Genomic DNA, 56,589 nt, shown 5'->3' with positions numbered 1-56,589 from the left:
GCTCCATGCCCCACTCGGAGATGAAGCCGTGGCCGCCGTAGATCTGCATCGCGTGGTTCGTGCACTCGAACGCGTTGTCGGTCAGGAACGCCTTGATGATCGGCGTGAGCAGCGCGACGAGGTCGGCCGCTTCCTTGCGCACCGCTTCGTCGGCGTGCGACAGCTCCTTGTCGATCTGCAGCGCGGACCAGTACGTGAACGCGCGCGCGCCTTCCGCATACGCCTTCTGCGTGAGCAGCATGCGGCGCACGTCCGGGTGCACGATGATCGGGTCGGCCGGCTTGTCCGGCGCCTTCGGGCCCGTCAGCGAGCGCATCTGCAGGCGCTCCTTCGCATACGCGAGCGAGTTCTGGTACGCGACTTCCGTGAGGCCGAGGCCCTGCGCGCCGACGCCGAGGCGGGCCGCGTTCATCATCACGAACATCGCGTTCAAGCCCTTGTTCGGCTCGCCGACCATCCAGCCCTTCGCGTTGTCGAGGTTCATCACGCAGGTCGAGTTGCCGTGGATGCCCATCTTGTGCTCGATCGAACCGCACTTGATGCCGTTGCGCTCGCCCGGCTCGCCCGCTGCGTCGGGAATGAACTTCGGCACGATGAACAGCGAGATGCCCTTCGTGCCCTGCGGCGCGTCCGGCAGGCGCGCGAGCACGAGGTGGACGATGTTCTCCGCCATGTCGTGTTCGCCGCTCGAGATGAAGATCTTCGTGCCGCTGATCGAGTAGGAGCCGTCGCCGTTCGGTTCGGCCTTGGTGCGCAGGATGCCGAGGTCGGTGCCGCAGTGCGGCTCGGTCAGGCACATCGTGCCGGTCCATTCGCCCGTCACGAGCTTCGGCAGGTAGGCCTTCTGCAGTTCCGGCGCACCGTGCGCGTGCAGGCATTCGTACGCGCCGTGCGACAGGCCCGGATACATCGTCCATGCCTGGTTCGCCGAGTTCATCATCTCGTAGAGCGCGTTGTTCACGAACGCGGGCAGGCCCTGGCCGCCGTAGTCCGGATCGCAGCCGAGCGCCGGCCAGCCGGCCTCGACGTATTGCCGGTAGGCCTCCTTGAAGCCGGTCGGGGTCTTCACGACGCCGTCGCCTTCATACGTGCAGCCTTCGCGGTCGCCGACCTGGTTCAGCGGGAACAGCACCTCGGAGCAGAACTTGCCCGCTTCTTCGAGGACCTGGTTGATCGTGTCGGCGTCGAGGTCCGCATGCTTGGGCATTTGCTTGACTTCGGCTTCGACGTTCAGAAGCTCGTGCAACACGAATTGCATGTCGCGCAGCGGCGCGGCGTACTGTCCCATGACTCTCTCCAAAGGTGGGCAAAACGGCTCGAGCTCCTGGCGGGCGGATCACGCGCCGCTAACGGCTCTCGCTCTGATACGAAACAATCGTCTTTTCCAGCGCGGCCCACGTGAGGCGCACGGCATCCGGCGAATGCAGGAAACGTGCGTCGTGATGCAGGCCGAGCGTGAAGCTGTACAACTCGAAGAGCATCAGGTCCGGATCGGTATCCGTGCGCAGATGCCCCTCTTCCATCGCCTGCGAAATGGCGCGCAGCAACGCGGCACGCCAGGCCGTCACGCTCGCGATCAACTGCTCGCGCACGGGGCTGTCCGGCCGGTCGTCGTACTCCACTGCGCCGCTGATGTAGATGCACCCAGTCGTCACCTCCTGGATGCGCTTCTCGATCCAGCGCGCCAGCATCGCCCGCAGACGCGGCAGACCGCGCGCTTCGCGCAGGCTCGGAAAGAACACCTCGTTTTCGAAACGATGGTGATACTCGCGGACGACCTCGACCTGCAGGTCCTCGCGCGATCCGAAGTGCGCGAACACGCCACTCTTGCTCATCTGCATGCGCTCGGCCAGCAGGCCGATCGTCAGCCCCTCCAGCCCGTCACGGCTGGCGAGGTCCAAAGCAGCTTCAAGTATCGCGGCACGCGTCTGTTCGCCTTTTCGCATAGCTATTTCTGTAACCGTTCGGGGGTTCGAATAAAATCGAACGGCCGTACTATTATTGAGTGCGGCCGCTCGCGAAACAAGGAAATTATTAGAAACCGGTGTCTAACCGAGCCGCTATTTTGCGCGATTCCGGCGGGACCGGAGCGGCTTTTCCGCACGAACGTGCGGACAGATTTTTTGAAGCGGACGCTTAGTCCGCGTCAGTCGTAACTGCCGACCGTCAGCGCCTTCATCACGACGCGATACACGGTATAGGCGAGCCAGTTCAGCATACGCTCGATGCGCGGGCGCGCGGCGAATCGCGCGGCGTCGATCTCCCGGCCATCGGCGAACGCGGCTGCGATCGCATCGCGCAGTTCGTTCGTGACCGCATCGTAGCGCACCAGCACGACGTTCGCCTCATTGTTCAGCATCAGGCTCAGCGCGTCCAGATTCGACGAGCCGACCGTCGCCCAGTTGTCGTCGATCACGGCCACCTTGCCGTGCAGCATCGTCTTGTCGTATTCGGCGACGCGCACGCCCGCGCGCAGCAGCGCGTGATAGAGGAACGGCACGGCCGTATCGAGCGCCGCGAACTCCTTGCGGCCGATCAGGATCCGCACGTCGACGCCGCGTCGCGCGGCGCCCGTCAGCGCGCGGCGCAGCTTGCGGCCGGGCATGAAGTACGGATTCGCGAGCAGGATCCGCTGGCGCGCCTGGCCGATCGCCGCGAGATAGGCCTTCTCGATCGCGCGGCGGTTCACGACGTTGTCGCGCGCGACGAACGCGACGCTCGGCTCCGTCACGACCCGCAGCGCGCCGGCCTTGATCCACCGGTGGCTGCGTATCCAGCGCCGGAACATGTCGGGGAACGCTTCGCCGCCATGCAGTCCGGCCGCGTACTGCGCATACGGCTTGTGGCCGAACAGGATTCGGTGCCACTGCAACTCGAACGCGGCGCGCACGTCGGACACCGCGGGCCCCGCCATCTCGACCGCGAAATCCCAGCGCGGAAACGGCAGCGTCGTGCCGTTTTGCGCGTAGTCGTCGATGATGTTGATGCCGCCGCAGAACGCGACCGCACGATCGATCACCGCGAGCTTGCGGTGCGTGCGCGAGAAGCCGAAACGGCCGAACAGGAAACGGTTGTAGATGCAGTGCTCGACGCCGGATTGCGCCCACGTGTCGAACAGCGGCAGGCGCGCGGTGCCGACGCCGTCGGTGATCACGCGCACGCGCACGCCGCGTTGCGCCGCGCGGATCAGCGCGTCCGACACCGGCCGGCCGGCCGCATCGTCGCAGAAGATATAGGTTTCGAGCATCACCTGCTCGCGCGCGGCATCGATCCGCTCGATCAGCGCCCGGAAGAATTCGCCGCCGCCCTCGCACAGCCGCACCGTATTGCCCGCCGTGAACGCAAGCCGCGACGCGGAGCCGCGTTCCTGCAGGAACATCTGCCGCAATTGCGCGAAGCGCTTGCGGGCCTCCGCGGTCATGCGGACGAGCCGTGCGGCGCGCGCGCGAGTGCGACGCGTGCGGGCAATTGCAGGATCGCCTCGGCGTTCGACGGCGAGAAGCAGCGCGCGGCCGCCTCGCGGAACGGCAGCCATGCGTGATCCACATGCTCGCGCGGCGACAGCGTCACGTCGACGCGACGCGGCACGCACAGGCCGAACCAGTGCTCGGTGTTGCGCGTGACGCCCGGTGCGTAGCGGTGCAGGTATTGCGGATAGATCGTGTATTCGATCCGGTGGCGCCAGTCGACCAGCGCGGCGGCCGGTACGTCCGGCGTGCCGACCGTGATGCCGGTTTCCTCGGCCACTTCGCGCGCGGCGGTGAGCGCGAGCGGCTCGTCGAGCGCGTCCTTCGATCCGGTCACCGATTGCCAGAAATCGGGCTGGTCGGCACGCTTGATCACCAGCACATCGAGGTCGGGCGTGTAGATCACGACGAGAACGGATTCGGGGATTTTCAGCGGCTTCGTCATCTTTGTTTCATGCGGCACGGGGCCGCGCGCCGGGCATGTGCTCCGAACGTGCGGCAAGTGCTGCGACTGTACCGCAAAAAATGAAAAAGGCGCATCGCTGCGCCTTTTTCAGGTGCGTCGTATGCGCGTCGCCGCACACACGACCGGGTGCGAAAACGCGTTACGCCTTCGGCTGTTCCGGCTGTCGCAGACGGATATGCAGTTCGCGCAGCTGACGCTCGTCGACCGGGCTCGGTGCCTGCGTGAGCAGATCCTGCGCACGCTGCGTCTTCGGGAACGCGATCACGTCGCGGATCGAGTCGGCGCCGGCCATCATCGTGACGATGCGGTCGAGACCGAAGGCGATGCCACCGTGCGGCGGCGCGCCGTACTGCAGCGCGTCCAGCAGGAAGCCGAACTTCAGCTGCGCCTCTTCCGCGCCGATCTTCAGCGCGCGGAACACCTTGCTCTGCACTTCCTCGCGGTGGATACGCACCGAGCCGCCGCCGATTTCCCAGCCGTTCAGCACCATGTCGTATGCCTTCGCGAGGCAGCGGCCCGGATCGGTCTCGAGGTACTCGAGGTGCTCGTCCTTCGGGCTCGTGAACGGGTGGTGCGCAGCGACGTAGCGCGCATCTTCGTCGTCGTATTCGAACATCGGGAAATCGACGACCCACAGCGGCTTCCAGCCGGGCTGGACGAGGCCGTTCGCCTTGCCGAATTCCGAATGGCCGATCTTCAGGCGCAGCGCGCCGAGGCTGTCGTTGACGACCTTCGCGCGGTCGGCCGCGAAGAAGATGATGTCGCCGTCTTCAGCGCCGGTGCGCTCGAGGATCGCCGCGATCGACGCGTCGTGCAGGTTCTTGACGATCGGGCTCTGCAGGCCGTCGCGGCCCTTCGCCTTCTCGTTGACCTTGATCCATGCGAGGCCCTTCGCGCCGTAGATGCGCACGAATTCCGTGTAGCCGTCGATGTCGCCGCGCGACAGCTCGCCGCCCTTCGGCACGCGCAGCGCCGCGACCCGGCCGTCCTTCGCGTTGGCCGGCGTGCTGAACACCTTGAAGTCGACGTCCTTCATCGCGTCGGTCAGCTCGGTGAATTCGAGCTGCACGCGCAGGTCCGGCTTGTCCGAACCGAAACGCGCCATCGCTTCCGAGTACGGCATCACCGGGAACGTCGCGTCGAGCTCGACGTCGATCGTCGTCTTGAAGATGTGACGGATCATGTCTTCGAACAGGTCACGGATTTCCTGCTCGCCGAGGAACGACGTTTCGCAGTCGATCTGCGTGAATTCCGGCTGACGGTCGGCACGGAGATCTTCGTCGCGGAAGCACTTGGTGATCTGGTAGTAACGGTCGAAGTTCGCGACCATCAGCAGCTGCTTGAACAGCTGCGGCGATTGCGGCAGTGCGAAGAACTGGCCCGCGTTCACGCGCGACGGCACGAGGTAGTCGCGCGCGCCTTCCGGCGTGCTCTTCGTCAGCATCGGCGTTTCGATGTCGATGAAGCCCTGCTCGTCGAGGTACTTGCGCGCCTCGATCGCGACGCGGTAGCGCAGGCGCAGGTTGTGCTGCATCTGCGGACGGCGCAGGTCGAGCACGCGGTGCGTGAGACGCGTCGTTTCCGACAGGTTGTCGTCGTCGAGCTGGAACGGCGGCGTGACCGACGCGTTCAGCACGTTCAGTTCGTGGCACAGCACTTCGATCTTGCCGCTCTTCAGGCCGGCGTTGACCGTGCCGTCCGGACGGTTGCGCACGAGGCCCTTGATCTGCACGCAGAACTCGTTGCGCACGCCTTCGGCGGTCGCGAACATCTCCGCGCGATCCGGGTCGCACACCACCTGCACGAGGCCTTCACGATCGCGCAGGTCGATGAAGATCACACCGCCGTGATCGCGGCGGCGCTGCACCCAGCCGCACAGCGACACGGTTTGGCCCAGCAGGTGTTCGGTCACGAGACCGCAGTATTCAGTACGCATCGACATGATGTTTGCTTTCGTTCGGTTTGATCAACGGGTGCCGCAACGCGCGGCCCGGGCGATGATTCTTTACTTACAGCGGCGGCTCGACGGGGCGGCGGGCGGGCGCCGGAGCCGGCGCCGGGGGCGCCACGACGCCCATCGAGACGATGTACTTCAGCGCGGCATCGACCGACATGTCGAGTTCGATGACTTCGCTCTTCGGCAGCATCAGGAAGAAGCCCGACGTCGGGTTCGGCGTCGTCGGGATATACACGCTCACGTACTCTTCCGTCAGATGATTGAGCACGTCGCCGCCGGGCGTGCCGGTCAGAAACGCGATCGTATACGAGCCGCGGCGCGGGTATTCGATCAGCAGCGCCTTGCGGAACGCGTTGCCGCTGCTCGACAGCAGCGTGTCCGATACCTGCTTGACGCTCGTGTAGATCGGCCCGACCACCGGGATGTGGCGCACGACCGCATTCCACCAGGTGACGAGCTTCTGGCCGATGAAATTCCGCGTGGCCAGCCCGACGATGAAGATGAACGCGAGCGTCAGCACCGCGCCGATCCCCGGCAGGTGGAAGCCGAGCAGCCGCTCGGGCTGCCACGATTCGGGCAGCAGGAGCAGCGTCTGGTCCATCGTGCCGATGATGAGACCGAGCACCCACAGCGTGATCGCGAGCGGGACGAGAACCAGCAGGCCGGTCAAAAACACCGATTTCAGGGTCGTCTTTTTCATCATCTGCCGTCAATGAACCGCGCCGTCGGCGCGGGGTAGTCGCGACCCGGCCGGGCCGCGACGGTCAACTGCTGGCGGCGGGCGCTGCGGCCGGGGCGGGCGCGGCGCTCGTCGTCGTGCTTTCGGAACTGCTCGATGCAGCCGGCGCGTCTGCTGCGGGCGTGGCCGCCGCAGCGGCTGCCGGCGCCGCGTCGCCCGACGCCGTCGCCGGTGCGCTGGCGCCGCCCGAGCCGCCGCGGAAATCGGTGACATACCAACCCGAACCCTTCAGCTGGAAGCCCGCGGCAGTCACCTGCTTGCGAAACGCATCCTTCCCGCATTCCGGGCACTGCGACAGTGGCGCGTCGCTCATCTTCTGGAGCACGTCCTTCGCGAAACCACACGCTTCGCATCGATAGGCGTAGATCGGCATGATATTTTTCCCGCGGAAACTGGAAACGGCTTGCAAAACCTTGAATTATAGCCGAAACCTCGGCGCGCTCCGGCAACGTCCGTGACGCCCGGACATCAGCGGCGGCGCCACGTGAGCCAGCGCTCGCGCCCTTCGAACACGGGCAGCGAATCGGTGACGGGCAAATCCTCGACCAGTTCGAAGTGCGGCCCGAGCAGCGCGTCGAGTTCGGCTCGCTCGATCCCGAACGGCGGCCCTTTCGGTTTCGCCGTCAGAAAGAAATAGCCGGCCAGCAATCCGCCAGCCGGCAGCAGCTCGGCCATCCGCGCCGCATAGGCGGCGCGCAGGCTCGGCGGCAGCGCGCACAGGAACGCGCGCTCGTACACCCACCGCACGTCGAACGGCGGCCGGTACGTAAAGAAATCGGCCTGCTCGACGACGTCCGCATGCGTGCCGAGCTGCGCCTTCGCGGCAGCCACCGCCTGCGCGGCGAAATCGATCGCACGCACGGGCCAGCCGGCCTGTGCGAGCCAGCCGGCCTCCTGCGCGCTGCCGCAGCCGGGAATCAGCACCTCGCACGGCTCGAGCCGGCGCGCGAACACGCGAAAGCCGTCCGGCACGCCGCCGAATTCCCACGGCGTCACGCCGCGCTCGAAACGCTCGTCCCAGAACGACGCGTTGCCGGGGTCGCGCGTCGCGAAATCGGCGGCCGCCGGTGCGGCCGGTTGCTTCGGATCGGACATCGCGCTGCTCCTTTCGGTCATGCGCCGTACGTGAGCGCGAGCAGCACGCGCGCGACGAGCGCCCCGACGCCGACGGCGAGGCCGAAGATCAGCAGTGCCTGCAGCAGCCGGTTCGTACGTTTCTGCTCGATGAGGATCTGGCGCATCAGGTCCTCGCTCGCGGCGCGCGGCGCATCATGGCGCGCCGCCATCGCGTGGTGGATCAGGCGCGGCAGCTGCGGCAGCGTCTTGCTCCACTGCGGCGCCTCGACCTTGAAGCGCTCGTACCAGCCGCGCAGGCCGATCTGCTCGGTCATCCAGCGCTCAAGGTACGGCTTCGCGGTCTTCCACAGGTCGAGTTCGGGGTCGAGCGAACGGCCGAGCCCTTCGACGTTCAGCATCGTCTTCTGCAGCAGCACGAGCTGCGGCTGGATCTCGACGTTGAAGCGGCGCGACGTCGAGAACAGGCGCATCAGCACCTGGCCGAGCGAGATGTCCTTCAGCGCACGGTCGAAATACGGCTCGCACACCGCGCGGATCGCGCTTTCGAGCTCCTCGACGCGCGTCTCGGGCGGCACCCAGCCCGATTCGAGGTGGAGCGTCGCGACGCGGTGGTAGTCGCGCTTGAAGAACGCGAGGAAGTTCTGCGCGAGGTAATTCTTGTCGAAATCGGACAGCGCGCCGACGATCCCGAAATCGAGCGCGATATAGCGGCCGAACGTGTTCGGGTCGAGGCTCACCTGGATGTTGCCGGGGTGCATGTCCGCATGGAAGAAGCCGTCGCGGAACACCTGCGTGAAGAAGATCTCGACGCCTTCGCGCGCGAGCTTCTTGATGTCGACGCCGGCCGAGCGCAGCGTCTCGACCTGGCTGATCGGCACGCCGGTCATGCGCTCCATCACGAGCACCTGCGACGTCGAGAAATCCCAGAACATCTCGGGCACGAGCAGCAGGTCGAGGCCCGCGAAATTGCGGCGCAACTGGCTACCGTTCGCGGCCTCGCGCATCAGGTCGAGCTCGTCGTGCAGGTACTTGTCGAATTCGGCGACGACCTCGCGCGGCTTCAGGCGCCGGCCGTCGGCCCACATGCGCTCGGTCCAGATCGCGATGTCGCGCATCAGCGCGAGATCCGAATCGATCACGGACAGCATGTTCGGCCGCAGCACCTTGACCGCGACGGCCTTGCCCGCGTGCACGCCCTGCCTGAGCTTCGCGAAATGCACCTGCGCGATCGACGCGCTCGCGATCGGCTCGCGCTCGAATTCGTCGAACAGCTCGTCGACCGGCGCACCGAGCGACTTCTCGATGATCGCGATCGCGACCGCCGAATCGAACGGCGGCACCTGGTCCTGCAGCTTCGCGAGCTCGTTCGCGAAATCGACCGACAGCAGGTCGCGGCGCGTCGACAGCACCTGGCCGAACTTCACGAAGATCGGGCCGAGGCTTTCGAGCGCGTGACGCAGCCGCACGGCGGGCGGATCGGAATAACGGCGGCCGATCGTCGTGATCCGCAGCAGCAGCTTCACGCGCCGGTCGTCGATCCGGGACAGCATCACTTCGTCGAGGCCAAAGCGGATGACGGTATAGACAATCTTGATGAAACGGAAAATGCGCATGCCCTGCGGCCCTCAGTGCGCGCCGCGCGGGCCTGAACCCGTGCGCGCGCCGATTTTTTGTTCGAGTCGCTCGACCCGCTTTTCGACCCGCGCGAGCGCATCGCGTGCGCGCGCCAGTTCGGCGTCGAAGCCGCCGAGCGCCGTGCGCCGGACGACTTGCGGGTTCTCGTCGAGCCAGTACTCGGCGACGGAATCGAGCACGTTGCGGCCGGTGCGTCGCGCGCGCGCGCCGGCGTCGCGCACGACCGTCGCGATACGGTACGCCGCCGCGTCGCCGACCAGCTTCGCGAGATCTTCTTCCGGTTCCCAGCGCAGGTGCTCGGCCAGCTTCGCGATCTGCGTCGCGAACTCTGCATCGCCCTCGATCTTCACGTGCTTCATCACGGCCGCCTGGCCGCCCTGCAGGAACGCGGCGAGCGTGTCGCCCGCGAGTGCGATCGACACGTCGACCTGTTGCGCATCGTGCGCGTCGACAGCCGACAGATAGCCGTCGGGCTGCACCAGCAGCGTGAGCGTGACGGGGGGCACGTCGATCCGGGCAGTCTTGCCCGCATACGGAATCAGGCGGTCGCGCGCCCACGATTCGCGCGCGAGCAGGTGATTGACAGCAGCAGCAAAAGGCTTGGCGGCAAAGGTCATCGGGCTGGGAAAGAAAAAACCCGCGCAGGCCGGGCGCCCACGCGGGTTTCTATTGTAACGTCGGATCGTCGGCAGACCGTGCCCGACCGTACACCCGGGCGGCAAGCGGTCGCAGTGCGGCGGCCGTCGCCCGCGTATCCGGCGGGCGCCGGCCGCCGGATTCGCTCAGTGCGTGTTGAGCTGCTGGATGCCCGCGAGCAGCCAGCCCTGACTGCCCGACTTCGACAGGTTCCACACTTCGTCGAACGGCGCGGCCGACGCATTCGCCGATTCGCGGATCAGGCCGTGGAAGCGCACGCTCGCCGACTGCTCGATGCCGCGATCCTCGATCGCGACCAGTTCCGCGTCGAGCTGCACGACATCGGTCTGGTTCGACTCGCTGCCGCGCGAATCGAGGTCGATCTTGATCTCGGCGAACATTTCGGGCGTCGTGAACTCGCGGATGTCGGCCAGGTTGCCCTGGTCCCACGCGGCCTGCAGGCGCACGAAATAGACCTTCGCGCTGCGCAGGAACGCTTCGGTGTCGAAGCCGGCCGGCACCTGGAGCGGTGCGGCCGAGGCCATCGCACCCGCTGCCGCGCCGGCAGCCGCCGCACCGCCGCCGAACACGCCTTGCGCTTCGTTCGCGTAGCTGCTGCCGCTGCCCGCCTGGTTGCTGCCGGTGTTGCCCTGCTGGAACGACGGGCTTTGCGAGTAGCCGCCCGACGACGACGCCGAACCGCCGACCGAATACGCGGGCTCCTGCGAGCGACGGCGGTTCATGAACTTGCGCACCAGCCAGATGCCGACCATCGCGAGCAGCGCGATCACGATGATGTTCGACATCATGCCGGCGAACGCCTCGCCGAGGCCGAAGTGCGACAGCAGCGCCGCGATGCCGAGACCGGCCGCGAGGCCGGCGATCGGCCCGAGCCAGCGCGAGCGATTGGGTTGCGCGGCCGGTGCGGGCGCGGCCGGGTTGGCGCGCTGCGCCTGCGACGGCGCGGCCTGCTGCATCGGCTGCTGCGCGGGCGGCGTGGCCTGGCGCTGCGTGACGGTGGAATTCTGGCGGCCGATGCTGCGCCCGCCACCCATGCGCCGGGCTTCGGCGTCGAGCGACGCGAACGTGCCGGCCGTGAGCAGGCCGACCATCAGCAGCGTGCCGACCCGTCGAGCCCACGGCCTCGACGGCTTGCTACGGTTGAACAACGAACGCGATTCGGACATCACTTTCTCCAGATGTAAGACAAATGTATGGGAAGAACCCCTTAGTACTTGGTTCCCATGTGTAAAGCTACCACGCCACCTGACAAATTGTAATATTTGACGGCATCGAGGCCCGCTTGTTCCATCATCGTCTTCAGCGTGTCCTGATCGGGGTGCATCCGGATAGACTCAGCAAGATACCGGTAACTTTCAGCATCTTTCGCGAACTTGTCGCCAAGCCACGGTAATACTTTGAAAGAATACAAGTCGTACGCTTTTTTCAGCGGATCCCAGACTTTCGAGAATTCCAGCACCATCACGCGGCCGCCGGGCTTCGTCACGCGGCGCATTTCCGCCAGCGCGGCGTCCTTGTGCGTCATGTTGCGCAGCCCGAACGCGACCGTGACGACGTCGAAGTAGTTGTCCGGAAAGGGAATTTTCTCGGCGTCGCACAGCAGCGACGGCGTCACGATGCCCTTGTCGAGCAGCCGGTCGCGGCCGACGCGCAGCATCGATTCGTTGATGTCCGTATGCCAGACCTCGCCCGTCGGCCCGGCCGCCTTCGCGAACGACTTGGTCAGGTCGCCGGTGCCGGCCGCGATATCGAGCACCTTGAAGCCGGGGCGCACGTTCGCCTGCGCGATCGTGAACGCCTTCCACGCGCGGTGCATGCCCGCCGACATCAGGTCGTTCATCAGATCGTAGTTGCTCGCGACCGAATGGAACACACCCGCCACTTTCTTCGCTTTTTCGTTTTCCTCGACGCTTTCGAAGCCGAAGTGGGTTTTGCTCATCGCGTTGATCCTCAGTAAATGGCAAGACGGCGCCGAGCGGGCGCCGTCGATTTCAGTGGCAGTGGCCGTGCGGCGCCGCGGCCGCCTGCATCGGGGCGTCGCGATCGGCGCCCGCCGCCTTCAGTTTGTCGAAATAGTCGCGCCACAGCGCGTCCTGCTGCGTCGCCAGTTCGTACAGCAGGTCCCACGAGTAGATGCCGGTCGAATGGCCGTCGGAGAACGTCGGCTGCAGCGCATAGTTGCCGACGCCTTCGAGCGCGGTGATCGTCACCTCGCGCTTGCCCGTCTGCAGCGTCTCCTGGCCGGGCCCGTGGCCGCGCACCTCGGCCGACGGCGAATAGACGCGCATCAGCTCGAACGGAATCCGGTAGCTGTCGCCGTTCGGGTACTGCAATTCGAGCACGCGCGATACCGCGTGCACGACGACGCCGGACGGAATCGGCGTCGTGGAAGTCAAACCGCTCATGGCTGCCTCGAATCGGTCGTTCGTTGAATTTCCTCGCGCACCGCATTGTGCAGCAGCGAGGCCTGCGCGGCGCGCGTGCGCAGCAGCGCCTCGGACACGCCGCGCTGGCGCGGCGCCCACACGGGCTGAGGGAAATGGGCGTCGTTCGAGAAGCGCGGGATCACGTGCCAGTGCACGTGCGGCACCATGTTGCCGAGGCTCGCGAGATTCACCTTGTTCGGCTGCATCACGCGGCGCACGGCCCGCTCGACCGCGTAGACCACGCGCATCAGGTGGGCCCGCTCGGGCTCGCCGAGATCGGAGAATTCGGCCACGTGCGCGCCCCAGATCACCCGGCAGAAGCCCGGGTAGTCGTGCTCGCCCGTTGCCAGCACGACGCGCAGCGCATCGTCCCGCCAGAGCAGCTCGCCGCCGTCTTCACGGCAAAACACGCATTCCATCGTCGCTCCCATGTGGACGGGCGCCCGCGCATCGGCGCCGGCGCCCGCTCATCCCTAGCCCGGTCGGGCGATCGTCATGCCCGCATTAGACCAGCACGCGCTCGATCCCGCCATGGTTCGCACGTGCGACATAATCGGCCATCCAGTTCTCGCCGAGCACCTGGCGCGCGATCTCGACCACGATGTAGTCGGCCTCGATGTTCGCATCCTCGTTGTAGCGCGACAGGCCCTGCAGGCACGACGGGCAGCTCGTCAGGATCTTCACGTCCGGGCCGGCGTTCGCGGCCGGCGCCGGTGCGCTCGCGCCGCCGGCGACGACCGGGATGCTGCGCAGCTTCGCCGCGCCCTTGCGGATCTCCTCTTCCTTGCGGAAGCGGACCTGCGTCGACACGTCCGGGCGCGTGACCGCGAGCGTGCCCGATTCGCCGCAGCAACGGTCGTTCTTCTCGATCTTGTAGCCGTCCTTCTCCGTGCCCATCAGCTCGTTGACGAGCTTGACCGGGTCCATCGTCTTGATCGGCGTGTGGCACGGGTCGTGATACATGTAGCGCGTGCCCGTCACGCCGTCGAGCTTCATCCCCTTCTCGAGCAGGAACTCGTGGATGTCGATGATCCGGCAGCCGGGGAAGATCTTGTCGAATTCGTAGCCTGCGAGCTGGTCGTAGCAGGTGCCGCACGACACGACCACCGTCTTGATGTCGAGGTAGTTCAGCGTGTTCGCGACGCGGTGGAACAGCACGCGGTTGTCGGTGACGATCTTCTCGGCCTTGTCGTACTGCCCCGCGCCGCGCTGCGGATAACCGCAGCACAGGTAGCCCGGCGGCAGCACCGTCTGCACGCCGGCTTCCCACAGCATCGCCTGCGTAGCCAGGCCGACCTGCGAGAACAGGCGCTCGGAGCCGCAGCCCGGGAAGTAGAACACCGCTTCCGAATCGACGGTCGTCGACTTCGGGTTGCGGATGATCGGCACGATCTTGTTGTCCTCGATGTCGAGCAGCGCGCGCGCCGTCTTCTTCGGCAGGTTGCCCGGCATCTTCTTGTTGACGAAGTGGATCACCTGCTCGACGACGGGCGGCTTGCCGACGGTCGCCGGCGGGTGCTGCGTCTGCTTCTTCACGACATTCTTCAGCATGTCGTTCGCGAAGCGCTGCACCTTGTAGCCGACGCCCATCATCACGCTGCGCGCGGCGTTGATCGTCTGCGGATTGGTCGCGTTCAGGAAGAACATGCCCGCCGCGCTGCCCGGGTTGAACTTCTTCTTGCCCATCTTGCGCAACAGGTTGCGCATGTTCATCGTGACGTCGCCGAAGTCGATCTTCACCGGGCACGGCGTCGCGCACTTGTGGCATACCGTGCAGTGGTCGGCCACGTCGTTGAACTCGTCCCAGTGCTTGATCGACACGCCGCGGCGCGTCTGTTCCTCGTACAGGAATGCCTCGATCAGCAGCGACGTCGCGAGGATCTTGTTGCGCGGGCTGTACAGCAGGTTCGCGCGCGGCACGTGGGTCGCGCACACCGGCTTGCACTTGCCGCAGCGCAGGCAGTCCTTCACCGAATCGGCAATCGCGCCGATGTCGGACTGCTGCATGATCAGCGACTCGTAGCCCATCAGCCCGAAGCTCGGCGTATATGCGTTGCGAAGATCGGCGCCGTCGAGCAGCTTGCCCTTGTTGAAGCGGCCGTTCGGGTCGACGCGCTGCTTGTACGCGCGGAATTCGGCGATCTCGTCGTCGGTCAGGAACTCGAGCTTCGTGATGCCGATCCCGTGCTCGCCGGAGATCACGCCGTCGAGCGAGCGCGCGAGCTTCATGATGCGTGCAACCGACGCGTGCGCGTCCTGCAGCATCTCGTAGTTGTCGGAGTTGACCGGGATGTTCGTGTGGACGTTGCCGTCACCCGCGTGCATGTGCAGCGCGACGAACACGCGGCCGCGCAGCACCTGCTTGTGGATCGCCTGCGCCTCGTCGAGGATCTGCTTGAACGCGCCGCCGTTGAAGATCGCGCGCAGTTCCGCGCGGATCTCCTGCTTCCACGAGATGCGGACCGTGCGGTCCTGCGTGATGTGGAACACGGTCGCGCCCGGCTGCTCGTCGGCGCGATCCGCGAACTTCTCGGCCAGCGCCTCGTAGCCGAGCTGCACGAGGTAGTGCTGCGCCTCGCGCAGCGGCTGGTCGAGCCGGTCGCGCACGAATTCCCAGCGCGCGCGCACGCGCTTGAGCAGCTCCAACGCCTGCTGGACACGGTCTTCGAGCAGCTCGGCGCTCGGGATCTCGTTCGCGTCGTCGGTCTTGCCGAGCGGCAGGTTGCCGCCGCGGAAGAACGCTTCGAGCGCGTCGACGAGTTGCAGCTTGTTCTTCAGCGACAGCTCGATGTTGATCCGCTCGATGCCGTCGGTGTACTCGCCCATCCGGTTCAGCGGGATGACGACGTCCTCGTTGATCTTGAACGCGTTCGTGTGCTTCGCGATCGCGGCCGTGCGGCTGCGGTCGAGCCAGAAGCGCTTGCGCGCCTCCGCGCTGACCGCGACGAAGCCTTCGCCGCTCTTGCCGTTCGCCATCCGGATCACTTCGGACGTCGCGTGCGCCACCGCATCCGCATCGTCGCCGACGATGTCGCCGATCAGCACCATCTTCGGGAAGGAATTGCGCTTGCTCTTGGTCGCGTAGCCGACCGCGCGCAGGTAGCGCTCGTCGAGGTGCTCGAGGCCCGCGAGGATCGCGCCGCCCTGCTTCGACGTTTCGAACAGGTAGTCCTTGATCTCGACGATGCTCGGGATCGCCTCGCGCGCCTGGCCAAAGAATTCGAGGCAGACGGTGCGCGTGTGCGCGGGCATCTTGTGCAGCACCCAGCGCGCGGACGTGATGAGCCCGTCGCAGCCTTCCTTCTGCACGCCCGGCAGGCCGGCGAGGAACTTGTCGGTCACGTCCTTGCCGAGCCCTTCCTTGCGGAACCGGCGGCCTTCGATCTCGAGCATCTCGGTGCGCAGCAGCTTCTCGCCCGGCGCGTACGCGCCGTCGAACCACTTCAGCTCGAAACGCGCGACCGCGATGTCGTGGATCTTGCCCTGGTTGTGCTCGTGGCGCGTGACTTCGAGCCAGTTGCCGTCCGGGTCGACCATCCGCCACCAGGCCAGGTTGTCGAGCGCAGTGCCCCACAGCACGGCCTTCTTGCCGCCCGCGTTCATCGCGACGTTGCCGCCGATGCACGACGCGTCGAGCGACGTCGGATCGACCGCGAACACGTAGCCGGCCGCCTCGGCCGCCTCGGTCACGCGGCGCGTGACGACGCCCGCGCCGGAGAAGATCGTCGGCACCTTGTGCGCGACGCCCGGCAGCTCGGTCAGCTCGACCGCGCCGAGCTGTTCCAGCTTCTCGGTGTTGATCACCGCGGAGAACGGCGTGAGCGGCACCGCGCCGCCCGTGTAGCCGGTGCCGCCGCCGCGCGGGATCACGGTCAGGCCGAGCTCGAAGCAGGCCTTGATCAGCGCCGCGATCTCGGCTTCGGTATCGGGCGTCAGCACGACGAACGGGTATTCGACGCGCCAGTCGGTCGCATCGGTGACATGCGACACGCGCGACAGCCCGTCGAAGCGGATGTTGTCCTTCTGCGTGCAGCGGCCGAGCGCCTTGGTCGCACGGCGGCGCAGGTCGGCCAGTTTCTCGAATTCGTCGGCGAACTCGTCGACCGCACGCTGCGCGGCGGCTTCGAGCATCTCGACGCGCAACGCGCGCTCGCGGCCCGCGTCGTCGCGGTGCGCGGTGAGATCCGCGCTGCGGCGCTTGCCGATCTCGGTCAGGCGGTGGTTCAGCGCCTCGATCAGCAGCGCGCGGCGCTTCGGGTTGTCGAGCAGGTCGTCCTGCAGGTACGGATTGCGGCGCACGACCCAGATGTCGCCGAGCACTTCATACAGCATCCGTGCCGAGCGACCCGTACGGCGTTCGGCGCGCAGTTCGTCGAGCACCGACCACGCCTCTTCGCCGAGCAGGCGGATCACGATCTCGCGATCGGAGAAGGACGTGTAGTTGTAGGGAATCTCGCGCAACCGGGGCGCGGGGTCGGCGGCGACGGCGGCGGCCGCGCCATTCGGATCGAAAACTTGTGGTGCGTTCATGTTCGGACGACTCGGAGGGCCGATACCCCGTGCACGGGCGTCGGCAAGCGCGTGGGCGCAATCTTGGGGAAATCTGTTCTGTTACCAGGCGCGCGGCTGTCCTTCATGGGGCCGGAGCGGGCGTTGACTCGCCCCTCCTGGCCGGCGACAGGGCCTGGCGGCACTCGGAACCATCAGCACGATCGCGCGCGGCGCGCATGCCGTTCCGCCGCGGGGCTGGCTGCGCGCGGCGTCGGCTTCAACGGGGCGATCCGAGGGTGCCTCTGCATCTTCCGATCCTTGATTCAAAACGGAATTCTAACCCATGATCGGGCCATGCGTGACACGCCGGACAGGTCGTGGGGCTATCGCCGCCAGCCGCGCCAGGCCTGGTTCGCCGCGGTTTCGTGCGATCATTCGCCGCCCGTCCGGTCGGTAACCGCGCGGTTAAACCGGTAAAAACGGGACGCCAGGTCGCGAATGCGCCGCCCCGCGACCGCTCGCCCGGCATGCCGCTTGTATGCGGGCGGACCCTTGGCGCTATCATTGACCTTTTACCGTCTGCTTCCGCACTGCACGCGAGCGCCCATGGCATCCCACGATTACCTGAAGAAAATCCTCACCGCGCGCGTCTACGACGTCGCGATCGAGACGGAACTCGAACCCGCCCGCAACCTGTCGGCCCGGCTGCGCAATGCCGTTTACCTGAAGCGCGAGGACAACCAGCCGGTGTTCTCGTTCAAGCTGCGCGGCGCGTACAACAAGATGGCGCACATTCCGGCGGACGCGCTTGCGCGCGGCGTGATTACCGCGTCGGCCGGCAACCATGCGCAGGGCGTCGCGTTCTCGGCGGCCCGGATGGGCGTCAAGGCGGTGATCGTCGTACCCGTCACGACGCCGCAGGTGAAAGTGGACGCGGTGCGCGCGCACGGCGGCCCGGGCGTCGAGGTGATCCAGGCCGGCGAGTCGTACAGCGACGCATACGCGCATGCGGTCAAGGTGCAGGAAGAGCGCGGCCTCACGTTCGTCCACCCGTTCGACGATCCCTACGTGATCGCCGGCCAGGGCACCATCGCGATGGAGATCCTGCGCCAGCACCAGGGCCCGATCCACGCGATCTTCGTGCCGATCGGCGGCGGCGGTCTTGCGTCCGGCGTCGCCGCATACGTGAAGGCCGTGCGCCCGGAGATCAAGGTGATCGGCGTGCAGGCCGAGGATTCGTGCGCGATGGCGCAGTCGCTGAAAGCCGGTGAGCGCGTCGAGCTGACCGAGGTCGGCCTGTTCGCGGACGGCACCGCGGTGAAGCTCGTCGGCGAGGAAACCTTCCGGCTGTGCCGCGAATACCTGGACGGCGTCGTGACCGTCGACACCGACGCACTGTGCGCGGCGATCAAGGACGTGTTCCAGGATACCCGCAGCGTGCTCGAGCCGTCCGGCGCGCTCGCGGTCGCGGGTGCGAAGCTGTACGCGGAACGCGAGGGGATCGAGAACCAGGCGCTCGTCGCAGTCACGTCCGGCGCGAACATGAATTTCGACCGGATGCGCTTCGTCGCCGAGCGCGCGGAGGTCGGCGAGGCGCGCGAAGCCGTGTTCGCGGTCACGATCCCCGAGGAGCGCGGCAGCTTCAAGCGCTTCTGCTCGCTCGTCGGCGATCGCAACGTCACCGAGTTCAACTACCGGATCGCCGATGCGCAGTCCGCGCACATCTTCGTCGGCGTGCAGATCCGCCGCCGCGGCGAATCGGCGGAGATCGCCGCGAACTTCGAGTCGCACGGCTTCAAGAGCGTCGACCTGACGCACGACGAGCTGTCGAAGGAACATATCCGCTACATGGTCGGCGGCCGCTCGCCGCTCGCGCTCGACGAGCGCCTGTTCCGCTTCGAATTCCCGGAGCGCCCGGGCGCGCTGATGAAGTTCCTGTCGTCGATGGCGCCGGACTGGAACATCAGCCTGTTCCACTACCGCAACCAGGGCGCGGACTACAGCTCGATCCTCGTCGGGCTGCAGGTGCCGCAGGCCGATCGCGCCGAATTCGAGCGCTTCCTCGCGGCACTCGGCTATCCGTATGTCGAAGAGAGCGCCAACCCGGCTTACCGCCTCTTCCTGTCGTAAAGGCGTCACGCAATGAATCCCGAACATTCCCCGCTCGGCAAGGCCACCGTCTACGCGGCCCAGTACGATGCGTCGCTGCTGTTCCCGATCCCGCGCGCGGGCGGGCGCGAGCAGCTCGGCATCGCGTCGGCGCTGCCGTTCTTCGGCACCGACATCTGGAACGCGTACGAGCTGTCGTGGCTCAACGCGCGCGGCAAGCCGCAGGTCGCGGTCGCGACGTTCTACGTGCCGGCCGAATCGCCGAACATCGTCGAATCGAAGTCGTTCAAGCTGTATCTCGGCTCGTTCGCGCAGTCGAAGTTCGACTCGATCGACGCGGTGCGCGACACGCTGAAGCGCGACGTATCGGCCGCATGCGGCGCGAGCGTCGCCGTGCAGCTCGTGTCGGCGCACGATTTCGGCAAGCTGGAAATGGACGAGCTCGACGGGCTGTCGCTCGACCGGCTCGATCTCGACACCGACGTGTACGAACCCGATCCGTCGCTGCTGTCGGCCGCCGAGAACGAAGCGCCGGTCGAGGAGACGCTCGTGTCGGACCTGCTGCGCTCGAACTGCCCGGTCACCGGCCAGCCCGACTGGGGCAGCGTGCAGATCCACTACGTCGGGCCGCAGATCGATCATGCGGGCCTGCTGCGCTACATCATCTCGTTCCGCAATCACACGGGCTTTCACGAGCAGTGCGTCGAGCGGATCTTCCTCGACATCCTGCATGCGTGCAAACCGGTGAAGCTCGCGGTGTACGCGCGCTATACGCGTCGCGGCGGGCTCGACATCAACCCGTTCCGCACGAACTACAACCAGCCGATGCCGGATAACGCGCGGACGGCGCGGCAGTGACGGTGGCAGGCGAGCGGCAGACGCGAGCCCCAAACAGAACAGCCCGTTCGGCTCGCGCCGGACGGGCTGTTCTCCTGTGCGCGGGGAAGCGCGGCCGCGTTACTTCGCCGGCGCCTTGTAAGCGATGCAGTCGACCTCGACCTTGCAGTCGATGACCATGCTCGACTGCACGCACGCGCGGGCCGGCGGATGCTCGCCGAAGTACGACACGAACACCTTGTTGAACGACGCGAAATCGCGCGCGTCGTCGAGCCACACGCCGCAACGCACGACGTGCTCGAGGCCGTAGCCGGCTTCCTTCAGGATCGCGATCACGTTCTCGATCGTCTGCTTCGACTGCGTGACGATCCCGCCTTCGACGACCTCGCCGTTCACCATCGGCGTCTGGCCCGACACGTACAGCCAGCCGTCGGCTTCGACCGCACGCGCAAACGGCATCACCTGGCCGCCGGTACCCTTCGCTTCGCCTACGCCATATCGCTTCATCGTTTCACTCCTTGTTTTGTCGACCCGGGCAGGCGCTTCAGCGCTGACCCGAATCCCGTGCAACGCACGGTTGCGGATGCGCGTGCCGGCAGCGGCACACGCGGGAAGATCGGAACAACAGTCGCGTCCGGACTCAGAACGCAGCGTCGGCGCTCGCCGGCACGCGCTCGCCGCGCGCGACGAAACCGCCGGCGCGCTCGCCAGTCGGCTGGCCGTTCTCGTAGGTCAGCACGCCGTTCACCCACACGGCGTCGATCCCGTGCGCGGGCTGCTGCGGCTTCTCGAACGTCGCGGCGTCGATCACGCGCGCCGGATCGAACAGCACGAGATCCGCGTGATAGCCGACATGCACCTCACCGCGCCGCGCGATCCCGTAGCGGCGCGCGGACAACGACGTCATCTTGCGGATCGCCTCCTCGAGCGGCAGCAGGTTCGTGTCGCGCACGTAATGGCCGAGCACGCGCGGGAACGCGCCCCACAGCCGCGGGTGCGGCAGCGGATCGTTCGGCAGGCCGTCGGAACCAACCATCGTCGCGGGGTGCGACAGGATCCGCCGCACGTCGTCCTCGGACATGTTGTGGTACACGGCGCCCGCCGGGCGGATGCGCTGCGCGGCTTCCTGCTCGGTCACGCCCCAGTCGGCCGCGATCGCCTTCAGCAGCTTGCCCGCGACTTCCGGATGCGGCTCCGACCACGTGATCGTGATGTCGATGTCGCCCGTCACCTGCTTCAGGTCGAGCGTCGACGAGCTGCGGCTGTACGGATAGCAGTCGCAGCCGACCGGCTGGTAGCGGCGCGCGCCTTCGAGCGACGCGAGCACTTCGGTGCTGCGCCCCCAGTTCGACGGCCCCGCGCACTTCAGGTGCGAGATCACGACCGGCACCTGCGCATGGCGGCCGACGCGATACGCCTCGTCCATCGCGTCGAGGATCGCGTCGAACTCGGTGCGCATGTGCGTCGTATACAGCGCGCCCGCATTCGCGAGCGGCTCGGCGAGCGCCATCACTTCCTCGGTCGGCGCCGCGAACGCGGAACCGTACGCGAGGCCCGACGACAAGCCGAGCGCACCGTTCGCGAGCGCCTCCTCGAGCTGCGCGCGCATCGCGGCAATTTCGCCGCCGGTCGCCGCGCGGTCGAGGCGGTCCATCTGGTTGTTGCGCAGCGCCGTGTGGCCGACGAGCGCCGCGACGTTCACGGCCGGACGCGCGGCGTTCACGGCCGCGACGTAGTCGGCGAAGGTCGGGTACTGGAACGCGCCGCGCTCGCCGAGCAGGTTCATCGGGTCGGGCGGATCGCCCGCGAGCGTCACCGGCGACGCGCTGATCCCGCAGTTGCCGACGATCACGGTCGTCACGCCCTGCGAGATCTTCGGCAGCATCTGCGGCGCGCGGATCACGTGCGTGTCGTCGTGCGTGTGCACGTCGACGAAGCCCGGCGCGAGCGCGCGGCCGTTCGCATCGACGACGGTCTCGGCGAGCCAGTTCGACAGGTTGCCGATCGCCGCGATCACGCCGTTGCGGATCGCGACGTCGCGCGTGACGGGCGGTGCGCCGGTGCCGTCGTACAACTGCGCGCCGACGATCAGTGTATCGGCGGCTTCGGGATGCGAATGCATGGTCAGTCTCCTACCGGTTGACGGTCTCCGCCGCCGCGATGCGCATCGAGCGCATGCTTGATGCGGCGCAGCGATTCTCGGCCCGCATCGCCGAGCCGCAGCGCGACTCCGGTGACGAGCACGTCGATCGCCATCATCATCGCGTAGCGCGACGTCGACGGCTTGTAAATGAAATCGGTTTCGAACGCGACGACCGGGATCAGGTGGTCGGCGAGCTTCGCGAGCGGCGAAGCCGGCGCGGTGATCGCGATCAGCTTCGCGCCGTAGCGCTTCGCGAGCCGGCAGCTCTCGAGCAGCTCGGGCACGCGCCCGCTCACCGACAGCGCGACGACGACCGCGTCGCGCGACAGCGTCGCGGACACCATCCGCTGCAGCAGGCTGTCCTGGTAGCTCGCGACCGGCCGGCCGAAGCGCACGAGCCGGAAGCGCAGCTCGTCGGCGAGCATGGTCGAGCCGCCGCCCTGCCCGTACACGTAGATCATCTTCGCGCCGGCGAGCAGGTCGGCCGCCGCGTCGAACGACGTGTTGCGCAGCAGTTGGTGGTTGTGCGCGAGCGCCACGCGGATCTCGTCGTAAACGACCGATGCGGGGCTCGCGTCGGCGGCCGGTGCATCGTCGGACGGCACCAGAAAACGCTGGCCGACGGCCGCCGCCTGCGCGACGAGCACCTTCAATTCGCGCACGTCCCGGCAGCCGACGGCCTTCGCGAAACGCGTGACCGTCGCGACGCTGACCTCCGCGTCGCGCGCGAGCGCGCCGATGCTCGCATGCGCGGCGCGTGCGAGATCGGCGAGGATGAACGTGGCGACCTTGCGCTCGGCATCGCGCAACTCGGGCGCGCATTCGGCGATCCTCGCGACGATGTCGAGGACCGGCGGGGTGGCCGAAGCCGGATGGGGCTCGGCCGCGAGCGGAGCGGACGGGGTGGCGGGCGTATTCATCTGCGGAAAAGGTTCGAAGCCTGATGTTACTAAATAACATCACCGCGCCGATGCTACTTTCTGTACCATCGGCATGTCAACTTCAGTGCAATGCATAGTGATGATGGAGCGGGATGACATGAAAGTTACAAACTATCAGGAAGCGACGATCGATCCTTTCGGCAAGGGACTCGGCAACCTGCCGAGCGCCAGCGTGCCGCTCGGCGACGCGGGCCGCCTCGAGTGGAACCTGCTCGCGGAAGACGTCAGCCTGCCGGCTGCCGTGCTTTACGAGGACCGCATCGAACACAACCTGAACTGGATGCAGGCGTTCGTCCAGCAGTATGGCGTCAAGTTCGCGCCGCACGGCAAGACGACGATGGCGCCGCAACTGTTCCGCCGCCAGCTCGACGCCGGTGCGTGGGGCATCACGCTCGCGACCGCGCACCAGACGCAGGCCGCGTATCACGGCGGCGTGCGGCGCGTGCTGCTCGCGAACCAGCTCGTCGGCCGCCAGAACATGACGATCATCGCCGGGCTACTGTCCGATCCCGACTTCGAATTCTTCTGCCTCGTCGATTCCGCCGACAGCGTCGACCAGCTCGGCCGCTTCTTCGGCGACGCGAAAAAAACGCTGAACGTGTTGCTCGAACTCGGCGTGCCGGGCGGCCGCGCGGGCGTGCGCGACGCCGCGCAGCGCGAGGCCGTGCTCGCCGCGCTCGCGCGCTATCCGGACACGCTGAAGCTGGCCGGCATCGAACTCTACGAAGGCGTGCTGAAGGAGGAAGGCGAGATCCGCGCGTTCCTGCAGGACGCGGTCGCGCTCACGCGCGAGCTGGCCGGCGCGGGCCGCTTCGCGCGCACGCCGGCGATCCTGTCCGGCGCCGGTTCGGCGTGGTACGACGTGGTCGCGGAAGAATTCGCGAAGGCGTCCGACGCGGGCTTCGCGGAAGTCGTGCTGCGTCCGGGCTGCTACCTGACGCACGACGTCGGCATCTACAAGAAGGCGCAAACCGACGTGTTCGCGCGCAACCCGATCGCACGCACGATGGGCGAAGGGCTGCTGCCCGCGCTGCAGCTGTGGGCGTACGTGCAGTCGGTGCCGGAGCAGAATCGCGCGATCGTCGCGCTCGGCAAGCGCGACGCGGCGTTCGACGCAGGCCTGCCCGAGCCGGCGCGCCACTTCCGCCCGGGCCGCGACACTGCGCCGCGCGACGTCGCCGCCGCCGAAGGCTGGGCAGTGACCGGGATGATGGACCAGCACGCGTACCTGCAGATCCCGTCAGGCGCGGACGTGAAGGTCGGCGACATGGTCGCGTTCGACATCTCGCACCCGTGCCTGACGTTCGACAAGTGGCGCCAGGTGCTCGTGCTCGATCCGCAGTTCCGCGTGACGGAAGTGGTCGAAACGTTCTTCTGATGCATATTGCGCGCGCCGCTCCGCCGCTCGCGCGGGGCGGTCGTCACGCGCGCTTCAATCTGCCGGAGTACACTGCGCTTTCGTCCTCGGGGCCATTGCGCGCCGCGCAACGGCGCCTCGACACCGTTGCGCCCTTCTGCCGCACGCGGCGTGAACGGGCCCTCAACGCTGCTTCACTGGAGAAAGCCATGGCCGCGAAAAAGATCCTGTTCCTGACCGGCGATTTCGCCGAAGACTACGAAACGATGGTGCCGTTCCAGGCGCTGCAGGCCGTCGGCCACCATGTCGACGCAGTCTGCCCTGGCAAGCGCGCGGGCGACAAGATCAAGACCGCGATCCACGATTTCGAGGGCGACCAGACCTACACCGAGAAGCCCGGCCACCAGTTCACGCTGAACGCGGCGTTCGACGACGTCGATGCATCGCGCTACGACGCGCTCGCGATCGCGGGCGGCCGTGCGCCGGAATACCTGCGACTCGACCCGAAGGTGATTTCGCTCGTGCGCGCGTTCGCCGAAGCCGGCAAGCCGATCGCCGCGATCTGCCACGCGGCGCAACTGCTCGCGGCCGCCGACGTGATCCGCGGCAAGCGCATCTCGGCCTACCCGGCCTGCGCGCCCGAGGTGAAGCTCGCGGGCGGCGAATACGCGGATATCCCGGTCGATGCGGCCGTGACCGACGCGCCGTTCGTCACCGCGCCCGCGTGGCCCGCGCATCCGGCATGGCTCGCGCAGTTCCTCGCGCTGCTGGGAACGCGCATCGAGCTGTGAACGTGAAGTGAATTGAGATGAATTGAAGCGCCGGCCGGTGGCGGGACTTCGTGCCCGCTTACTGGTCGCGATCGGTCGCGGCCGCGGCGTGTATGCACCTGCCCGCGCCGCGCCTCAGCGTGCGACCGGCGTCGAGCCGACGTCCGCGATCCGCGATTCCAGCATCGCCAGCGCACCCGACAGCGCGTTCAGCACGTCGTCCGGCAACTGCGCCACCGTCTGTTCGAGAAACGCCTTGCGGCGCGGCAGGCATGCGTCGAACGCGGCGCGGCCGTCGTCCGTCAGCGTCACGTTGGTCACGCGGTTGTCGCGTGCGTCGGATTCGCGCTCGATCCAGCCGAGCGCGTCGAGCGACTTCAACTGGCGCGTGAGCGCGCCCGGATCGATGCGCAGCACTTCGACGAGCTTCTTCTGCGACGAATGCCCGCCCATCGTGTGCAACGCGACCATGATGCGCCAGCGCGGCATCGGCTGCCCGACGTGCGCTTCGAACGCGGTCATGAACGCGCGATACGTGCGTCCGAATTGCTGCAAGATCGCGACGCGGTCCTGTTCTTCCATGCGCTGATTTCGTTTCCGGTGAATCGTTGAATCGTTAATCGGCCGCGACGTGCGGCTCGATCTTGCGCCGCAGCGCGATCGGCGGCACGCGGCGGCACTGCCACACCGCCACCATGGCGACGACGGCCGCCATCGCGACGCCCAGGTGAATCGCACTGACGAGCGATTCGCGGGCCGCTTCCAGCAGCAGCGCGCCATTATGCCCGGCGCGCGTCAGCTCGGCGACGAGACCGCTTTGCGCCGCGCGGTCGATCAGGATCTGCGGATCGGCGAGCTGCGCATGCCACTGCATCGCATGGTCGGCCGCGAGGGCATCGCGCACACCGCCCGAATACATCTGGTTGACGAGCGTGCCCGTCAGCGCGGTGCCGATCATCCCGCCGACCATCCGCAGCGACTGCAGCAGCGCCGTCGCGATGCCGAGGTGCTCGCGGCCGGCCGCCTGTTGCGCGAACACGGTGAGGTTCGGCAGCACGAAGCCGAGACCGATGCCGCCCGCGACCATCAACGCCATCAGCATCCAGGTCGGCGTCGTGTGCGTCGACACGACGATGCCCGCGCATGCGATCGCGAACAGCACGAAGCCGACGTGCAGCATCGCGTTCGGATTGCGGATGCGCGTGACGACGCGGCCGTTCATGATGCTGCCGATCGTGATGAACACGACGAGCGGCGTGATCACGAGCCCGGCCTCCCTCGGCGACATCCCGAAGCCGCCCTGGAACAGCAGCGGCGCATAGAACAGCAGCGAGAACATCGAGAAGCCGGCGAGGATCGCGAGCAGGAACAGCGTCGACAGCGCGCGGTTGCCGAACATGTCGAACGGCAGAATCGGCTGCGCACAGCGCTTCTCCCAGTGCCACAGGCCGACGCCGGCCCCGACCGCGACGACGAGCAGCAGCGACGCCCAGCTCGCGACGCCGTACTTCGGCAGCCATTCGACGAACAGTTGCAGCGCGCCGAGCGACAGCGCGATCAGCAGCGCGCCCGGCCAGTCGAGCCGCATCTTGCGATCGTGCTCGACGTGGCGCAGGTGCGGCAGGTAGCGCCACACGAACAGCAGCGACAGCAGGCCGACCGGCAGGTTCACGTAGAACACCGAGCGCCAGCCGAACGACTGGGTCAGCACGCCGCCGAGCGACGGGCCGACCGCGTTCGCGATGCCGAATGCGGAGCTCATCAGCACCTGCCAGCGCAGCCGCACGACCGAATCGGGGAACAGGTCGGGAATGCACGCGAACGCGGTGCCGACCAGCATCCCGCCGCCGATCCCCTGCAGCCCGCGCGCGAGCACGAGGCTCAGCATGTCGTTGGCCATCCCGCACAGCACGGACGCGCCGGTAAACACGACGATCGACACGATCACGAACGGCTTGCGGCCGTAATAGTCGCCGAGGCGGCCGAAGATCGGCACCGTGATCACGGAACTGAGCAGGTACGAGGTCGCGACCCACGCGTACAGGTCGAAGCCCCTCAACTCGGCGACGATGGTCGGCAGCGCGGTGCCGACGACGGTCTGGTCGAGCGCGACGAGCATCGTGACGAACGAGAGCCCGATCATCGCCAGCAGCGATTCGCGGAACGGCAGGACTTGCCCGCTCGAATGGTGGGCGGCAGTGTGGACGGCCATTTTTTGTCGATGCAACTTTTGATGAGTCAAACAATCTCAAAATTCTAGCATGCCGGAGTACGGAGTAATCTAGGCCGGCGATGGTCAACCCGCCCCGGCCACGAAGGAGAAGAATGGAACCGATTTCAATCACCCCCGCGACGACGCTGTCGCCGGAGGATCGGGACGCGCTGCGGCGCGCGAAGCAGGTGCTGGAAAGCCCGTCGCTGACGATGAAGCTGACGGGCGTGCTCGGCGCGCCGGTCGAGAAAATGATCGCGCGGCTGCCTGATTTCGCGACCGGCAAGATCAACGATGCGACGCAGCTCGCGCTGCGCAAGTGCCTGAACATCGCGCTGCGCACGCTCGGCAAGCCGCAGGCGCCGGACGCCGAGCCCGAGAAACCCAGCAACCTGCTGCACAAGCTTGCAGTCGCGACGACCGGCGCGGCGGGCGGCGCGTTCGGCTTTCTCGCGCTGCCGGTCGAGCTGCCGGTGACGACCACGCTGATCTTCCGCTCGGTGTGCGACATCGCGCGCAGCGAGGGCGAGGATCTCGCATCGGTGGAGTCGCAGTTGCAATGCCTGGCCGTGCTCGGCATGGGCGGCAACCCGGACAAGCAGGAAGAGGACGCCGATCTCGGCTATTTCGTGCTGCGCGGCGCGCTCGCGCAGGCGATCTCGAAGGCGTCGTCGGACATCACGACGAAAGGCATCGGAGCGCACAGTTCGGCGGCCGTGTTCAAGCTGGTACAGACGGTGGCATCGCGCTTCTCGGTGCAGGTGACCGAGCAGATGGCCGCGAAGTCGATCCCGGCGATCGGCGCCGTGCTCGGCGCGACCGTCAACACGCTGTTCATCGACCACTTCCAGCAGATGGCGCACGGTCACTTCACCGTGCGCCGCCTCGAGCGCAAGTACGGCTCGGTGGCCGTCAAGGCCGCCTATCAGGCAACCGACGCGTCGCCGACGCACTGAACCGCGCGTTCGACCGCGACGCGGCGCAGGAACGCGGCCGCACGGTCGAGCGCATCGCACGCTTCCGGCACCATCGGCGCGTAAAGCTGCCACACGTGCGGCATGTCCGGCCACACCTCGATCTCCACCGGCACGCCGGCCGCCTTCGCCTTGTCGGCGACCCGGCGCGAATCGTCGAGCATCACCTCGGTGCTGCCGACCTGGATATACAGCGGCGGCAGGCCCGTGAAATCCGCATAGAGCGGCGACGCGTACGGATTCGTCGCCGGCGCGTCGCCGAGGTACAGCTTCGCGGCCTTCGCCAGCGCGGCGCCGGCGAACATCGGATCGGCGCCGTCGTTGGTGCGCATCGTCTCGCCCGTACCGGCCAGGTCGGTCCACGGCGAGAACAGGATCGCACCGGCCGGCAACGGCTCGCCGCGGTCGCGCAGCGCGACGAGCGTCGCGAGCGCGAGGCCGCCGCCCGCCGAATCGCCGCCGACCACGATCGACCCGGGCGGCGTGCCGAGCGCCAGCATCTGTCGATATGCGGCCAGCGCATCGTCGAGCGCGGCCGGGAAGCGGTTTTCCGGTGCGAGCCGGTAGTCGAGCGAGAACGAGCGCACGCCCGCACGCTTCGTCAGGCCGAACACGAGCGGCCGATGGGTCTTCGTCGAACAGAAGTAATAGCCGCCGCCGTGGAAATACAGCAGCGTGCGGCCGGGGCCGCGACCCGCGCCCGCATCGGTGCGTTCGAGCCATTCGCCGCGCAACGGCGCGTCGCCCGCGCCGTAGCACCGGCGCAGCCGGTAGCCCGAAGGCGCGCGGCGCGGCACGGCCGTCCGCAGGTCGGCAAAGCGCCGTGCGCGGGCGGGGTCGAGCACCTCGCGCGTGGTCTCGGGACGAAACTGCCTGCGCAGCAGCCAGCAGGCGAACTTGCTTTGCCAACTCATCGGACGCGCTCCGTAATCGCAGTGTGACGATGGTACGTGCGATCGTTTCCGTGCCGCTCGAAAGGGGCCTCTATATCAAACGCCGGCCCTCAGCTCGCCGGCATCACCTGGCCGCGAATCTCGCCGGACGGGTGCTCCTTCGTATGGACGTTGAAGTACCATTTGCCGCCCATCAGGTCGGTCACCTGCGCGTCGGTGAGCTCCTTCGAGCCCTTGATCGGGCTCGCCAGCTCGTCCTTCGGAATCGGCACCTGCACGCCGGCGTTCTGGCCGACCGGCGCGGGCCCGTGGAAATGCGCGGCGGTGGCCGGCCCCGTGAGGTGTTCGTAAGTCACCGTCCACTGCAGCATGTGCGTGGCCGTGTCGTAGGTGGCGTGGACCGCGCCCGAGCCCTTGGTCGCCGTCGGCGGCACTTCGCTCGACGGCTGGAGATTGGCGGACAGGCGCACCGTTTCGGCGGCGGCGCTGCCGGCGGCCAGCACGCCCGCGAGTAACGCGACCTGGAGCAAACGCAGCTTAAGCATGGACTCTCCTTGCACGACGTTTTACGCCGCCCGAACGGGGGCGTTACGTGATGGTAGTCGATCCGACAGCCTGTCGACCATTCGTACCGTGGATCGCACCCGGCCGGGCGCGCCGGGCATCGTCGATGCGGATCGCACGCCCACGCAGCCTGCCGAAACCTGGAAGAGACCTTTGCAGCCTGACACCTGAATCCGCGCACGGCCTTTCGCTACACTTCGTCTCACAGTTGCTTGTTTCCTTCGTCCGAAGGAGTCTGCGAGTATTCACGCGGCCACCCGGCCGCGTTTTTTTTGCCCGCGCCGCGCGGCCTGGCGACGCGGCATACCGGCATCGCGAAGCGAACTCGTACTCGTACCCGCCGGATGACAAGCATGACGAAGCAGTTTCCGCTGCCGCTCCTTCGCATCGCATCTCGCGCAGCCCATCCTGTCGTGCGGCGCGAAGACGCGCACGCACCGTGGTCACGACGCGGAACAGGGTATTGCGCAAACCCTCATCGACACGTCATCGCATGCGCGTGACAATGACGACGTCCGATCGTGACTGGAAGTGAACCGTGCCGGCCCGTCGTCCACTGCCCCGCCCGCCCCGACCTCTCCGCGTCCGCCCGATGCTGGCGGGCCTGTGTTCCGTTGCCGCGCTCTACGGCGCGCCTGCCGATGCGCAGGAATTCTCGCTGTTCGCCGGCTCGCTGTGGGGCGGCGGCGGCCGCTCGTACTCGTGGGCGTTCGACTATCAGGAAGGCCTGAGCGCACACACCGCGCTCGGCTTCACCTGGCTCAACGAAGGCCACATTCCGAATCACCACCGCGACGGCCAGGCCGTGCAGTTCTGGGGCCGCATGCCGCTCGAGAACCGCCGCTTCGTGCTGTCGGCCGGCGTCGGCCCGTATCGCTACTTCGATACGGTGCCGGTCGCCCAAGGCGGCGGCTACTCGAACACGCACGGCTGGGGCGTGCTGATGAGCGTGCGCGCCGCGTACTACACGTCGCACCGCTGGCTCGCGCAGCTTCAGTTGAACCGCACTCAGGTGTTCAGCGGCCCCGCGACGACGTCGGTGATATTCGGCGTCGGCTACCAGCTCGATGCGCCCGACACGCCGGGCCCGCGCGACACCGCGCTGCCGCGCACGCGCAAGGTCACGGACAACGAGGTCACCGCGATGCTCGGCGAGACGATCCTCAACAGCCGCTCGTCGCCGTCGACGCTCGGCGGCAGCCTCGAATACCGGCGCGGCCTCACGCGCTCGGTCGACTGGACGGCGACGTGGCTGTACGAAGGCGCGAAACAGGGCATCCGCCGCAACGGGATTGCATCGGAGCTGTGGCTCACGCGCGCGTTCCTGAACGACAAGGTCACGCTGGCGGCCGGCGTCGGCGGCTATTTCGCGGTCAACGAGCGCAACCGGGAAGGACAACCCGGGCCCAGCGACGGCCGGCTCTCGGGCATCGTGTCGATCTCGGCCAGCTACCGGCTCTCCGATCGCTGGCTCACGCGCATCACGTGGAACCGCGTGGTCACGCGCTACAACCGCGACACCGACGTGATCCAGGCCGGCCTCGGCTACCGCTTCTAGCGGCCGCGCGGCCGCCCCGCGTCACGCGCGATAGCCGGGGTCGATGCGATCGACGATGCGCTGCAACGCGTCGAACGCGTCCTGCCCCGCGCCATGCTTCGGGTCGAAATTCAGCGAATCCCGAACGCACGCTTCCAGCACGGGCGGCGCAATCGGCAGCGCGTCGCCGATCGCGTGCGTGGCAACCTGAACCTCGCACGCGCGATTGAGCAGCCACATCAGCGAGAACGTCTGCGCGAGCGTCGCGCCGATCGTCACCGGTCCGTGATTGCGCAGCAGCAGCACGGGCCGCCCGCCGGCACTCTCGACGATGCGCCGCCCCTCCTCCAGATGCACGGTGATGCCCTCGAAGTCGTGATACGCGACCTTCCCGTACAACTGCGCGGAATAGAAATTGGAGAACGACAGCCCGTCGCGCGAACAGCACACGGCCATCGCGGGCGTCGTGTGCACATGCATCACGCAGTGCGCATCGGGCAGCGCCGCATGGATCGCACTGTGGAACGTGAAGCCGGCCGGATTGATCGGCCAGTCGGAATGACCGATCACATTGCCGTCGATGTCGATCTTCACGAGGTTCGACGCGCACACCTCGCTGTAATGGAGCCCGAACGGATTGATCAGGAAATGCCCGTCCTCGCCCGGCACGCGCAGCGAGATATGGTTGTAGATCAGCTCGGTCCAGCCGAGATGATTGAAGATGCGGTAGGCCGCCGCGAGCTGCACGCGCGCCTGCCATTCGGCTTCGGAGAAACGGGCGGGACGCGTGAACGGCTGGTTCGGTACACGTTGCATGGGGAACTCCGGTTGCGGATGTGAGCGGTGCGCATGGCGCGAGCCGTCCGGCGGCACCGTCACGCCGACGCGATAGTTGCGCACACAACCATATCACCTTTCCCCGCGCACCGGTAACGCGGGTTTAGCCGGAGCGCTGCCGTCCTCCTGAGGCCCGTTCACGCCAATGGCGGGCTTGCGCTCGCCCTAAAGCTGGTCGTCGACCGGCAGCAGCGTGAAGATGCCGGTCATCAGGTTGCGCAGCAGGCCCGCGTGCGGATCGACGTGATAGGTGGTCGGCAGGCCGTCGTCCGTGCCCGTCCACTCGAGTTCGGGCGGGCCGCCGCCCGCCGGCGTCGCGAGGCTCACGCGATAGCTTTCGTCCGGCTGCGTCACGCGCGCGAAGATCGTCGCGGCCTGCTGCGCGAGCGCCGGACTGTGGATCACGAGCGCCAGTTCGGTATTCAGGTGCGCTGAGCGCGGATCGAGGTTCATCGAGCCGATCACGAGAATCTTCCGGTCGATCACATACGCTTTCGTGTGCAGGCTGGCCCGCGAGCGCGACCCGAACAGGCGCGGGCGCTGCCGGCCGGGCTGCGCCTTGAACTCGTACAGCTCGACGCCGTGCTGCAGCAGCGGCACGCGGTACGGCCCGTAGCCGGCCTGCACGGCAACCGCGTCGGTCGCGGCGAGCGAATTCGTCAGGATCGCGACGCGCACGCCGCGCGCGGTCGTGTCGCCGAGAATCTTCACGCCCGCGTCGTGTGGCACGAAATACGGCGAGAACGCGAGGAATTCCTGCTGCGCGCCGCGCGTCAGCTCGACGAGGCGCCGCATCGGCGGGCTCACGTACGCGTCGTCCGGCTGCGCGACCTTGTCGGGCGCGTCGGCCTTGAACTCGGCCGGCGCCCACACGAGCGCGAACTCGTCGCGCGCGATCTGCTGCGCGAGCGGCGTCGCGTTCAGCGGCTTCGCGTTGTACGGATCGGCGTTCTGGCGCCAGTGCTTGCGCAGCTCGTCGCGCATCGCGTCGAGATCCTTCGGATCGAACGACTGGTGATTCAGCACGCGCAGCGGATAACTGCTCGCGCTTGCCCAGTAGGTGTCGAAGCTCGCCGAGATGTCGTTCGTCACGGCGCCGGCGGCGAGCACGTCGAGATCGCGGAACTGCAGCGTCGGGCTCGCGCTGAAATATTCGTCGCCGAGATTGCGGCCGCCGACGATCGCGATCTGGTTGTCCGCGATCATCGCCTTGTTGTGCATCCGGCGCGTGAAGCTGTCGATGCGCGTGAAGAAGTTGGTCGTGCGCTCGACCATGCGCTGCCGCGACGCGCCGAACGGGTTGAACACGCGGATCTCGATGTTCGGGTGCGTGTTCAGCGCGGCCATGATGCGATCGATGTCGCGGAAGTTCAGGTCGTCCACCAGCATCCGCACGCGCACGCCGCGATCGGCCGCGTAGAGCGCCGCGGCGAGCAGCAGCTTGCCGGTCGCGTCCTCGGTCGCGATGTAGTACTGCATGTCGAGCGTCTTCGTCGTGGCGCGTGCGAGCGCGATGCGCATCTGCAGCGCCTCGGCGCCGTCCGCCAGCAGCCGGAAACCCGACTGGCCCGGATGCGCGGTCCCGGGCGCGGCCAGCGCGTCGCGCAGCGGCGTCGCGGCATCGGGCGGCAATGCATGGGAAACCGGGCGATCGAGCGTGGTGGCGGGCGGATGCGTCGCGCACGCGGCGACGAACGACAGCAGCACGCAGACGGCCAGCGCACGAACCGGGCGGCATGCGGCGCGCCACGACAGCGCGGCCGGCGCGCGCCGGATGAAAGACGTGAGCACGGAAGCTTCCTCGACTGGCGGAACAACGGTCCGCATTCGCCGCGGCGCGCGGCTGGCGGGCGGTTCCAGCCGATTCTAGTGGGCGCCCGACGAACCGGTCAATCGCGCGGGCGGCGCCCCGCTGCTGCGGGCGGCATGGGCGGCCGGCGAATGACCGCGTGCCTGGCGTCGATGTCCGATCATCCCGGATCCGTCCGCCGGGCGGCCCGCGCACCGAGGCGGTCCGACCAATCTCATGCCGCGTCGCCGCTGCGCTCGAAATGGCTGCGCACGTAGTCGATATGCGTCTGCATCGCGGTGCGCGCCTCTTCGGGCCGGTGCGCGCAAATCGCGTCGCATACGACGCGGTGCTGCAGCAACAGCAGCTCGGACGCCTGCTCGTCGTCCGTCGTCATGCCCGCCACGTTGATCGAGATGTGCTCGCGCAGCATCCCGATCACGCTCGTATGCAGGTGCAGGAACATCGTGTTGTGCGATGCGCGTGCGATCGCCTCGTGCAGCTTCGCGTCGGTCGCGGCCTCGACGGCCGCGTCGTCGTTCGCATGCGCGGTTTCGAGTTCGCGCAGCAGCGTGCGGATCCGGCGCCGGTCGTTCGCATCGGCCCGCAGCGCGGCGAAATACGCGGTCGCGCCTTCGAGCACGCGGCGGAATTCGAGGATGTCGTCGCGCAGCGCCGGATGATCGGCAACCAGTTGGCCCCACGGCGACGCGATGCCCGCGCGCAACTGGTCCGTCACGTAGACGCCCGCGCCGCGCCGGCTCTGCAGCAGCCCGCGCGCGACGAGCCGCTGGGTCGCCTCGCGCACCGTATTGCGCGCGACGCCGTACTGCTGCGCGAGCACCCGCTCGGCCGGCAGGCGCGCACCGGCCGGCCAGGTGCCGTCGAGCAGCGCCGTCTCGATCTTGCGCATCACCACTTCGGTCCGGCCCCGTGCCGTCATCGCTGCCATCGTCGCGTCTCCCTCCGGAATGCCCGTCGCGCCGATTGGCCCAACCAATTTGAGCTACGGCGCCGTCGCGGGAATTATGCAGCGAAATCGTCGTCCCGCATGCCGGGCCGTCGCCACTGGAGCGAGACATGAACGAAAGGCAGTACCCCGCCGCCGCCGCCGCGCACGTCTATCTGTTCGCGACCTGCCTGGTCGACCTGTTCGTCCCCGAAGCGGGGCTCGACGCGGTTCGCCTGCTGGAGCGCGAGGGCCTGACCGTCCACTATCCGCGCGGCCAGAGCTGCTGCGGGCAGCCGGCCTACAGCAGCGGCAATCCCGACGAAGCGCGCCGCGTCGCGGCCGCGCAGCTCGACCTGTTCGCCGAACCGTGGCCCGTGATCGTGCCGTCCGGCTCGTGCGCGGGCATGATCCGTCACCATTGGCCGGCGCTGTTCGCCGACGATCCCGTCCACGGCCCGAAGGCGCGGGCAATCGCGGAGCGGACCTACGAACTCGCAGAATTCCTCATCCATGTGCTCGACGTGCAACTCGACGCGGCCGCGGCAAGCGCCGGGCCCGACGAGCGCGTCGTGCTGCACACGTCGTGCGCGGCGCGCCGCGAGATGGGCACGCGCGGGCACGGCGTCGCGCTCGTCGACGCGCTGCCGGGCGTGACGCGGATCGAACACGAACGCGAATCCGAATGCTGCGGCTTCGGCGGCACGTTCTCGCTGAAGCATCCCGACATCTCCGGCGCGATGGTGCACGACAAGGTCGCGTCGGCCTGCGCGACCGGCTGCGACCGGCTCGTATCCGCGGACTGCGGCTGCCTGCTGAACATCGGCCACGCAGCGACCAAGGCCGGCGCGCAGCTGCCGGTCGAGCATCTCGCGAGCTTCCTGTGGCGGCGCACGGCCGGTGCCGCGTCACTGCGCGGAGACAAGCGATGAGCGCGCGCGCCGCGATTCTCGCGCGCCTGCGCGCCGCCGCCCCGGGCGTCGCCGCGACGGCCGCCGCCGCGCTCGACGCACGCATCGACACGCATTACGACACGGGCCGCACATCGGCCGCGCGCGATCCGCTCGCGCTCGCATCGGCGATGCAGGCCGCGCTCGCCGCATCGCACGCGGAAGTCTGGTGCGCGACCGACGACGAATGGCCCGCTCAGCTCGCCGCGCGTCTCGCCGACGCCGGCGTGCGCCGCCTGCTGCTCGACCCGGCGCGCGCCGAATCCGCGGCGCTCGCCCGCGCGCTGTCCGATGAGATCGCGCCCGTGCCGTTCGACCGGCCGATCGACGCGTGGAAGGCCGAACTGTTCGACACGATCGATGCGGGCTTCACCGTCGCCCGCTCGGGCATTGCGGCAACCGGCACCGTCGTGGTCGCACCCGACGCCGGCACCCCGCGCACGGTGTCGCTGGTGCCGCCGCTGCATGTCGCGCTCGTCCACGCGAACACGCTGCACGCGGACCTGCACGAAGCCGTGCACGCGGAGCGCTGGCACGCCGGCATGCCGACCAACCTGGTGCTGGTGTCCGGGCCGTCGAAGACGTCCGACATCCAGCAGACGCTCGCTTATGGCGCGCACGGCCCGCGCCGGCTGTGGGTCGTGATCGTCACCGATCCGGCTGCCAATGCCGATGCCACGGCCGCCCGGCCGGCCGCAACCGCTTGCGAGGAGCTGCCGCGATGAGCGACCACACGCTGCAATTCGTCGCCCCCGGCGACTTCAAGGCCCGCGCGCGCGCAGCGCTCGACGATCCGGCGCTGCGCCGGAGTTTTCGCGGTGCGATGGACTTCCTGCAGGACAAGCGCGCGACGCAATTCCCCGACGACGCCGAGCTGCAGCAGTTGCGCGATCTCGGTGAAGCCGTGCGCCAGCACGCGCTCGCGCAGTTGCCGGCGCTGCTCGAGCGGCTGGAGGCGAAGCTCGTCGAAGCTGGCGTGCACGTGCACTGGGCCGAGACGGCCGCCGACGCGAACGCGATCGTGCTCGGCATCGCGCAGGCGAAGAAGGCACGCCGCGTGATCAAGGGCAAGTCGATGGCGAGCGAGGAAATCGAGCTGAACCATTACCTCGCGGATCACGGCGTCGACTGCATCGAGTCCGACATGGGCGAGTTCATCGTGCAGCTCGCGGGCGAGAAGCCGTCGCATATCGTGATGCCGGCGATCCACAAGACGCGCGGCGACATCGCCGGCTTGTTCGAGAAACACATCCCCGGCACGCGCTACACGGAGGACGTCGACGAGCTGATCCAGACCGGCCGGCGCGCGCTGCGCCGCGCGTTCGCGGACGCGGACATCGGCCTGTCCGGCGTGAACTTCGCGGCGGCCGACACGGGCACGCTGTGGCTCGTCGAGAACGAAGGCAACGGCCGTCTGTCGACGACGGTGCCCGACACGCACATCGCGATCATGGGGATCGAGAAGGTCGTCGAGAAGCTCGAGCACATCGTGCCGCTGTCGAGCCTGCTCACGCGCTCGGCCACCGGCCAGGCGATCACGACCTACTTCAACCTGATCTCGGGCCCGCGCCGCGACGGCGAACGCGACGGCCCGCGCGAACTGCATCTCGTGCTGCTCGACAACGGCCGCACGCAGGCCTACTCGGACGAACAGCCGCGTGCGACGCTGCAGTGCATCCGCTGCGGCGCGTGCATGAACCACTGCCCCGTCTACACGCGCATCGGCGGCCACGCCTACGGGACGACCTACCCGGGGCCGATCGGCAAGATCATCTCGCCGCACCTGCTCGGCCTCGACGCGACGGCCGACCTGCCGACCGCGTCGACGCTGTGCGGCGCATGCGGCGAGGTATGCCCGGTCCGGATCCCGATCCCGCAACTGCTCGTGCGGCTGCGCACCGAGGCGAACCGCAAGCCCGACGAACCCGTCGCGCATCCGCTGCGCGGCCAGGGCGCGAACTACAACCGCGCGGAAGACCTCGTGTGGCGCTTCTGGTCGGGCGCGTTCGCGCATCCGCGCGCGTACCGCGCGTTCCGCTGGGCGGCGACCCGCCTGCGTGCGCTGACGCCCGCGAAACAGATGGGCTGGACGCAGCACCGCACGCCGCTCGAACCGGCGCCGCGCAGCCTGTCCGACCTGCTGCGCGCACGCGGCCAGCCCGAATAGAACACCGCTTTCCCGACCGTACCCATAGAGATACAGACACAGATGGAGGAGACAACCATGCAGGTTTGGCATCAGATCTACACCCCGCTCGGCAGCCTCGGGCTGTCGGCGTTCGTCGCCGCGATACCGATCATCTTCTTTTTCGTCGCGCTGGCCGCGCTGCGGATGAAGGGCCACGTGGCCGCCGCGATCACGCTGCTGCTGTCGCTCGGCGTCGCGATCCTCGCGTACGGGATGCCCGTGCCGCAGGCGCTCGCGGCGGCCGGCTTCGGCTTCGCATACGGCCTGTGGCCGATCGCGTGGATCATCGTCGCGGCCGTGTTCCTGTACAAGATCGTCGTGAAGACGGGCCAGTTCGACATCATCCGCGCATCCGTGCTGTCGATCACCGACGACCAGCGCCTGCAGATGCTGCTGATCGGCTTTTCGTTCGGCGCATTCCTCGAAGGCGCGGCCGGCTTCGGCGCGCCCGTCGCGATCACGGCCGCGCTGCTCGTCGGCCTCGGCTTCAAGCCGCTGCACGCGGCCGGGCTGTGCCTGATCGCGAACACCGCGCCGGTCGCGTTCGGTGCGATGGGCATCCCGATCATCGTCGCCGGGCAGGTGACGGGCATCGACCCGTTCCATATCGGCGCGATGGCCGGCCGCCAGTTGCCGCTGCTGTCGCTCGCGGTGCCGTTCTGGCTCGTGTTCATGATGGACGGGCTGCGCGGCGTGCGGCAGACCTGGCCGGCCGCGCTCGTCGCGGGCGGCAGCTTCGCCGTCACGCAGTACTTCACGTCGAACCACATCGGGCCCGAACTGCCGGACATCACGTCGTCGCTCGTCAGCCTGGTCGCGCTCGCGACGTTCCTGAAGGTGTGGCAGCCGCGCACCGCGAAGCAGCCGGCAGGCGGCATCGTCGCGTCCGGCGGCGGCGCGGCGCTGGCCGGTTTCGGCGCGGGCGGTTTCGGCACGGGCACGAGCCGGCAGGCGTCGCCGTACACGCTCGTGCAGACCGTGCGCGCGTGGTCGCCGTTCCTGATCCTGACGGCCGTCGTCACCGTGTGGAGCATCGCGCCGTTCAAGGCGCTGTTCGCCGCGAACGGCGCGCTCGCGTCGACCGTGCTGAAGTTCCATGTGGCGGGGCTCGACCAGCTCGTCGTGAAGACCGCGCCGATCGCCGCGACGCCGAAGGCGCTCGAAGCCGTGCTGAAGATCGATCTGGTGTCGGCGGTGGGCAGCGCGATCCTCGTGACCGCGCTGATCTCGATGGCGCTGTTGCGGATGAAGCCGCGCGACGCGCTCGTCACGTTCGGCGAAACGCTGAAGGAGCTGACGCGCCCGATCCTGTCGATCGGCCTCGTGCTCGCGTTCGCGTTCGTCGCGAACTATTCGGGGATGTCGTCGACGCTCGCGCTGATGCTGGCCGCGACCGGCGCCGCGTTCCCGTTCTTCTCGCCGTTCCTCGGCTGGCTCGGCGTGTTCCTGACCGGCTCGGACACGTCGTCGAACGCCCTGTTCTGCTCGCTGCAGCAGGCCACGGCCCATCAACTCGGCGTGCCCGAAACGCTCGCGGTGGCCGCGAACACGACGGGCGGCGTGACCGCGAAGATGATCTCGCCGCAGTCGATCGCGGTCGCGTGCGCGGCGACGGGCCTCGTCGGCAACGAGTCGGCGCTGTTCCGCTTCACGGTGCGGCACAGCCTGCTGTTCGCGGTGATTGTCGGCTTGATCACGCTAGTGCAGGCTTACGTGCTGCCGGGGATGGTGCCGTAAGCGGCACGCCGTCCCCAAAACAAAACCCCACGCCCGGAAGAGCGTGGGGTTTTTCATTTCGCCTGCCTATCGCCGACGACGGCCGACGACGGCCGACGAGCGGCTGCGCGATCAGCTGCCCTTCGCGATGCGATCCTCGATGTGCTGCGCACGGCTCGTCGACGACGGGTGCGAGCTCATCATCGAGCTCTGGCCGCCATCGAGCTTCGCGAGCTTCTGGAATGCGGTGACGAGGCCCTTCTGGCTCATGCCCTTCTGCTTCATCAGGTCGAACGAGTAGTCGTCCGCCGCGCTTTCCTGCGTCTGCGAGAACTGCGCGTTGATGAACTTCTCGGTGATGTCACCGAGCTGCGAGCTCGTCAGCGCCGCCACGCCCGGCGATGCCGCGCCGGCCGCGCTGCGCGCCGCGCTCACCGCGTACGCCGTCTGCATCGCCTTCTTCGAGTGACCCAGTGCGACGTGGCCCATTTCATGGCCGATCACGCCGCGCAGTTCGTCGTCGTTCATCATGTCCATCAGGCCGCTGTACACGCGCACGCAGCCGTTGCCCATCGCCCACGCGTTGACGTCCTTGGTCACGTACACCTTGTAGTTGACCTTCTGGCCGTTCAGCGTCATGTCGCCGAAGCCCTTCATCACCTTCGTCAGGCGCTTCGAATACGCGCTGTTCGCCGGCGCGATCTTCGATTCGGCGTCGCTGGACTTGCACGAGTCGTTCGACAGCGCGGCGATGTCCGAATCCGACAGCGTCGCTGCCTTGAACAGGTTCGTCCCCGCCGACGTCAGGCTGTTCGCGTCGAGGCTCTGTACCCCACCACACGCGCTCAACAGAAACGCCACGCCACACGCTGCCACCGCTTTCTTGAGTTGCATCCCGGATCCCTCGATAGTTGTATTTGGGAGCGGCGATTTTGCATAATCCGGCAGAAAATTACCAGATGTTTACATCCGATGACACCTTAATTACTCATAGGATTGATACGAAGCGGCGATTTTCGGCAGAATTGGCAATCAAAACCGAAGCAATCGCCGCGAGCGAGCGACGATCGGGAGGAAACCGGGCGCGCCGCTCAGGCCGCCTGGTCGCGGCGGCGCATCAGCCGCCGCGCGACCAGCATCGGCAGCCGCACCGCGAAGCCGGCGAAAAGCCGCAGGTGCATCCATACGAGCAGCGCGTTGTCGCGGCCGTAGTGGAAATGCGACACGCCGCCCTCGTGCCGGCCGAAATAGCGCACCGGCGCGTCGATGCGGATCGGACGCACACCGGCCCAGCACAGCCGCACGGCCGCTTCGGGATCGAAGTCGAAGCCGCGCATCCACGGCTGGCGCCGCATGATCGCGGCGAGCGGCGCGACCGGATACACGCGAAAGCCGTACAGCGAATCGCCGATCCCGGCCCACAGCGTCTCGAGGTCGGCCCAGGCGTTCGACAGCCGGCGCCCCTGCACGCGCAGCTGCGGCGCACTCGCGTCGAACTTCGGCACGCCGAGCACCATCGCATCGGGCGCGGCCTGCGACGCGGCCATGAAAGCGGGAATCAGGTCGGCCGGATGCTGGCCGTCGGAATCCATCGTCAGCACGTGCGTGAAGCCGCTCGCGGCAGCCGCGTCGAGCCCCGCGAGCACCGCGACGCCCTTGCCGCGATTCTCAGGCAGCACGATCACGCGCAACCCGGGATCGTGCTCGGCCATCGCCTGCAGCCGCTCGGTGCTGCCGTCGGTGCTGCCGTCGACGACGACCCACACCGGATTCCACTGCGCACGGGCATTGCGCACGGTCGTGTCGACCTTGGCGCCCGGGTTGTAGCTCGGAATCAGGACGAGATGGGTGGATGATGCGTGCAGCTTGGACATGGGAACGGCCGAATGCGAAGACAGGGATCCTGACAAAAGTTTATGACTTGCCGACGACCGGCGGCAGGCTTCGTCGACGCCGGTCGTATGCGGCGAAGGTCGTCGGATCGTGAAGTTCTCCCGCTTCACGACAGCCACTCCACCGCGTGACCCGCGCTGGCCTCGATCTCGACCAGCAGGTCGTCGCGGCATACGTCCGCATGGACGAAGAGCGGCCGCACGCCGGGGCCGGCCGCATCGCGCAGCGCACGATCGATCGCGGCAAGCGCCGCGGCATCGCCGGCATCGCGCACGTAGACGCGATAGCTCAGGTCGGCGAGCGAGAACGGGCCATGCCCCTGCCGCGCGGCCTGCTCGAGCACGGCGGCGAGGTTCGCGACCGTTTCGCGCGTTTGCGCGACGACGTCGCCGCGATGCACGGTGCGGTGCCCGACGATGCTCGCGGTGCCCGATACGAACAGCACCGGCGCGGCGTCGCCGTCCGTCCAGGCAGCTGCGCGCGCGAACGTCGGCGCACGCGGGCCGTACTGCGCCGGATAGTGATACGCGCTGACCTGGCGCGGGTTCTCGACCGGATCGGCCGGCGTGCGGCTCGCGAGGAAATGGATCGCGAGCGGCGCGACCGGCGCGACCGGCACGACCGAACCGAGCGCGCACGCGGCGGGTACGCCGCCCGTCAGTGCGCGGCGGCACGCGTCGAACGCGTGCTGACGGCCGATATTGAACTGACGATAGCGTTCGATCCCGAACTGCACGGCATTAATCGCCGGCACGGTGTTCCAGATGCGCAGCGGATGCGGCATGCCGAGCGTATCGAGCACGTCGAACAGCGTGCGGTATGCATCGCGCGTCGCACGTTCGAGCGGCGTGCCGCCGTCGCGCTGTGCGTCGTGTGCCTCGTGCACGACGATGCTGCCGAACACGAGCCCCGCCGTTTCGCTGTAGCGATAGTGCAGCGCGCCGCGCCGCTCGCTGCGCAGGTCGCGCGCATTGCATTGCCAGATTTCGCAGACGGCATCGCCCGGCGCGACGCCGGCGCCGAGCAGCGCCATCTGCACCGGCGCGACCGGCAGGTCGGGCGCCGCATCGGCCAGCATCCGCGCCGCCGTGTCGGCTTGCGATTCGGCCTGCGATCCTGCAGCGCCGATGCACGCCGCGCCCAACGCGCCCGGAAACGCGCGGTCGAATCCGTCGCCCCGCATGCGCGCATCGTGCAGCAGCGCGGCGAGCCGCGCATGACTCATCCGGACGAGCTGCAATGCGCGGTCGCCGCCGTGCGCGAGCGGCGCGCCCGATCGCGATGCGTCCGGCGCCGCTGCAGCCTGCCCGCGCGCGCTCGGCGCGGCGGCTGACGACAGGGAACACGGGCGCCGTTCGGCGTCGACTGGATGCACGGACACTTCGATTTCCTCACTATGCGGCGCCGGCCGCGCGACATCGCGACCAGCATCGCGTTGCGCGACGTCAGGCCGACGCCGCGCGTTTCGTCATGCGAGCCCGCCGTTGACGGACATCACCTGCCCCGTCACATAGGCGGCGGCGTCGGACACCAGATACGCGACCATCGCCGCGACTTCGTCGGGCCGGCCTGCGCGCTGCGCGGGCACGAGCTGCTTGATCCGTTCGGCGGGAAACGCCTGTTCGGCCATCGGCGATTCGATGATGCCGGGCGCGACCGCGTTCACGGTGATGCCGCGCGACGCGAGCTCCAGCGACAGCGATTTCGTCGCGCCGATCAGCCCCGCCTTCGCGGCCGCGTAATTGACCTGCCCGCGATTGCCGGTCACGCCGGCCACCGATGCGATGTTGACGATCCGCCCGCGTCGCGTGCGGATCATCGGCAGCAGCAGCGGCTGCGTGACGTTGAAAAAGCCGTTGAGCGTCACGTCGATCACGCTGTGCCACTGCCGGCGCGACATGCCGGCCATCGGCGCGTCGTCGTGAATGCCCGCGTTGTTGACGAGAATCTGCACCGGCGATTCGTCGGCGAGCGGCGCCAGCGCGGCGAGCGTCGCGTCGGCGTCGGTCACGTCGAACGCGATCGCGCGCGCGGTGCCGCCGGCCGCGACGATCTGCTGCGCGACCGCCTCTGCCTGCGCGAGATGGCGGTTCGCATGGACCCACACTTCATGGCCGGCCTGCGCGAGCGCCGCGCAGATCGCCTGCCCGAGTGCGCCGCTGCCGCCCGTCACGAGCGCGCGCATCGAATTGCTCCGTTCATCGCGTTCCACCTCGATCGACGCGGCGGCGCATCGTCTGCCGATCGCCTCCGCATGTCGTCATCACCCGCGCGCCGCGCCCGTGCGCGACGCCATTACCTACTTCGTGCGATGCGCGGCGACGTATGCGGCCAGCGCACCGAGCGTCGCAAAGATCTTCTGGTTATCCGGATTGTCCGAGCGCAGTTCGAAGCCGTATTTCTTCGAGATCAGCAGCGCGATTTCCAGGATGTCGATGGAGTCGAGCCCGAAACCTTCGCCGTAAAGCGGGGTCTCGGCCGTCACTGTTTCGAGCGGGACGTCTTCGAGATTCAGTTCGCCGATGATCAGCGTGGCGAGCTCTTGTTCCAGTGCGTTCATCATGCGTGCGAGCAGGCGGCCAATGGCAGCGGGAGGCGCCCGGAAACGGCAACCGTCGTGCACGCCCGGCGCGTGCAAATCTCCGTCCCTCCGGCGTCTGCCGGCGTCCCCGCCTGCGTTATTTGGGGATCGTTTGTAAAAGTTACGCGGATTCTAGACGATGGGTATCGGGCCGTATACGGGGAATGGTTACAGACTGGCGAGCCGGTGCCGCGGCCCGTTTCGTGACACGAATGCACGAGACGCTTGAGCCGCTTTGGATGGAAATGGACCGACCCCGCGAAACCGTTCGTCCGGTGCCATACAATCGGTTACAAAACCCGCACGCGCATGCCCCGAACACGCAATGCCGCGGCCCTAAAATGGGCGCACTCGACAACCCGCCGGGGCCCGGGTCCCGGCCGCCATTCGTATGATGTTTGAAGGCCCGGCCACCGCGTCCGGCCACGATCCGCCCGATGTCTCCAGTCATGCCGCATCCGTCGTTCCGCTCCGTTCCGGTTCGTCCGCCCGTCAGCCCCGGCCCTGCAACTGCAGCCGGACGCGGATGCCCGCACCGCACGCCCGGAGGCCGCCGATGAGCCGGCTGCCTTCCATCGCGCGCGGCGTCGCCGCGGTCGGCGCCGTGGCGGCCTACCAGGCCGGCGCGCATTACGCGGCCGCGACGCCCGGCGCGCACGGCTTCGGCCTCGCGATGGCGCTCGTGCCGCCGTTGCTGCTTGCGCTCGGCGCGGCGCTGCGCTCGCCGCGACGAGCATGGTTCGTGCCGGCGTGGCTGCTGGCCGCCGCCGCGCTGTGGGCCGCGCGCGCGCCGCTCGCGCAGCACTTCGAATGGGGCCTGTATCTGGAACACGCGAGCTTCAACGTCGCGATGGCGCTGCTGTTCGGCCGCACGCTCGCGGCCGGCGAGGTGCCGCTGTGCACGCGCTTCGCGGCGATGATCCACGGCGCGGTCACGCCGGCCGTCGCGCGCTACACGCGGCAGATCACGCTCGCGTGGACGCTGTTCTTCGTCGCGATCGCCGCCGTGTCGACGCTGCTGTTCGCGACCGCGCCGATCGTCACGTGGTCGACCTTCGCGAACTACCTGTCGCTGCCGCTCGTCGCCGTGATGTTCGCCGCCGAGCATGCGTGCCGGCGCTTCGCTCTGCCGCACGAGCCGCGGCCGCGGATGATCGAAGCGGTGCGCGCGTATCGCGCGACGACGCACGCGTCGCAGGCGTCACGATGAATTCACGGCCGGCGCGGCGCCGCAACGCGGCCGCGCCGGCCTTCGCTCCTGTTTTTACCGATTTATGCCGACTCACCCGCTGGTATTCCATTCGTCGCCGGACCAGACGATCGCCTGGCGCGACGGCGCGCCCGTCACCGTGCGCGCGTTCGTCGCCGACGTCGCGCGCGTGGCCGCCGCGCTGCCCGCCGGCGCTCACGTGTTCAACGTGTGCCGCGATCGCTACCGCTTCACGGTCAGCCTGTGCGCGGCGCTCGTGGCCGGCAAGGTCAGCCTGCTGCCGTCGACGCACACGCCGGAAATGGTCCGCCAGCTCGCGTCGTTCGCGCCCGATGCGTTCTGCCTGTACGACGCGCCCGACTGCGCGATCGACCTGCCGCGCTTCGCGTATCCCGACGCCGCTCCCGGCGAGCTCGCCGACGATGCGCCGTTCGCCGTGCCGCAGATCGATGCCGCGCGGATCATGGCCTACGTGTTCACGTCCGGCTCGACCGGCGCGCCGGTGCCGCACCGCAAGACCTGGGGCTTCCTGGTCGGCTGCGTGCGCGCGGCGGCCGACCGCCTCGGGCTGCTCGACGGCCGCGCGGCCACGCTGATCGGCACGGTGCCCGCGCAGCACATGTACGGCTTCGAATCGACGGTGCTGCTCGCGCTGATCGGCGGCCTCGCGTTCAGCAACCGCCAGCCGTTCTACCCGATCGACATTCGCGACGAACTCGACTCGATCCCGCAGCCGCGTGTGCTCGTCACGTCGCCGATCCACCTGCGCGCGCTGCTGTCGGCCGGCCATGCGCTGCCGCGCGCGGCGCTCGTGCTGTCGGCCACCGCGCCGCTATCGGAGAAGCTCGCGGGCGAAGCCGAGGCCGCGCTCGACGCGCCGCTCATCGAGATCTACGGCAGCACCGAGACCGGCCAGATCGCAACCCGCCGCACGTCGCAAGGCGCGGTGTGGCAATTGTTCCCGGGCATCCGGCTCGACGCGCGCGACGAGCCGGCATGCGACGGCGCAGGTGACGACGGCGGGCCGACCGTCTGGGTGTCGGGCGGGCACGTCGAGGCGCCCGTGCCGATGGGCGATGCGCTCGAACTGCTCGGCGACGGCCGCTTCCTGCTGCACGGCCGCAAGGCCGATCTCGTCAACATCGCCGGCAAGCGCACGTCGCTCGCGTACCTGAACCATCAGCTCAACGCGATTCCGGAGGTGGTCGACGGCGTGTTCTTCATGCCCGACGAAGCCGCCGCCGCGCACGACGATACGAGCCTCGAACCGGTCACGCGCCTCGTCGCGCTAGTCGTCGCGCCGACGCTCGCCGCCGCCGATCTGCAGCGCGCGCTGCGCGAGCGGATCGATCCCGCGTTCATGCCGCGCCCGCTCGTATTCGTCGATGCGCTGCCGCGTAACGAAACGGGCAAGCTGCCGCGCGACGTGCTGGCTGCGCTCATTGCACGACACACGCGTGCCGTGGCCGCATCGCGGCCCGCGCACGACGCGGCCGGCGCGCCCGCGCTCGCGTTCACGATTCCCGCCGACCATCCGGCGCTGCCCGGCCACTTCCCCGGCCATCCGGTCGTGCCGGGCGTCGTACTGCTCGATCACGCGATCCACGCGATCGGCGCGGCGCTGAACCGCCCGCTGCACGCATGGCGGCTCGGCTCCGCGAAATTCCTGAGCCCGGTCGCACCGGGCGAACCGCTCGATGTCGCGTTCGACGCCGCAGCCAGCGGCGCGATCCGCTTCACGCTGCGCGCCGGGTCGCGCGATGTCGCGACCGGCGTGCTGTCCGCGCCGCCGGCCGCGCAGGATGGCGCGCAGCCATGAAACGCACCGCGTGGGCCGAGCGCCAGGAACGCAGCAACGCGGGATTGCTGCGCGCGATGACGTGGATTTCGCTGCGCTTCGGACGGCAGCGCGCGCGTATCGTGCTGCATCTGATCGCGACGTATTTCGTGCTGTTCTCGCCGGCCGCGTGCGCGGCGTCGCGCGACTACCTGCGTCGCGTGCTCGGCAGGCCCGCGCGCTGGCGCGACGTGTACCGGCACGTGTTCACGTTCGCGGCGACGATCCACGATCGCATCTACCTGATGAACGAGCGCTTCGACCTGTTCGACATCCGGCTGCACGGCCAGACGCTCGTCGACGATGCGCTCGCGGGCGGACGCGGTGCGTTCCTGATGGGCGCGCACCTCGGCAGCTTCGAGGTCATGCGCGCGATCGGCCGCACGCACCCGGACCTGCGCGTCGTCGTCACGATGTACGAGAAGAACGCGCGCAAGATCAACGCGACGCTCGCCGCGGTGAATCCCGCCGCGACGCCGGAAGTGATCGCGCTCGGGCAGGTCGACTCGATGCTGAAGGTGCGCGAGCGCCTCGATGCGAACTGCATGATCGGCATGCTCGCCGACCGCACGCTGCTCGACGACGCGGCCGCGTCGCTGCGACGGCTGCCGCTGCTCGGCGCACCGGCCGCGTTCCCGCTCGGCCCGCTCTACATGGCCGCGATGCTGCGGCGCCCGGTGATCTTCATGACCGGCCTCTATCGCGACGGCAATCGCTATGACGTGCACTTCGAGACGCTCGCCGATTTCTCCGACGTGCGGCGCGACGCGCGCGCGGCGGCCGTCGACGCGGCACTCGAGCGCTACGTCGCGCTGCTCGACAAGTATTGCCGCGCGGCGCCGTACAACTGGTTCAACTATTTCGATTTCTGGCAAGTCGGCGAAACCGCGACCGCCCGCAGCGACACTGCGCACGCCGCTGCCGACCTGCCCGCCACGAGGGATTCCGACGCATGATCGCCGTTCGCCGCTTCCTGTTCCCGTTCGCGTTGCCCCGTGTCGCCCGCTGGCTCACCGCGACCACCGCCGCGGTCACCGCCGCGATCGCGCTGGCCGCGCCCGCGCAGGCGGCCGACACCGGGTCGGCCTGGAACCTCGACCGGCTGATGTCGACGCTCGCGCAGCACAAGTCCGGACGCGCGACGTTCACCGAGACAAAGTACCTGTCGATCGCCACGCAGCCGGTCGAATCGTCCGGCGAACTCGTGTTCGTCGCGCCCGATCATCTGGAAAAGCACACGCTGAACCCGAAGCCCGAACACCTCGTCGTCGACGGCGACATGCTCACCGTCGAGCGCAACAACCGCAAGTACACGCTCGCGCTCGCGCGCTATCCGGAACTCGGCGCGTTCATCGACAGCATCCGCGCGACGCTCGCCGGCAACCGCTTCGCGCTCGAACAGGTGTACAAGGTCGCGCTCGCCGGGCGCGGCGACGACTGGACGCTGACGCTCACGCCGCTCGATTCGCGGATGCTGAAGGTGATCAGCACGATCACGCTCGACGGCACGCGCGACGTATTGCGCAGCGTCGCGATCCGGCAGGCCGACGGCGATCATTCGGTGATGCGCCTGCAACCCGTTCCCGCGAATCCGAACTGATGGACCAACGCACGCGCCCTTCATCGTCACCCGTCACCGGCCGCCTGCACGCGTTGCGGCAGCGCGCGGTGCTCGTGTGGCTGCTCGCGCTCGTCGCATGCGGCGTCGCGATCGGCCGCGCGCACTTCACGGCCGACCTGTCCGCGTTCCTGCCAAACTCGCCGAGCGCCGGGCAGCGCGTGCTCGTCGACCAGTTGCGCGACGGCATCGTGTCGCGGCTGATCCTCGTCGCGATCGACGGCGGCGATGCAAGTACGCGCGCCGCGCTGTCGCGGCGCATCGCCGGCACGCTGCGCACCGATCCGCAGTTCGCGGCGGTTAACAACGGCGAAGCCGCGAACGACACGCGCGACCGGCAGTTCGTCTTCGATCACCGCTACCTGCTGAGCCCGGCCGTCACGCCGCAACGCTTCAGCGCCGACGGCCTGCACCAGGCGCTCGGCGACAGCCTCGACCTGCTGAGCTCGTCGGCCGGCCTCATGGCCAAGGCGATGCTGCCGCGCGACCCGACCGGCGAAGTCGCCGCGCTCGTCGACCAGCTCGACAGCGCGGCGCAACCGGCGAGCCGCGACGGCGTGTGGGCGTCGCGCGACGGCACGCGCGCGGTGCTCGTCGTGCAGACGGCCGCGGCCGGCTCCGATACCGACGCGCAGGCGCGCGCGATCGACACGGTGCGCCGCACATTCGCCGCCGCTACGCAGGCCGTGCCGAACGCGGCCGCGACCACGCTCGCGATGACGGGCCCCGGCGTGTTCTCGGTCGACATGCGCGACACGATCCGGCACGACGTCGAGCGACTGTCGACGGCGAGCGTCGTGTTGATCGTCGCGCTGCTGCTGACGCTGTACCGCTCGCCGCGCACGCTCGCGCTCGGGTTGCTGCCGGTGCTGACGGGCGTCGCGGCCGGGATCGCGGCGGTCAGCGTCGCATTCGGCACGGTCCACGGGCTGACGCTCGGCTTCGGCACGACGCTGATCGGCGAAGCCGTCGATTACTCGATCTACCTGTTCGTGCAATCGGCGCAGGCCGGCCCGCGCGGTGCCGCACGCCCGGCCGATGCGACGCGCGCATGGCTCGCCGCGTACTGGCCGACGGTCCGGCTCGGCGTGCTGACGTCCGTGTGCGGGTTCGCGTCGATGCTGTTCTCCGGATTCCCGGGCCTCGTGCAGCTCGGGTTGTATTCGATCGCCGGGCTGACGGCCGCCGCGCTCGTCACGCGCTTCGTGCTGCCGCACCTGCGCGGCGAGCATGTCGCGATCCGCGACGTGTCGCGCGTCGGCGCCGTGCTCGCGCGCGCGGCCGATGCCGCGCCGCGGCTGCGCTGGCCGCTCGCCGTACTGGTGGTGGCCGCGTGCGCGACGCTCGTGCTGCATCGCGACGGCCTGTGGAGCCGAGAACTCGCCTCGCTCAGCCCCGTGCCGGCGCGCGCGCAGGCGCTCGACGCGCGGCTGCGCGCCGATGTCGGTGCGCCCGACGTACGCTACCTCGTCGTGATTTCCGCGCCGACCGAGCAGGCCGCGCTCGAAGGCGCCGAAAAGGTCGCCGCGCAACTGCAGCCGCTCGTCGACCGGGGCGCGCTCGCGGGTTTCGAAAGCCCCGCGCGCTACCTGCCGAGCGACGCCGCGCAGCGCGCGCGCCAGGCGAGCCTGCCCGATGCGGACGTGCTCGCCGCGCGGATGCGCGACGCCGTCGCGAACCAGACGATCGCGGTGAAACCCGGCCTGTTCGCACCATTTATCGCCGATGTCGAAGCCGCCCGCCACGCGCCGCTGCTGACACGCGCGGCGTTGCGCGGCACGTCGATGGCGCTCGCGGTCGATGCGCTGCTGACCGAACGCGAGGGGCGCTGGAGCGCGATGCTGCCGCTGCGCGCGCCGGACGCCGCACGCACGGCGCAATCGGCGCAAGGGTTCGACGCAACGCCGATACGCGCGGCCGTCGCGCAAGCGGGCGTGCCCGATGCGCTGTTCGTCGACATGAAGGCCGAAGCCGATCGCCTGTACGTGAGCTACGTGCACGAGGACATCCGGCTGTCGCTCGCGGGTTTCGCGGCGATCGCCGTGCTGCTGCTGATCGCGCTGCGTTCGCCGCGCCGTACCGTGCGCGCGCTCGCGCCGCTCGTCGCGGCCGTGCTGGTCGTGACGGCCGGCTTCGCGCTCGCCGGCGTGCAACTGACGATCCTGCACCTCGTCGGCATGCTGCTGATCGTCGCGGTCGGTTCGAACTACGCGCTGTTCTTCTGCAAGCGCGACGACGCGCAGCCCGTCACGCCGTATACGCTCGTGTCGCTGCTGATCGCGAACCTCGCGACGGTCGCAGGCTTCGGGCTGCTGGCGCTGTCGCACGTGCCGCTGCTCGAAACCTTCGGGCTGACTGTCGGCCCCGGCGCGATGCTCGCGCTCGCATTCGCGGCGATACTCGCGCCACGCGCCGCGGCGGCCGGCGATCGTCGTCAACGGAGCCTGACATGAACGCACCGTCGTCCGTTCCGCCTCGACAGCCCGGCCAATCCGGCGCGCGCCGCTGGAAGCCGACGCCGCTGATCGCGGGCACGGCCGCGCTGCACGCGGGCGCGGCCGCCACCGTCGTCGCGCAGCCGGCAGCATGGCCGTGGGCCGTCGGCGGCGTGGTCGCGTCGCATCTCGCGCTGACGGCAGCCGGCCTGTGGCCGCGCAGCACGCTGCTCGGCCCGAACTGGACGCGCCTGCCGGCCGACGCCGGCCGCCGGATCGCGCTGACGATCGACGACGGCCCGGACCCGGATGTCACGCCGCGCGTGCTCGACCTGCTCGACCGTTACGACGCGCGTGCGACGTTCTTCTGCATCGGCGATCTCGCGCGCCGTCATCCGCAATGGGTCGAAGCGATCGTCGCACGCGGTCACGCGGTCGAGAATCACAGCCAGCGGCACCGGCATACATTCTCGCTGTCGGGGCCCGCCGCGCTGCGGCGCGAGATCGCGGCCGCGCAGCAGACGCTGACCGAGATCGCCGGCACGCGCCCGCTGTTCTTCCGCGCGCCGGCCGGCCTGCGCAATCCGTTTCTCGAACCGGTGCTGTGCGAACTCGGCCTGCAGCTTGCGAGCTGGACGCGGCGCGGCTTCGACACGCGCGCGTACGACGCCGCGACCGTCACGCGCCGCCTGCTGCACGGCCTCGCGCCGCGCGACATCCTGCTCGTGCACGACGGTCACGCGGCACGTGACGCGCGCGGCGAGCCGGTCGTGCTCGACGTACTGCAAGCGGTGCTGCGCGCAGCCGCCGATGCGCAACTGCACTGGACCACGCTGCGCGCGGCGCTCGCGCCCGAACCGCCCGGCCAGCCGGGCGTTCCGGCACCCCCGTTTGATAAAATCTGAACGCGAACGGTGCGCCTGCCAGCCTTGCTGCGGCGCCCGTTCCGGCCACCGGATGCGACCCTCGTGAAACCTCTCCTGCTCTCGCACTTCACCGCCACCAGCTGCATCGGCCGCGGCCTCGATGCGACCCTCGACGCGCTGCGCGACGCGCGCGGCGGGCTCGCGCCGTGCGACTTCGAGCGCGCGGATCTCGACACGTGGATCGGCGCGGTGGACGGTGTCGACGAGCAACCCGTGCGCGCGGACCTCGCCGACTTCGAATGCCGCAACAATCGCCTCGCGCAGCTGGCCCTCACGCAGGACGGCTTCGATGCCCGCGTCGCGGCGGCCGTGGCGCGCTACGGCGCAGCGCGCGTCGGCGTGTTCGTCGGCACGAGCACGGCCGGCATCCTCGAGACCGAACGCGCGTACCAGCATCGAGATTCGGCGAGCGGCGCGCTGCCCGCCGACTTCCACTATGCGAACACGCACAACCCGTATTCGGCGGCCGCGTTCGTGCGCACGTATTTCGCGCTGCGCGGGCCGGCGATGGCGATCTCGTCCGCGTGCTCGTCCGGCGCGAAGGTATTCGGCTCCGCGCGCCGCATGATCGAGGCCGGGTTGATCGACGCGGCCGTGGTCGGCGGCGTCGATTCGCTGTGCCTGACGACACTGTACGGCTTCAACTCGCTCGAACTGCTGTCGCGCCTGCCGTGCCGGCCGTTCGACGTTGCGCGCGACGGCATCTCGATCGGCGAGGCCGCGGCATTCGCGCTCGTCGAACGCGTGCCCGAACCGCCCGCCGCGCTCGACGGCAACACGATCCTGCTGCTCGGCATCGGCGAATCGAGCGACGCGCACCACATGTCGTCGCCGCATCCGGACGGGCTCGGCGCGCGCGTCGCGATCGAGCAGGCACTCGCGTCCGCCGGCCTCGACGCGAACGACATCGATTACGTGAACCTGCACGGCACCGCGACGCCGAGCAACGATGCGGCCGAAAGCCGCGCGGTCGGCGCGCTGCTCGCGAGCACGCCGTGCAGCTCGACGAAGGGCGCGACCGGCCACACGCTCGGCGCGGCCGGCGCGCTCGAAGCGGTCGTCGCCGCGCTCGCGCTGCGCGAGCAGTTCGTGCCGGCCGGCGTCAACACGACGCAGCCCGACCCGGCGCTGGCCGCCGACTACGTGCTCGCGAGTCGCGATATGCGCGTGCGCACCGTGCTTTCCAATTCGTTCGGCTTCGGCGGCACGAATTGCAGCCTGATCCTCGGCCGCGCCGGCCACGTACGCCGTTGAGGCCCGACATGACGCTCACCGCCTTCATCGAAAGCATCGGCCTCGTCGGGCCGGGATTGAACGACTGGCCGCACGCGGCCGACGTGCTCGCCGGCCGCGCGACCTATGCGAGCGAACGCACCGTGCTGCCGCCGCCGGCCGGCCTGCCGTCGGCCGAGCGGCGCCGCACGGGCCCCGTCGTGCGCGTCGCGCTCGCGGTCGGCCACGAAGCGGTCGCCGCGAGCGGACGCGATGCGGCCACGCTCGCGACCGTGTTCAGTGCGTCCGGCGGCGACGGCCAGAACTGCCACGCGATCTGCGAAACCCTCGCCGGCGACGATCGCCAGCTGTCGCCTACGCGCTTCCACAACTCCGTGCACAACGCGCCGGCCGGCTACTGGAGCATCGCGACCCGCGCGATGGCGACGTCGAACGTGCTGTGCGCGCACGACGGCAGCTTTGCCGCGGGCCTGCTCGAGAGCCTGTGCCAGGTCGCGGTCGATCGCATGCCGACCCTGCTGATCGCGTACGACACCGACTATCCGGAACCGCTGCACACGGTGCGGCCGATCGACGACGCATTCGGCGTCGCGCTCGTGTTCGCGCCCGAAGCGAGCGAGCGCGCGCTCGCCCGCATCGACGTGCAGCTCACCGACGCGCCTGCCACGACGCTCGCGATTGCCGAACTCGACGCACTGCGTGCCGGCAATCCGGCCGCGCGCGTGCTGCCGCTGCTCGATGCGCTGGCCGCACGGCGTTCGACGCGCGTCGTGCTCGACTACCTGGCCGATACGCGCGTCCAGGTCGACGTCGCGATGCCGGGCGCCTTTGCGGAGTGCCCGTGATGGCCGCAACGATCGCGTTGACGCCGCCGCTCGACCACGCATGGATCGCCGCGCATATTCCGCACGGCGGCACGATGTGCGTGCTCGATACGGTCGATGCGTGGGACGCCCAACGCATCCGTTGCACCGCGACGAGCCACCGCGACCCGCATAACCCGCTGCGCTCGCACGGCCGGCTCGCGTCGGTCTGCGGCATCGAATACGCGGCGCAGGCGATGGCCGTGCACGGCGCGCTGCTCGGTGCGCAGGAAGAACGTCCGCGCGTCGGCTATCTGGCGAGCGTGCGCAACGTCGACGCGTTCGTCGACCGGCTCGACACGTTCGACCTGCCGCTCACCGTCGACGCGGAACGCATGAGCGGCGACGGCCGCTCGGTGCTGTACGGCTTCGCGCTGCGCTGCGGCGATCGCGTGCTGCTGACCGGCCGCGCCGTGGTGATGCTCGACGCATCGGCGGCCGGCACGTATGCCCCGCCGCCAGCCGGCAATTCGAATCCTCGATGAAGAGACTTATACAAGGAAACCAGGTCGTGAAAGTTCGTCAGTTCATTGGCACCGTACTCGTTCTGGCGCTGATCAGCCCGATCGCGCATGCGGACATGTCGGAAGTGAAGCAGGACATCAAGCGCGATTCGAAGGAAGCCGCGCACAAGACGGGCGACGCTGCACGCAGCTTCGGCCACGCAACCGCGAGCGCCGCGAAGGCGGTCGGGCACGGAGTCGCCCACGCGTCGCGCGAAGGCTGGGATGCCACCAAGCGCACGACGAAGCGGATCTTCCACAAGAACGACTCGGGCGAGTCGGGTGGCAAGAGCGAAAAGAGCAATTGATCACGCGCATCGCGCGCATCACCGACTGCATGCGCGCGATGCGTGACCGTCCGTCAATCGTGACGCCGCGTTACCACGGCGTCGCGGCCGTCAACGTGCGCCGCGCATGCGGCGTGCCGGCCTCGCCGTCCTGCGCGCGAAGCACTTGCCGTACGCGACGAACCAGCAGTCGCGATGATCGAAGTTCCGCAGCAACCGCGCGCGGCGCCGCTCCAGCCAGTGGAGCGAGATCGCCATCGTCAGCGCGACGGCCAGTGCCGAGCCGCCGATCAAGAGTCCCATCCAGGTGTCACCCATGCCTTCTCCGGAATGCGAGGCCGAAGCGGCGCGCCTGCCGCCGCTCCGGCACTGGATACAGCGGAACGCGGCCCGGCACGTGCGCGAACGCGGTCCGGGCCGCCGCGCGTCAGTGCATGTGCTGGCCGCCGTTGATCGCGATGTTGGAGCCCGTCACGAAGCCTGCCTCGTCCGAGCACAGGTAGGCGACCAGCGCCGCGACTTCCTCGGGCTTGCCGAGCCGCCCCGCCGGAATCTGCGGGAGGATCTTCGTGTCGAGGATGTCCTGCGGGATCGCCGTGACCATCTTCGTCGCGAGGTAGCCCGGCGACACCGTGTTCACCGTCACGCCCTTGCGCGCGACCTCGAGCGCGAGCGATTTGGTGAACCCGTGCATGCCGGCCTTCGCGGCCGCATAGTTGGTCTGGCCGACCGAACCCTTCGAGCCGTTCACCGAAGAGATGTTGACGATGCGACCCCAGCCGCGCTCGACCATGCCTTCGCAGACAGGCTTCGTCATGTTGAACACGGAATCGAGGTTCGTGCGGATCACGGCGTCCCAGTTCACCTTGTCGAGCTTGCGCAGCGTCATGTCGCGCGTGATGCCCGCGTTGTTCACGAGAATGTCGACCGGGCCGACGTCCCGCACGATCTTCTCGATGCATTGCTGGCACGAATCGTGATCGGCCACGTCCACCGGGTACGCATGGAACTCTCGGCCCGCCGCCTGCATCTCGGTCAGCCAGCGGTCGGCGCCGGTGTTGTTCGGCGAATACGTGACGACTACCCGGTGGCCCGCGTCGTTCAACCTGATGCTGACTGCTTCGCCGAGACCGCCCATTCCACCTGTCACAACTGCAATTCGCTTAGTCATCCTATAAATTACCGACAAAAAAGTAATCGATGAATGCGGGGCGACGGCATCGCACATGCTGCCGCCCCACCGCTTCGATGCGCAGCGGCCCGCGTCGCAGGCGCGGCACGCACCGGAACATCGCGCTTGTTGTTGGCTGCTTGTCGTGCGCGAAAACCGCTTCACGCGGATGCTGCGCGGGCCGGCGCCGCATCCGCGCGATGTTTTCAGACCCGGCTCAGACGCGCTCGACCGCGAGCGCGACGCCCATCCCGCCGCCGATGCACAGCGACGCCAGCCCGCGCTTCGCATCGCGCTTGGCCATCTCGTGCAGCAGCGTCACCAGGATCCGGCAGCCCGACGCACCGATCG

Annotated in this window: 52 protein-coding genes and 1 pseudogene (1 of these 53 only partly in view); 20 read left to right on the top strand and 33 right to left on the bottom strand. The window is 68.4% G+C overall.

What is annotated here, in order from left to right; all coding sequences use genetic code 11:
- The 15 genes from GD429_RS24415 to GD429_RS24345 form a co-directional block, all read right to left on the bottom strand.
- Positions 1-1,288 carry the 5' portion of an acyl-CoA dehydrogenase C-terminal domain-containing protein gene (locus tag GD429_RS24415; protein ID WP_152860666.1) on the bottom strand. The gene continues 500 nt to the left of window position 1, outside the view, so the window shows 1,288 of its 1,788 coding nt (coding positions 1-1,288); the start codon lies at positions 1,286-1,288; its stop codon lies off the left edge, out of view.
- A gap of 58 nt (positions 1,289-1,346) precedes the next feature.
- Positions 1,347-1,946 carry a TetR/AcrR family transcriptional regulator gene (locus tag GD429_RS24410; RefSeq protein ID WP_034179000.1) on the bottom strand — a complete coding sequence of 200 codons (600 nt, stop codon included), beginning with the start codon at positions 1,944-1,946 and terminating at the stop codon, positions 1,347-1,349.
- A gap of 200 nt (positions 1,947-2,146) precedes the next feature.
- Positions 2,147-3,421, bottom strand: a complete 1,275-nt coding sequence (gene clsB, locus GD429_RS24405) for a cardiolipin synthase ClsB (protein ID WP_152860664.1) — start codon at positions 3,419-3,421, stop codon at positions 2,147-2,149.
- The gene (gene nudB, locus GD429_RS24400) at positions 3,418-3,912 is read right to left on the bottom strand and encodes a dihydroneopterin triphosphate diphosphatase (protein WP_152860662.1); all 495 of its coding nucleotides are present in this window, start codon (positions 3,910-3,912) and stop codon (positions 3,418-3,420) included. Before nudB ends, clsB begins: the two co-directional genes overlap by 4 nt.
- Positions 3,913-4,072: 160 nt before the next feature.
- Positions 4,073-5,875, bottom strand: coding sequence for an aspartate--tRNA ligase (aspS, locus tag GD429_RS24395; protein WP_152860660.1), 1,803 nt, complete (start codon positions 5,873-5,875; stop codon positions 4,073-4,075).
- A gap of 67 nt (positions 5,876-5,942) precedes the next feature.
- Positions 5,943-6,593, bottom strand: coding sequence for a DUF502 domain-containing protein (locus tag GD429_RS24390; protein ID WP_034179003.1), 651 nt, complete (start codon positions 6,591-6,593; stop codon positions 5,943-5,945).
- Positions 6,594-6,654: 61 nt separating this feature from the next.
- Positions 6,655-7,002, bottom strand: a complete 348-nt coding sequence (locus GD429_RS24385) for an FmdB family zinc ribbon protein (protein WP_111016132.1) — start codon at positions 7,000-7,002, stop codon at positions 6,655-6,657.
- Positions 7,003-7,097: 95 nt separating this feature from the next.
- The gene (locus GD429_RS24380; RefSeq protein WP_152860658.1) at positions 7,098-7,724 is read right to left on the bottom strand and encodes an SAM-dependent methyltransferase; all 627 of its coding nucleotides are present in this window, start codon (positions 7,722-7,724) and stop codon (positions 7,098-7,100) included.
- Between the two features lie 17 nt (positions 7,725-7,741).
- Positions 7,742-9,319 carry a ubiquinone biosynthesis regulatory protein kinase UbiB gene (gene ubiB, locus GD429_RS24375; RefSeq protein WP_152860656.1) on the bottom strand — a complete coding sequence of 526 codons (1,578 nt, stop codon included), beginning with the start codon at positions 9,317-9,319 and terminating at the stop codon, positions 7,742-7,744.
- A gap of 12 nt (positions 9,320-9,331) precedes the next feature.
- Positions 9,332-9,958, bottom strand: coding sequence for an SCP2 domain-containing protein (locus GD429_RS24370; RefSeq protein WP_152860654.1), 627 nt, complete (start codon positions 9,956-9,958; stop codon positions 9,332-9,334).
- A gap of 165 nt (positions 9,959-10,123) precedes the next feature.
- On the bottom strand, positions 10,124-11,164 hold the full coding sequence (locus GD429_RS24365) for a Tim44 domain-containing protein (protein WP_152860652.1): 1,041 nt from the start codon (positions 11,162-11,164) through the stop codon (positions 10,124-10,126).
- A gap of 41 nt (positions 11,165-11,205) precedes the next feature.
- Entirely contained in the window at positions 11,206-11,937 is a 732-nt protein-coding gene (gene ubiE / locus GD429_RS24360) for a bifunctional demethylmenaquinone methyltransferase/2-methoxy-6-polyprenyl-1,4-benzoquinol methylase UbiE (RefSeq protein WP_111016129.1), read from the bottom strand.
- A gap of 52 nt (positions 11,938-11,989) precedes the next feature.
- Positions 11,990-12,403, bottom strand: a complete 414-nt coding sequence (locus GD429_RS24355) for a gamma-butyrobetaine hydroxylase-like domain-containing protein (RefSeq protein ID WP_034179009.1) — start codon at positions 12,401-12,403, stop codon at positions 11,990-11,992.
- On the bottom strand, positions 12,400-12,843 hold the full coding sequence (locus tag GD429_RS24350) for an HIT family protein (protein WP_034179010.1): 444 nt from the start codon (positions 12,841-12,843) through the stop codon (positions 12,400-12,402). The genes GD429_RS24355 and GD429_RS24350 overlap by 4 nt, the downstream gene beginning before the upstream one ends.
- 85 nt (positions 12,844-12,928) lie before the next feature.
- Positions 12,929-16,954, bottom strand: a complete 4,026-nt coding sequence (locus GD429_RS24345) for a DUF3683 domain-containing protein (protein WP_152860650.1) — start codon at positions 16,952-16,954, stop codon at positions 12,929-12,931.
- A gap of 567 nt (positions 16,955-17,521) precedes the next feature.
- Here GD429_RS24345 and ilvA point away from each other — a divergent pair.
- Positions 17,522-19,045, top strand: coding sequence for a threonine ammonia-lyase, biosynthetic (gene ilvA / locus GD429_RS24335; protein WP_152860645.1), 1,524 nt, complete (start codon positions 17,522-17,524; stop codon positions 19,043-19,045).
- 12 nt (positions 19,046-19,057) lie between these two features.
- Positions 19,058-19,882, top strand: coding sequence for an NADPH-dependent 7-cyano-7-deazaguanine reductase QueF (queF, locus tag GD429_RS24330; protein ID WP_152860644.1), 825 nt, complete (start codon positions 19,058-19,060; stop codon positions 19,880-19,882).
- A 99-nt stretch (positions 19,883-19,981) separates the two neighbouring features.
- Here the strand turns inward: queF and GD429_RS24325 are convergent, their stop codons facing one another.
- The 3 genes from GD429_RS24325 to GD429_RS24315 form a co-directional block, all read right to left on the bottom strand.
- Positions 19,982-20,368, bottom strand: coding sequence for a RidA family protein (locus GD429_RS24325; RefSeq protein ID WP_006751946.1), 387 nt, complete (start codon positions 20,366-20,368; stop codon positions 19,982-19,984).
- Between the two features lie 133 nt (positions 20,369-20,501).
- Positions 20,502-21,983: an N-acyl-D-amino-acid deacylase family protein gene (locus GD429_RS24320; protein ID WP_152860642.1), complete on the bottom strand. Its 1,482-nt coding sequence runs from the start codon at positions 21,981-21,983 to the stop codon at positions 20,502-20,504.
- 2 nt (positions 21,984-21,985) lie between these two features.
- Positions 21,986-22,924: a MurR/RpiR family transcriptional regulator gene (locus GD429_RS24315; RefSeq protein ID WP_152860640.1), complete on the bottom strand. Its 939-nt coding sequence runs from the start codon at positions 22,922-22,924 to the stop codon at positions 21,986-21,988.
- A gap of 118 nt (positions 22,925-23,042) precedes the next feature.
- Between GD429_RS24315 and GD429_RS24310 the strand changes: the two genes are divergently transcribed.
- The gene (locus GD429_RS24310) at positions 23,043-24,323 is read left to right on the top strand and encodes an amino acid deaminase (protein ID WP_152860638.1); all 1,281 of its coding nucleotides are present in this window, start codon (positions 23,043-23,045) and stop codon (positions 24,321-24,323) included.
- A 188-nt stretch (positions 24,324-24,511) separates the two neighbouring features.
- Positions 24,512-25,093, top strand: a complete 582-nt coding sequence (locus GD429_RS24305) for a DJ-1/PfpI family protein (protein WP_050016662.1) — start codon at positions 24,512-24,514, stop codon at positions 25,091-25,093.
- A gap of 114 nt (positions 25,094-25,207) precedes the next feature.
- On the opposite strand, the gene GD429_RS24300 is transcribed toward GD429_RS24305, so the two are convergent.
- Together GD429_RS24300 and GD429_RS24295 are read right to left on the bottom strand one after the other, a co-directional pair.
- Positions 25,208-25,654: a MarR family winged helix-turn-helix transcriptional regulator gene (locus GD429_RS24300; protein ID WP_034179018.1), complete on the bottom strand. Its 447-nt coding sequence runs from the start codon at positions 25,652-25,654 to the stop codon at positions 25,208-25,210.
- Between the two features lie 34 nt (positions 25,655-25,688).
- Entirely contained in the window at positions 25,689-27,284 is a 1,596-nt protein-coding gene (locus GD429_RS24295; protein ID WP_152860636.1) for an MDR family MFS transporter, read from the bottom strand.
- 113 nt (positions 27,285-27,397) lie between these two features.
- Here GD429_RS24295 and GD429_RS24290 point away from each other — a divergent pair, with 113 nt between their 5' ends.
- Positions 27,398-28,240 (top strand): EcsC family protein, encoded by an 843-nt coding sequence (locus GD429_RS24290; protein ID WP_152860635.1) that lies wholly within the window; start codon positions 27,398-27,400, stop codon positions 28,238-28,240.
- On the opposite strand, the gene GD429_RS24285 is transcribed toward GD429_RS24290, so the two are convergent.
- Positions 28,210-29,172: an alpha/beta hydrolase gene (locus GD429_RS24285; RefSeq protein WP_152860633.1), complete on the bottom strand. Its 963-nt coding sequence runs from the start codon at positions 29,170-29,172 to the stop codon at positions 28,210-28,212. The two genes, GD429_RS24290 and GD429_RS24285, sit on opposite strands and share 31 nt — an antisense overlap.
- 89 nt (positions 29,173-29,261) lie before the next feature.
- A complete protein-coding gene (locus tag GD429_RS24280; RefSeq protein ID WP_152860631.1) occupies positions 29,262-29,696 on the bottom strand; it encodes a CHRD domain-containing protein in 435 nt (144 codons plus the stop codon).
- 611 nt (positions 29,697-30,307) lie between these two features.
- Between GD429_RS24280 and GD429_RS24275 the strand changes: the two genes are divergently transcribed.
- Positions 30,308-31,273 (top strand): hypothetical protein, encoded by a 966-nt coding sequence (locus tag GD429_RS24275; protein WP_152860629.1) that lies wholly within the window; start codon positions 30,308-30,310, stop codon positions 31,271-31,273.
- Between the two features lie 21 nt (positions 31,274-31,294).
- Here GD429_RS24275 and GD429_RS24270 read toward each other — a convergent pair whose 3' ends face one another.
- From GD429_RS24270 to GD429_RS24260, 3 genes are all read right to left on the bottom strand, one after another.
- Positions 31,295-32,068, bottom strand: coding sequence for a class II aldolase/adducin family protein (locus GD429_RS24270; RefSeq protein ID WP_152860627.1), 774 nt, complete (start codon positions 32,066-32,068; stop codon positions 31,295-31,297).
- 186 nt (positions 32,069-32,254) lie between these two features.
- Positions 32,255-33,880, bottom strand: coding sequence for a phospholipase D family protein (locus tag GD429_RS24265; RefSeq protein ID WP_321574834.1), 1,626 nt, complete (start codon positions 33,878-33,880; stop codon positions 32,255-32,257).
- A gap of 233 nt (positions 33,881-34,113) precedes the next feature.
- Positions 34,114-34,830, bottom strand: coding sequence for a FadR/GntR family transcriptional regulator (locus tag GD429_RS24260; protein WP_152860623.1), 717 nt, complete (start codon positions 34,828-34,830; stop codon positions 34,114-34,116).
- Between the two features lie 128 nt (positions 34,831-34,958).
- Between GD429_RS24260 and GD429_RS24255 the strand changes: the two genes are divergently transcribed.
- Genes GD429_RS24255 through GD429_RS24240 form a run of 4 tightly spaced genes read left to right on the top strand, consistent with a single transcriptional unit; the run spans position 34,959 to position 39,702 of the window.
- On the top strand, positions 34,959-35,759 hold the full coding sequence (locus tag GD429_RS24255; RefSeq protein WP_152860621.1) for a (Fe-S)-binding protein: 801 nt from the start codon (positions 34,959-34,961) through the stop codon (positions 35,757-35,759).
- Complete coding sequence (locus GD429_RS24250) at positions 35,756-36,502, top strand: LutC/YkgG family protein (RefSeq protein WP_152860619.1); 747 nt, start codon at positions 35,756-35,758, stop codon at positions 36,500-36,502. Before GD429_RS24255 ends, GD429_RS24250 begins: the two co-directional genes overlap by 4 nt.
- Positions 36,499-37,944 (top strand): LutB/LldF family L-lactate oxidation iron-sulfur protein, encoded by a 1,446-nt coding sequence (locus tag GD429_RS24245; protein WP_152860617.1) that lies wholly within the window; start codon positions 36,499-36,501, stop codon positions 37,942-37,944. The genes GD429_RS24250 and GD429_RS24245 overlap by 4 nt, the downstream gene beginning before the upstream one ends.
- A gap of 57 nt (positions 37,945-38,001) precedes the next feature.
- On the top strand, positions 38,002-39,702 hold the full coding sequence (locus GD429_RS24240; RefSeq protein ID WP_152860615.1) for a lactate permease LctP family transporter: 1,701 nt from the start codon (positions 38,002-38,004) through the stop codon (positions 39,700-39,702).
- A gap of 111 nt (positions 39,703-39,813) precedes the next feature.
- Here the strand turns inward: GD429_RS24240 and GD429_RS24235 are convergent, their stop codons facing one another.
- The 5 genes from GD429_RS24235 to GD429_RS24215 all read right to left on the bottom strand — a co-directional run bounded on the left by GD429_RS24235 (position 39,814) and on the right by GD429_RS24215 (position 44,134).
- Positions 39,814-40,575 (bottom strand): M48 family metalloprotease, encoded by a 762-nt coding sequence (locus tag GD429_RS24235; protein ID WP_034179029.1) that lies wholly within the window; start codon positions 40,573-40,575, stop codon positions 39,814-39,816.
- A 197-nt stretch (positions 40,576-40,772) separates the two neighbouring features.
- Positions 40,773-41,555: a glycosyltransferase family 2 protein gene (locus tag GD429_RS24230; protein WP_152860613.1), complete on the bottom strand. Its 783-nt coding sequence runs from the start codon at positions 41,553-41,555 to the stop codon at positions 40,773-40,775.
- A gap of 125 nt (positions 41,556-41,680) precedes the next feature.
- Entirely contained in the window at positions 41,681-42,955 is a 1,275-nt protein-coding gene (locus GD429_RS24225) for an endoribonuclease L-PSP (protein ID WP_321574832.1), read from the bottom strand.
- 87 nt (positions 42,956-43,042) lie between these two features.
- A complete protein-coding gene (gene fabG, locus GD429_RS24220) occupies positions 43,043-43,759 on the bottom strand; it encodes a 3-oxoacyl-ACP reductase FabG (protein WP_152860611.1) in 717 nt (238 codons plus the stop codon).
- Between the two features lie 114 nt (positions 43,760-43,873).
- The gene (locus GD429_RS24215) at positions 43,874-44,134 is read right to left on the bottom strand and encodes a phosphopantetheine-binding protein (RefSeq protein WP_043187455.1); all 261 of its coding nucleotides are present in this window, start codon (positions 44,132-44,134) and stop codon (positions 43,874-43,876) included.
- Positions 44,135-44,711: 577 nt separating this feature from the next.
- On the opposite strand from GD429_RS24215, the gene GD429_RS24210 reads away from it, so the two are divergent.
- The 10 genes from GD429_RS24210 (at position 44,712) to GD429_RS24165 (ending at position 55,088) form a co-directional block, all read left to right on the top strand.
- Positions 44,712-45,365, top strand: a complete 654-nt coding sequence (locus GD429_RS24210) for a hypothetical protein (protein WP_152860609.1) — start codon at positions 44,712-44,714, stop codon at positions 45,363-45,365.
- Between the two features lie 64 nt (positions 45,366-45,429).
- The gene (locus tag GD429_RS24205) at positions 45,430-47,184 is read left to right on the top strand and encodes an acyl-CoA synthetase family protein (RefSeq protein WP_152860607.1); all 1,755 of its coding nucleotides are present in this window, start codon (positions 45,430-45,432) and stop codon (positions 47,182-47,184) included.
- Complete coding sequence (locus GD429_RS24200) at positions 47,181-48,158, top strand: acyl-CoA synthetase (RefSeq protein WP_152860605.1); 978 nt, start codon at positions 47,181-47,183, stop codon at positions 48,156-48,158. The genes GD429_RS24205 and GD429_RS24200 overlap by 4 nt, the downstream gene beginning before the upstream one ends.
- Positions 48,155-48,802 carry an outer membrane lipoprotein carrier protein LolA gene (locus GD429_RS24195; RefSeq protein WP_152860603.1) on the top strand — a complete coding sequence of 216 codons (648 nt, stop codon included), beginning with the start codon at positions 48,155-48,157 and terminating at the stop codon, positions 48,800-48,802. The genes GD429_RS24200 and GD429_RS24195 overlap by 4 nt, the downstream gene beginning before the upstream one ends.
- Positions 48,802-51,273, top strand: coding sequence for an MMPL family transporter (locus GD429_RS24190; protein WP_152860601.1), 2,472 nt, complete (start codon positions 48,802-48,804; stop codon positions 51,271-51,273). The genes GD429_RS24195 and GD429_RS24190 overlap by 1 nt, the downstream gene beginning before the upstream one ends.
- Complete coding sequence (locus GD429_RS24185; protein WP_152860599.1) at positions 51,270-52,160, top strand: polysaccharide deacetylase family protein; 891 nt, start codon at positions 51,270-51,272, stop codon at positions 52,158-52,160. The genes GD429_RS24190 and GD429_RS24185 overlap by 4 nt, the downstream gene beginning before the upstream one ends.
- Before the next feature lie 63 nt (positions 52,161-52,223).
- Positions 52,224-53,435 carry a beta-ketoacyl-[acyl-carrier-protein] synthase family protein gene (locus tag GD429_RS24180; protein ID WP_321574830.1) on the top strand — a complete coding sequence of 404 codons (1,212 nt, stop codon included), beginning with the start codon at positions 52,224-52,226 and terminating at the stop codon, positions 53,433-53,435.
- A gap of 8 nt (positions 53,436-53,443) precedes the next feature.
- Positions 53,444-54,259, top strand: coding sequence for a beta-ketoacyl synthase chain length factor (locus GD429_RS24175; RefSeq protein ID WP_152860597.1), 816 nt, complete (start codon positions 53,444-53,446; stop codon positions 54,257-54,259).
- Complete coding sequence (locus tag GD429_RS24170; RefSeq protein ID WP_152860595.1) at positions 54,259-54,762, top strand: hotdog family protein; 504 nt, start codon at positions 54,259-54,261, stop codon at positions 54,760-54,762. Before GD429_RS24175 ends, GD429_RS24170 begins: the two co-directional genes overlap by 1 nt.
- The gene (locus tag GD429_RS24165) at positions 54,759-55,088 is read left to right on the top strand and encodes a hypothetical protein (protein WP_152860593.1); all 330 of its coding nucleotides are present in this window, start codon (positions 54,759-54,761) and stop codon (positions 55,086-55,088) included. The genes GD429_RS24170 and GD429_RS24165 overlap by 4 nt, the downstream gene beginning before the upstream one ends.
- A gap of 90 nt (positions 55,089-55,178) precedes the next feature.
- Here GD429_RS24165 and GD429_RS24160 read toward each other — a convergent pair whose 3' ends face one another.
- The 3 genes and pseudogenes from GD429_RS24160 to GD429_RS24150 all read right to left on the bottom strand — a co-directional run.
- Positions 55,179-55,385 carry a hypothetical protein gene (locus GD429_RS24160; protein ID WP_152860591.1) on the bottom strand — a complete coding sequence of 69 codons (207 nt, stop codon included), beginning with the start codon at positions 55,383-55,385 and terminating at the stop codon, positions 55,179-55,181.
- Positions 55,386-55,494: 109 nt separating this feature from the next.
- Complete coding sequence (gene phbB, locus GD429_RS24155) at positions 55,495-56,238, bottom strand: acetoacetyl-CoA reductase (protein ID WP_152860589.1); 744 nt, start codon at positions 56,236-56,238, stop codon at positions 55,495-55,497.
- Between the two features lie 217 nt (positions 56,239-56,455).
- A pseudogene (locus GD429_RS24150) lies at positions 56,456-56,589 on the bottom strand (acetyl-CoA C-acetyltransferase); the annotation flags it as partial.

This window comes from Burkholderia sp. BE17 (genome assembly GCF_009362305.1).
Taxonomy (GTDB): domain Bacteria; phylum Pseudomonadota; class Gammaproteobacteria; order Burkholderiales; family Burkholderiaceae; genus Burkholderia; species Burkholderia pyrrocinia_C.
Note: the sequence above shows the minus strand (reverse complement) of the source record. Positions and strands in the feature narration are given on the sequence as shown.

Excerpts from the sequence above, each read along its gene's own strand:
- GD429_RS24410 (WP_034179000.1), bottom strand. The coding sequence starts at position 1,946 with ATGCGAAAAGGCGAACAGACGCGTGCCGCGATACTTGAAGCTGCTTTG.
- clsB (WP_152860664.1), bottom strand. The coding sequence starts at position 3,421 with ATGACCGCGGAGGCCCGCAAGCGCTTCGCGCAATTGCGGCAGATGTTC.
- nudB (WP_152860662.1), bottom strand. The coding sequence starts at position 3,912 with ATGACGAAGCCGCTGAAAATCCCCGAATCCGTTCTCGTCGTGATCTAC.
- aspS (WP_152860660.1), bottom strand. The coding sequence starts at position 5,875 with ATGTCGATGCGTACTGAATACTGCGGTCTCGTGACCGAACACCTGCTG.
- GD429_RS24390 (WP_034179003.1), bottom strand. The coding sequence starts at position 6,593 with ATGATGAAAAAGACGACCCTGAAATCGGTGTTTTTGACCGGCCTGCTG.
- GD429_RS24385 (WP_111016132.1), bottom strand. The coding sequence starts at position 7,002 with ATGCCGATCTACGCCTATCGATGCGAAGCGTGTGGTTTCGCGAAGGAC.
- GD429_RS24380 (WP_152860658.1), bottom strand. The coding sequence starts at position 7,724 with ATGTCCGATCCGAAGCAACCGGCCGCACCGGCGGCCGCCGATTTCGCG.
- ubiB (WP_152860656.1), bottom strand. The coding sequence starts at position 9,319 with ATGCGCATTTTCCGTTTCATCAAGATTGTCTATACCGTCATCCGCTTT.
- GD429_RS24370 (WP_152860654.1), bottom strand. The coding sequence starts at position 9,958 with ATGACCTTTGCCGCCAAGCCTTTTGCTGCTGCTGTCAATCACCTGCTC.
- GD429_RS24365 (WP_152860652.1), bottom strand. The coding sequence starts at position 11,164 with ATGTCCGAATCGCGTTCGTTGTTCAACCGTAGCAAGCCGTCGAGGCCG.
- ubiE (WP_111016129.1), bottom strand. The coding sequence starts at position 11,937 with ATGAGCAAAACCCACTTCGGCTTCGAAAGCGTCGAGGAAAACGAAAAA.
- GD429_RS24355 (WP_034179009.1), bottom strand. The coding sequence starts at position 12,403 with ATGAGCGGTTTGACTTCCACGACGCCGATTCCGTCCGGCGTCGTCGTG.
- GD429_RS24350 (WP_034179010.1), bottom strand. The coding sequence starts at position 12,843 with ATGGAATGCGTGTTTTGCCGTGAAGACGGCGGCGAGCTGCTCTGGCGG.
- GD429_RS24345 (WP_152860650.1), bottom strand. The coding sequence starts at position 16,954 with ATGAACGCACCACAAGTTTTCGATCCGAATGGCGCGGCCGCCGCCGTC.
- ilvA (WP_152860645.1), top strand. The coding sequence starts at position 17,522 with ATGGCATCCCACGATTACCTGAAGAAAATCCTCACCGCGCGCGTCTAC.
- queF (WP_152860644.1), top strand. The coding sequence starts at position 19,058 with ATGAATCCCGAACATTCCCCGCTCGGCAAGGCCACCGTCTACGCGGCC.
- GD429_RS24325 (WP_006751946.1), bottom strand. The coding sequence starts at position 20,368 with ATGAAGCGATATGGCGTAGGCGAAGCGAAGGGTACCGGCGGCCAGGTG.
- GD429_RS24320 (WP_152860642.1), bottom strand. The coding sequence starts at position 21,983 with ATGCATTCGCATCCCGAAGCCGCCGATACACTGATCGTCGGCGCGCAG.
- GD429_RS24315 (WP_152860640.1), bottom strand. The coding sequence starts at position 22,924 with ATGAATACGCCCGCCACCCCGTCCGCTCCGCTCGCGGCCGAGCCCCAT.
- GD429_RS24310 (WP_152860638.1), top strand. The coding sequence starts at position 23,043 with ATGAAAGTTACAAACTATCAGGAAGCGACGATCGATCCTTTCGGCAAG.
- GD429_RS24305 (WP_050016662.1), top strand. The coding sequence starts at position 24,512 with ATGGCCGCGAAAAAGATCCTGTTCCTGACCGGCGATTTCGCCGAAGAC.
- GD429_RS24300 (WP_034179018.1), bottom strand. The coding sequence starts at position 25,654 with ATGGAAGAACAGGACCGCGTCGCGATCTTGCAGCAATTCGGACGCACG.
- GD429_RS24295 (WP_152860636.1), bottom strand. The coding sequence starts at position 27,284 with ATGGCCGTCCACACTGCCGCCCACCATTCGAGCGGGCAAGTCCTGCCG.
- GD429_RS24290 (WP_152860635.1), top strand. The coding sequence starts at position 27,398 with ATGGAACCGATTTCAATCACCCCCGCGACGACGCTGTCGCCGGAGGAT.
- GD429_RS24285 (WP_152860633.1), bottom strand. The coding sequence starts at position 29,172 with ATGAGTTGGCAAAGCAAGTTCGCCTGCTGGCTGCTGCGCAGGCAGTTT.
- GD429_RS24280 (WP_152860631.1), bottom strand. The coding sequence starts at position 29,696 with ATGCTTAAGCTGCGTTTGCTCCAGGTCGCGTTACTCGCGGGCGTGCTG.
- GD429_RS24275 (WP_152860629.1), top strand. The coding sequence starts at position 30,308 with ATGCTGGCGGGCCTGTGTTCCGTTGCCGCGCTCTACGGCGCGCCTGCC.
- GD429_RS24270 (WP_152860627.1), bottom strand. The coding sequence starts at position 32,068 with ATGCAACGTGTACCGAACCAGCCGTTCACGCGTCCCGCCCGTTTCTCC.
- GD429_RS24260 (WP_152860623.1), bottom strand. The coding sequence starts at position 34,830 with ATGGCAGCGATGACGGCACGGGGCCGGACCGAAGTGGTGATGCGCAAG.
- GD429_RS24255 (WP_152860621.1), top strand. The coding sequence starts at position 34,959 with ATGAACGAAAGGCAGTACCCCGCCGCCGCCGCCGCGCACGTCTATCTG.
- GD429_RS24250 (WP_152860619.1), top strand. The coding sequence starts at position 35,756 with ATGAGCGCGCGCGCCGCGATTCTCGCGCGCCTGCGCGCCGCCGCCCCG.
- GD429_RS24245 (WP_152860617.1), top strand. The coding sequence starts at position 36,499 with ATGAGCGACCACACGCTGCAATTCGTCGCCCCCGGCGACTTCAAGGCC.
- GD429_RS24240 (WP_152860615.1), top strand. The coding sequence starts at position 38,002 with ATGCAGGTTTGGCATCAGATCTACACCCCGCTCGGCAGCCTCGGGCTG.
- GD429_RS24235 (WP_034179029.1), bottom strand. The coding sequence starts at position 40,575 with ATGCAACTCAAGAAAGCGGTGGCAGCGTGTGGCGTGGCGTTTCTGTTG.
- GD429_RS24230 (WP_152860613.1), bottom strand. The coding sequence starts at position 41,555 with ATGTCCAAGCTGCACGCATCATCCACCCATCTCGTCCTGATTCCGAGC.
- fabG (WP_152860611.1), bottom strand. The coding sequence starts at position 43,759 with ATGCGCGCGCTCGTGACGGGCGGCAGCGGCGCACTCGGGCAGGCGATC.
- GD429_RS24215 (WP_043187455.1), bottom strand. The coding sequence starts at position 44,134 with ATGAACGCACTGGAACAAGAGCTCGCCACGCTGATCATCGGCGAACTG.
- GD429_RS24210 (WP_152860609.1), top strand. The coding sequence starts at position 44,712 with ATGAGCCGGCTGCCTTCCATCGCGCGCGGCGTCGCCGCGGTCGGCGCC.
- GD429_RS24205 (WP_152860607.1), top strand. The coding sequence starts at position 45,430 with ATGCCGACTCACCCGCTGGTATTCCATTCGTCGCCGGACCAGACGATC.
- GD429_RS24200 (WP_152860605.1), top strand. The coding sequence starts at position 47,181 with ATGAAACGCACCGCGTGGGCCGAGCGCCAGGAACGCAGCAACGCGGGA.
- GD429_RS24195 (WP_152860603.1), top strand. The coding sequence starts at position 48,155 with ATGATCGCCGTTCGCCGCTTCCTGTTCCCGTTCGCGTTGCCCCGTGTC.
- GD429_RS24190 (WP_152860601.1), top strand. The coding sequence starts at position 48,802 with ATGGACCAACGCACGCGCCCTTCATCGTCACCCGTCACCGGCCGCCTG.
- GD429_RS24185 (WP_152860599.1), top strand. The coding sequence starts at position 51,270 with ATGAACGCACCGTCGTCCGTTCCGCCTCGACAGCCCGGCCAATCCGGC.
- GD429_RS24175 (WP_152860597.1), top strand. The coding sequence starts at position 53,444 with ATGACGCTCACCGCCTTCATCGAAAGCATCGGCCTCGTCGGGCCGGGA.
- GD429_RS24170 (WP_152860595.1), top strand. The coding sequence starts at position 54,259 with ATGGCCGCAACGATCGCGTTGACGCCGCCGCTCGACCACGCATGGATC.
- GD429_RS24165 (WP_152860593.1), top strand. The coding sequence starts at position 54,759 with ATGAAGAGACTTATACAAGGAAACCAGGTCGTGAAAGTTCGTCAGTTC.
- GD429_RS24160 (WP_152860591.1), bottom strand. The coding sequence starts at position 55,385 with ATGGGTGACACCTGGATGGGACTCTTGATCGGCGGCTCGGCACTGGCC.
- phbB (WP_152860589.1), bottom strand. The coding sequence starts at position 56,238 with ATGACTAAGCGAATTGCAGTTGTGACAGGTGGAATGGGCGGTCTCGGC.